Origin of the sequence: Pseudoalteromonas sp. 3D05 (genome assembly GCF_002723455.1) — a bacterium.
Lineage (GTDB): Bacteria > Pseudomonadota > Gammaproteobacteria > Enterobacterales > Alteromonadaceae > Pseudoalteromonas.
On the sequence record NZ_PDUS01000003.1, the window covers coordinates 1 to 57,671 of the forward strand.

Annotated in this window: 60 protein-coding genes and 1 tRNA gene (1 of these 61 running past the window's edge); 35 read left to right on the plus strand and 26 right to left on the minus strand. The window is 39.4% G+C overall.

Annotated elements, in window-relative coordinates; all coding sequences use genetic code 11:
- A partial coding sequence (locus tag CSC79_RS04140; RefSeq protein WP_143483818.1) for an IS3 family transposase occupies positions 1–525 on the plus strand: 525 nt, incomplete at its 5' end.
- A gap of 40 nt (positions 526–565) precedes the next feature.
- On the opposite strand, the gene CSC79_RS04145 is transcribed toward CSC79_RS04140, so the two are convergent.
- Together CSC79_RS04145 and CSC79_RS20160 are read right to left on the minus strand one after the other, a co-directional pair.
- Positions 566–871 (minus strand): EscU/YscU/HrcU family type III secretion system export apparatus switch protein, encoded by a 306-nt coding sequence (locus CSC79_RS04145; RefSeq protein ID WP_099294380.1) that lies wholly within the window; start codon positions 869–871, stop codon positions 566–568.
- 2 nt (positions 872–873) lie between these two features.
- Positions 874–3,660, minus strand: a complete 2,787-nt coding sequence (locus CSC79_RS20160; protein WP_237113952.1) for a flagellar hook-length control protein FliK — start codon at positions 3,658–3,660, stop codon at positions 874–876.
- 103 nt (positions 3,661–3,763) lie between these two features.
- On the opposite strand from CSC79_RS20160, the gene ccmA reads away from it, so the two are divergent.
- The 10 genes from ccmA to CSC79_RS04200 are packed head-to-tail and all read left to right on the plus strand — an operon-like array spanning position 3,764 to position 11,513.
- On the plus strand, positions 3,764–4,384 hold the full coding sequence (gene ccmA / locus CSC79_RS04155; protein WP_099294382.1) for a cytochrome c biogenesis heme-transporting ATPase CcmA: 621 nt from the start codon (positions 3,764–3,766) through the stop codon (positions 4,382–4,384).
- The gene (gene ccmB / locus CSC79_RS04160) at positions 4,384–5,070 is read left to right on the plus strand and encodes a heme exporter protein CcmB (RefSeq protein ID WP_099294384.1); all 687 of its coding nucleotides are present in this window, start codon (positions 4,384–4,386) and stop codon (positions 5,068–5,070) included. Before ccmA ends, ccmB begins: the two co-directional genes overlap by 1 nt.
- A gap of 1 nt (position 5,071) precedes the next feature.
- Positions 5,072–5,809, plus strand: coding sequence for a heme ABC transporter permease (locus CSC79_RS04165; protein WP_099294386.1), 738 nt, complete (start codon positions 5,072–5,074; stop codon positions 5,807–5,809).
- A 2-nt stretch (positions 5,810–5,811) separates the two neighbouring features.
- A complete protein-coding gene (gene ccmD / locus CSC79_RS04170) occupies positions 5,812–6,015 on the plus strand; it encodes a heme exporter protein CcmD (protein WP_099294388.1) in 204 nt (67 codons plus the stop codon).
- Positions 6,012–6,491: a cytochrome c maturation protein CcmE gene (ccmE, locus tag CSC79_RS04175; protein WP_099294390.1), complete on the plus strand. Its 480-nt coding sequence runs from the start codon at positions 6,012–6,014 to the stop codon at positions 6,489–6,491. Before ccmD ends, ccmE begins: the two co-directional genes overlap by 4 nt.
- Position 6,492: 1 nt before the next feature.
- Positions 6,493–8,460, plus strand: a complete 1,968-nt coding sequence (locus CSC79_RS04180; protein WP_099294833.1) for a heme lyase CcmF/NrfE family subunit — start codon at positions 6,493–6,495, stop codon at positions 8,458–8,460.
- Complete coding sequence (locus tag CSC79_RS04185) at positions 8,457–9,029, plus strand: redoxin family protein (RefSeq protein WP_099294392.1); 573 nt, start codon at positions 8,457–8,459, stop codon at positions 9,027–9,029. The genes CSC79_RS04180 and CSC79_RS04185 overlap by 4 nt, the downstream gene beginning before the upstream one ends.
- Entirely contained in the window at positions 9,026–9,487 is a 462-nt protein-coding gene (locus CSC79_RS04190; RefSeq protein WP_099294394.1) for a cytochrome c-type biogenesis protein, read from the plus strand. Before CSC79_RS04185 ends, CSC79_RS04190 begins: the two co-directional genes overlap by 4 nt.
- Positions 9,488–10,771, plus strand: a complete 1,284-nt coding sequence (gene ccmI, locus CSC79_RS04195; protein WP_099294396.1) for a c-type cytochrome biogenesis protein CcmI — start codon at positions 9,488–9,490, stop codon at positions 10,769–10,771.
- 10 nt (positions 10,772–10,781) lie between these two features.
- Positions 10,782–11,513 (plus strand): VacJ family lipoprotein, encoded by a 732-nt coding sequence (locus tag CSC79_RS04200; protein ID WP_099294398.1) that lies wholly within the window; start codon positions 10,782–10,784, stop codon positions 11,511–11,513.
- A gap of 52 nt (positions 11,514–11,565) precedes the next feature.
- On the opposite strand, the gene CSC79_RS04205 is transcribed toward CSC79_RS04200, so the two are convergent.
- A complete protein-coding gene (locus CSC79_RS04205) occupies positions 11,566–12,792 on the minus strand; it encodes an HDOD domain-containing protein (protein ID WP_099294400.1) in 1,227 nt (408 codons plus the stop codon).
- Between the two features lie 365 nt (positions 12,793–13,157).
- Here CSC79_RS04205 and putP point away from each other — a divergent pair, with 365 nt between their 5' ends.
- Complete coding sequence (gene putP, locus CSC79_RS04210) at positions 13,158–14,636, plus strand: sodium/proline symporter PutP (RefSeq protein WP_099294402.1); 1,479 nt, start codon at positions 13,158–13,160, stop codon at positions 14,634–14,636.
- Between the two features lie 62 nt (positions 14,637–14,698).
- On the opposite strand, the gene CSC79_RS04215 is transcribed toward putP, so the two are convergent.
- Positions 14,699–15,019: a YebG family protein gene (locus tag CSC79_RS04215; RefSeq protein ID WP_099294404.1), complete on the minus strand. Its 321-nt coding sequence runs from the start codon at positions 15,017–15,019 to the stop codon at positions 14,699–14,701.
- A 263-nt stretch (positions 15,020–15,282) separates the two neighbouring features.
- On the opposite strand from CSC79_RS04215, the gene CSC79_RS04220 reads away from it, so the two are divergent.
- Positions 15,283–15,579, plus strand: coding sequence for a helix-hairpin-helix domain-containing protein (locus tag CSC79_RS04220; protein ID WP_099294406.1), 297 nt, complete (start codon positions 15,283–15,285; stop codon positions 15,577–15,579).
- A gap of 48 nt (positions 15,580–15,627) precedes the next feature.
- Here CSC79_RS04220 and CSC79_RS04225 read toward each other — a convergent pair whose 3' ends face one another.
- The 3 genes from CSC79_RS04225 to CSC79_RS04235 all read right to left on the minus strand — a co-directional run bounded on the left by CSC79_RS04225 (position 15,628) and on the right by CSC79_RS04235 (position 18,723).
- Positions 15,628–15,939 carry a DUF6170 family protein gene (locus tag CSC79_RS04225; protein WP_099294408.1) on the minus strand — a complete coding sequence of 104 codons (312 nt, stop codon included), beginning with the start codon at positions 15,937–15,939 and terminating at the stop codon, positions 15,628–15,630.
- Positions 15,939–16,451, minus strand: coding sequence for a disulfide bond formation protein DsbB (gene dsbB / locus CSC79_RS04230; RefSeq protein WP_099294410.1), 513 nt, complete (start codon positions 16,449–16,451; stop codon positions 15,939–15,941). Before dsbB ends, CSC79_RS04225 begins: the two co-directional genes overlap by 1 nt.
- A gap of 325 nt (positions 16,452–16,776) precedes the next feature.
- Positions 16,777–18,723, minus strand: coding sequence for a hypothetical protein (locus CSC79_RS04235; protein WP_099294412.1), 1,947 nt, complete (start codon positions 18,721–18,723; stop codon positions 16,777–16,779).
- Positions 18,724–18,915: 192 nt separating this feature from the next.
- On the opposite strand from CSC79_RS04235, the gene fadR reads away from it, so the two are divergent.
- Positions 18,916–19,629: a fatty acid metabolism transcriptional regulator FadR gene (fadR, locus tag CSC79_RS04240; protein WP_099294414.1), complete on the plus strand. Its 714-nt coding sequence runs from the start codon at positions 18,916–18,918 to the stop codon at positions 19,627–19,629.
- A gap of 241 nt (positions 19,630–19,870) precedes the next feature.
- Positions 19,871–20,476 carry a peroxiredoxin C gene (locus CSC79_RS04245; protein WP_058559809.1) on the plus strand — a complete coding sequence of 202 codons (606 nt, stop codon included), beginning with the start codon at positions 19,871–19,873 and terminating at the stop codon, positions 20,474–20,476.
- A gap of 63 nt (positions 20,477–20,539) precedes the next feature.
- Here CSC79_RS04245 and CSC79_RS04250 read toward each other — a convergent pair whose 3' ends face one another.
- Positions 20,540–23,134 (minus strand): TonB-dependent receptor, encoded by a 2,595-nt coding sequence (locus CSC79_RS04250; protein WP_099294416.1) that lies wholly within the window; start codon positions 23,132–23,134, stop codon positions 20,540–20,542.
- 173 nt (positions 23,135–23,307) lie between these two features.
- Positions 23,308–23,787, minus strand: coding sequence for an SsrA-binding protein SmpB (smpB, locus tag CSC79_RS04255; RefSeq protein ID WP_099294418.1), 480 nt, complete (start codon positions 23,785–23,787; stop codon positions 23,308–23,310).
- A gap of 144 nt (positions 23,788–23,931) precedes the next feature.
- On the opposite strand from smpB, the gene CSC79_RS04260 reads away from it, so the two are divergent.
- Both CSC79_RS04260 and CSC79_RS04265 read left to right on the plus strand, forming a co-directional pair.
- Positions 23,932–24,372: a type II toxin-antitoxin system RatA family toxin gene (locus CSC79_RS04260; protein ID WP_099294420.1), complete on the plus strand. Its 441-nt coding sequence runs from the start codon at positions 23,932–23,934 to the stop codon at positions 24,370–24,372.
- Positions 24,369–24,695, plus strand: coding sequence for an RnfH family protein (locus tag CSC79_RS04265; RefSeq protein ID WP_099294422.1), 327 nt, complete (start codon positions 24,369–24,371; stop codon positions 24,693–24,695). The genes CSC79_RS04260 and CSC79_RS04265 overlap by 4 nt, the downstream gene beginning before the upstream one ends.
- Positions 24,696–24,990: 295 nt before the next feature.
- Here CSC79_RS04265 and CSC79_RS04270 read toward each other — a convergent pair whose 3' ends face one another.
- A complete protein-coding gene (locus CSC79_RS04270; RefSeq protein ID WP_099294424.1) occupies positions 24,991–25,350 on the minus strand; it encodes an outer membrane protein assembly factor BamE in 360 nt (119 codons plus the stop codon).
- A 119-nt stretch (positions 25,351–25,469) separates the two neighbouring features.
- On the opposite strand from CSC79_RS04270, the gene CSC79_RS04275 reads away from it, so the two are divergent.
- Positions 25,470–25,802 (plus strand): GIY-YIG nuclease family protein, encoded by a 333-nt coding sequence (locus CSC79_RS04275; protein ID WP_099294426.1) that lies wholly within the window; start codon positions 25,470–25,472, stop codon positions 25,800–25,802.
- On the opposite strand, the gene CSC79_RS04280 is transcribed toward CSC79_RS04275, so the two are convergent.
- The 4 genes from CSC79_RS04280 to ilvC form a co-directional block, all read right to left on the minus strand.
- The gene (locus CSC79_RS04280; protein ID WP_237113953.1) at positions 25,782–26,681 is read right to left on the minus strand and encodes a M28 family peptidase; all 900 of its coding nucleotides are present in this window, start codon (positions 26,679–26,681) and stop codon (positions 25,782–25,784) included. The genes CSC79_RS04275 and CSC79_RS04280 overlap by 21 nt on opposite strands.
- Positions 26,674–27,867, minus strand: coding sequence for a tetratricopeptide repeat protein (locus tag CSC79_RS04285; protein WP_099294428.1), 1,194 nt, complete (start codon positions 27,865–27,867; stop codon positions 26,674–26,676). The genes CSC79_RS04280 and CSC79_RS04285 overlap by 8 nt, the downstream gene beginning before the upstream one ends.
- 147 nt (positions 27,868–28,014) lie before the next feature.
- Positions 28,015–29,928, minus strand: coding sequence for a methyl-accepting chemotaxis protein (locus CSC79_RS04290; RefSeq protein WP_099294430.1), 1,914 nt, complete (start codon positions 29,926–29,928; stop codon positions 28,015–28,017).
- A 198-nt stretch (positions 29,929–30,126) separates the two neighbouring features.
- Positions 30,127–31,599, minus strand: coding sequence for a ketol-acid reductoisomerase (gene ilvC / locus CSC79_RS04295; protein ID WP_099294432.1), 1,473 nt, complete (start codon positions 31,597–31,599; stop codon positions 30,127–30,129).
- Between the two features lie 139 nt (positions 31,600–31,738).
- Between ilvC and ilvY the strand changes: the two genes are divergently transcribed.
- The 5 genes from ilvY to CSC79_RS04320 all read left to right on the plus strand — a co-directional run bounded on the left by ilvY (position 31,739) and on the right by CSC79_RS04320 (position 35,980).
- Positions 31,739–32,653, plus strand: a complete 915-nt coding sequence (gene ilvY / locus CSC79_RS04300) for an HTH-type transcriptional activator IlvY (protein ID WP_099294434.1) — start codon at positions 31,739–31,741, stop codon at positions 32,651–32,653.
- Positions 32,654–32,770: 117 nt separating this feature from the next.
- Positions 32,771–33,631, plus strand: coding sequence for a MipA/OmpV family protein (locus CSC79_RS04305; protein ID WP_099294436.1), 861 nt, complete (start codon positions 32,771–32,773; stop codon positions 33,629–33,631).
- Between the two features lie 76 nt (positions 33,632–33,707).
- Positions 33,708–34,019, plus strand: coding sequence for a DUF3019 domain-containing protein (locus CSC79_RS04310; RefSeq protein ID WP_237113954.1), 312 nt, complete (start codon positions 33,708–33,710; stop codon positions 34,017–34,019).
- A 14-nt stretch (positions 34,020–34,033) separates the two neighbouring features.
- Positions 34,034–34,726: a response regulator gene (locus tag CSC79_RS04315; protein ID WP_099294835.1), complete on the plus strand. Its 693-nt coding sequence runs from the start codon at positions 34,034–34,036 to the stop codon at positions 34,724–34,726.
- 6 nt (positions 34,727–34,732) lie between these two features.
- Positions 34,733–35,980 (plus strand): ATP-binding protein, encoded by a 1,248-nt coding sequence (locus CSC79_RS04320; RefSeq protein ID WP_099294440.1) that lies wholly within the window; start codon positions 34,733–34,735, stop codon positions 35,978–35,980.
- A 157-nt stretch (positions 35,981–36,137) separates the two neighbouring features.
- Here the strand turns inward: CSC79_RS04320 and CSC79_RS04325 are convergent, their stop codons facing one another.
- The 3 genes from CSC79_RS04325 to CSC79_RS04335 all read right to left on the minus strand — a co-directional run bounded on the left by CSC79_RS04325 (position 36,138) and on the right by CSC79_RS04335 (position 38,636).
- Entirely contained in the window at positions 36,138–36,356 is a 219-nt protein-coding gene (locus tag CSC79_RS04325) for a DUF3820 family protein (protein WP_099294442.1), read from the minus strand.
- A 129-nt stretch (positions 36,357–36,485) separates the two neighbouring features.
- Entirely contained in the window at positions 36,486–36,767 is a 282-nt protein-coding gene (locus CSC79_RS04330; protein WP_099294444.1) for a hypothetical protein, read from the minus strand.
- A 297-nt stretch (positions 36,768–37,064) separates the two neighbouring features.
- Entirely contained in the window at positions 37,065–38,636 is a 1,572-nt protein-coding gene (locus CSC79_RS04335; protein ID WP_099294836.1) for a cation:proton antiporter family protein, read from the minus strand.
- 257 nt (positions 38,637–38,893) lie between these two features.
- Between CSC79_RS04335 and CSC79_RS04340 the strand changes: the two genes are divergently transcribed.
- Both CSC79_RS04340 and CSC79_RS04345 read left to right on the plus strand, forming a co-directional pair.
- The gene (locus CSC79_RS04340) at positions 38,894–39,637 is read left to right on the plus strand and encodes a sporulation protein (protein ID WP_099294446.1); all 744 of its coding nucleotides are present in this window, start codon (positions 38,894–38,896) and stop codon (positions 39,635–39,637) included.
- Between the two features lie 59 nt (positions 39,638–39,696).
- On the plus strand, positions 39,697–40,149 hold the full coding sequence (locus tag CSC79_RS04345) for a GNAT family N-acetyltransferase (protein WP_099294448.1): 453 nt from the start codon (positions 39,697–39,699) through the stop codon (positions 40,147–40,149).
- A gap of 24 nt (positions 40,150–40,173) precedes the next feature.
- Here CSC79_RS04345 and CSC79_RS04350 read toward each other — a convergent pair whose 3' ends face one another.
- From CSC79_RS04350 to CSC79_RS04375, 6 genes are all read right to left on the minus strand, one after another.
- Positions 40,174–41,526 (minus strand): sodium-dependent transporter, encoded by a 1,353-nt coding sequence (locus tag CSC79_RS04350; protein ID WP_099294450.1) that lies wholly within the window; start codon positions 41,524–41,526, stop codon positions 40,174–40,176.
- A 213-nt stretch (positions 41,527–41,739) separates the two neighbouring features.
- Positions 41,740–43,032, minus strand: coding sequence for a HAMP domain-containing sensor histidine kinase (locus CSC79_RS04355; RefSeq protein WP_099294452.1), 1,293 nt, complete (start codon positions 43,030–43,032; stop codon positions 41,740–41,742).
- 31 nt (positions 43,033–43,063) lie between these two features.
- Entirely contained in the window at positions 43,064–43,768 is a 705-nt protein-coding gene (locus CSC79_RS04360) for a response regulator transcription factor (RefSeq protein ID WP_099294454.1), read from the minus strand.
- 12 nt (positions 43,769–43,780) lie between these two features.
- Complete coding sequence (locus CSC79_RS04365; RefSeq protein WP_099294456.1) at positions 43,781–44,173, minus strand: DUF3019 domain-containing protein; 393 nt, start codon at positions 44,171–44,173, stop codon at positions 43,781–43,783.
- Positions 44,163–44,969 (minus strand): MipA/OmpV family protein, encoded by an 807-nt coding sequence (locus tag CSC79_RS04370; RefSeq protein WP_237113964.1) that lies wholly within the window; start codon positions 44,967–44,969, stop codon positions 44,163–44,165. Before CSC79_RS04370 ends, CSC79_RS04365 begins: the two co-directional genes overlap by 11 nt.
- Positions 44,970–45,112: 143 nt before the next feature.
- Entirely contained in the window at positions 45,113–45,910 is a 798-nt protein-coding gene (locus CSC79_RS04375; RefSeq protein ID WP_237113965.1) for a hypothetical protein, read from the minus strand.
- A 121-nt stretch (positions 45,911–46,031) separates the two neighbouring features.
- Between CSC79_RS04375 and CSC79_RS04380 the strand changes: the two genes are divergently transcribed.
- Both CSC79_RS04380 and CSC79_RS04385 read left to right on the plus strand, forming a co-directional pair.
- Positions 46,032–47,189: a serine hydrolase domain-containing protein gene (locus tag CSC79_RS04380; protein ID WP_099294460.1), complete on the plus strand. Its 1,158-nt coding sequence runs from the start codon at positions 46,032–46,034 to the stop codon at positions 47,187–47,189.
- Positions 47,186–47,665: a histidine phosphatase family protein gene (locus tag CSC79_RS04385; RefSeq protein WP_099294462.1), complete on the plus strand. Its 480-nt coding sequence runs from the start codon at positions 47,186–47,188 to the stop codon at positions 47,663–47,665. Before CSC79_RS04380 ends, CSC79_RS04385 begins: the two co-directional genes overlap by 4 nt.
- Positions 47,666–48,067: 402 nt before the next feature.
- Here CSC79_RS04385 and yhbY read toward each other — a convergent pair whose 3' ends face one another.
- A complete protein-coding gene (gene yhbY / locus CSC79_RS04400; protein ID WP_058559834.1) occupies positions 48,068–48,364 on the minus strand; it encodes a ribosome assembly RNA-binding protein YhbY in 297 nt (98 codons plus the stop codon).
- A gap of 88 nt (positions 48,365–48,452) precedes the next feature.
- On the opposite strand from yhbY, the gene rlmE reads away from it, so the two are divergent.
- From rlmE to CSC79_RS04440, 8 genes are all read left to right on the plus strand, one after another.
- A complete protein-coding gene (gene rlmE, locus CSC79_RS04405; protein WP_099294464.1) occupies positions 48,453–49,082 on the plus strand; it encodes a 23S rRNA (uridine(2552)-2'-O)-methyltransferase RlmE in 630 nt (209 codons plus the stop codon).
- Positions 49,083–49,148: 66 nt separating this feature from the next.
- On the plus strand, positions 49,149–51,089 hold the full coding sequence (gene ftsH, locus CSC79_RS04410; RefSeq protein WP_099294838.1) for an ATP-dependent zinc metalloprotease FtsH: 1,941 nt from the start codon (positions 49,149–49,151) through the stop codon (positions 51,087–51,089).
- Between the two features lie 94 nt (positions 51,090–51,183).
- A complete protein-coding gene (folP, locus tag CSC79_RS04415; protein ID WP_099294466.1) occupies positions 51,184–52,047 on the plus strand; it encodes a dihydropteroate synthase in 864 nt (287 codons plus the stop codon).
- Complete coding sequence (gene glmM, locus CSC79_RS04420) at positions 52,040–53,389, plus strand: phosphoglucosamine mutase (protein WP_099294468.1); 1,350 nt, start codon at positions 52,040–52,042, stop codon at positions 53,387–53,389. Before folP ends, glmM begins: the two co-directional genes overlap by 8 nt.
- A gap of 72 nt (positions 53,390–53,461) precedes the next feature.
- Positions 53,462–54,211 carry a triose-phosphate isomerase gene (gene tpiA, locus CSC79_RS04425; RefSeq protein ID WP_099294470.1) on the plus strand — a complete coding sequence of 250 codons (750 nt, stop codon included), beginning with the start codon at positions 53,462–53,464 and terminating at the stop codon, positions 54,209–54,211.
- Between the two features lies 1 nt (position 54,212).
- Positions 54,213–54,563, plus strand: a complete 351-nt coding sequence (secG, locus tag CSC79_RS04430; RefSeq protein WP_099294472.1) for a preprotein translocase subunit SecG — start codon at positions 54,213–54,215, stop codon at positions 54,561–54,563.
- 80 nt (positions 54,564–54,643) lie between these two features.
- Positions 54,644–54,728 (plus strand) — tRNA-Leu (locus CSC79_RS04435).
- Positions 54,729–55,212: 484 nt separating this feature from the next.
- Complete coding sequence (locus CSC79_RS04440; protein ID WP_099294474.1) at positions 55,213–56,838, plus strand: HAMP domain-containing methyl-accepting chemotaxis protein; 1,626 nt, start codon at positions 55,213–55,215, stop codon at positions 56,836–56,838.
- An 83-nt stretch (positions 56,839–56,921) separates the two neighbouring features.
- Here the strand turns inward: CSC79_RS04440 and CSC79_RS04445 are convergent, their stop codons facing one another.
- Together CSC79_RS04445 and CSC79_RS04450 are read right to left on the minus strand one after the other, a co-directional pair.
- Positions 56,922–57,329, minus strand: coding sequence for a phosphate ABC transporter substrate-binding protein (locus CSC79_RS04445; protein ID WP_099294476.1), 408 nt, complete (start codon positions 57,327–57,329; stop codon positions 56,922–56,924).
- A gap of 12 nt (positions 57,330–57,341) precedes the next feature.
- On the minus strand, positions 57,342–57,671 hold the final stretch of the coding sequence (locus CSC79_RS04450) for a porin (protein ID WP_099294478.1). It continues 816 nt past the right edge of the window; 330 of the gene's 1,146 nt are visible here — the last part of the coding sequence; the start codon falls outside the window, past its right edge — the gene reads right to left on this strand; it ends in the stop codon at positions 57,342–57,344.

Here is a 57,671-nt window from a genome sequence, read left to right on the forward strand (position 1 = left end):
CTTAAAGAGCATACGCCTACGGCGGCCGAGGAAGTCTTTGTTAGTGATATTACATACGTAAAGTCAGCGCAAGGTGTGCATTACTTGTCGTTAGTCACTGATGCGTATAGCCGAAAAATAATGGGTTATGAGCTGAGTGATGAAATGAAAGCAGCCGATGTAGTCAAAGCATTAGAGATGACGATTAAACAGCGCGTATATAAACGTGATGCGATTCATCATTCAGACCGAGGGCTACAGTATTGCTCTGAAGTGTATCAACATGCGCTATTAAAAGAGGGAATTAAGCCATCGATGACAGATGGATATGATTGTTATCAAAACGCCTTAGCGGAGCGGATTAACGGAATCTTAAAACAAGAATTCTTACTCTATACATGTCGCAATATACAAGAGTTAAAACGACTCGTTGAAGAGTCAATATTCATATACAATGAAATACGACCGCATTTGAGTTTGGGAATGGAAACACCAAATCAAGTGCATAAAAAAGACCTGGCGCTTTCGCACCAAGTCTCTCATTAAAACCGTCAACCTATTTCAGGACGGGACAGGTCTAATAAGTTTACGCTTTTATATCTAACTTTCCTTGAAAATCTTGCCAGCCAGGTGGAAACTTGCCTCTTAGAACGTATGAAAAAGCAATCAGTTCTGCAATAACATAATAAAGCTCTTTCGGGATCTCCTCACCCAGCTCTAAATGAGAAAGGGTTTTAGCGAGTGATTTGTCCTGATGTATCAAAATCCCTTTTTTTTCAGCGGCGGCAATTATTTCTTCAGCTAGTTCGCCAAACCCTTTACTACTAACGGTCGGCGCTTTACCGGCTTCATATAATAATCCAATTGCTGATTTTTGCTCGATATCACTCATATTCAGACCTTAATATTAATAATGGCATGAGATTGGTAAAATGCTTGGTGTTTTGCAGCACCCTGACTTAAATTAAGTTCTCCTACCTGTAACCCATGTGCAGATAGTTTGTGGCGTAAGCTTTCAAGATGAGGGTGCGCTATCGCTGTTACCTCTTGACTGGATGCAAGCAATTTACAATCCAGTGCTTTATCCATTAACTCGGCAGTTATTTGCAACTGACCAAGCTCTGCATAATCAAAATTTAATCGTACAAACCATACATCTTTACCTTCAGGCTTTTCATTGCTCGGTTTTTTATATTTTCCGAGTGATATTTCAGTTTGTGAGGCCTCAGGTGGCAACCTCATTGGTAAGAAAAATTGTACAAAAGCATTACTATCTGTTTGTTGATTAACGGGCGTGCTGGTTACTTGACTCACTGTTGTTTTTATTTGACTCAATTCGCTGGCCAGTGCTTGGCTGCTTGCTTGGAGCAGTTGCTCCTGAAGCTTTTCACTATTAACGGCTTTAAAACTAGGTACTAATACTTGCAAAAGAGCATCAAGTGAAGTTTGGCCATTGAAATTACCAATACTTGATGTGTTAAGAATAGGGCCGGCCAAAATAGCAACACTCAAATTTTCAACAGCTTGACTGAAACTATTTTGATATGCAGGCGCAGAAAGGCTGTTAGGCGATATAATGCTTAATACTTCACGCTGAACGGTCTGAGGTTGAATAGTTTGACTGCTAATCATTCGGTTAAAAGCTTGATTAACTAACCGATTAAGGTCTGCATTTTCAGAAATTTTAGGCTGTGCAAGTTGTTCTATTTTTTGGGTTAAAGATGTCCTGTCTAAAGGTAGTTTACTCTCATTTATTAAAGCATTTTCCGGTTTGTAAACATCTTTTGGAATGTTTAGTAAGGGCGCAAGTAGTTTTGCCTCAATAGGTTGGCTTACTTGACTGCTAACAATCGGTGCACTCAAGGGGGCTTTTATGCTAGAAAAATTAATTGGTTTGGTATCTAGCCCCGGTGGATTGGTATTATTAAGCTGTTGAGCTTTGTTATGGCTAGCTTCTAATATCGCTTCGGCAGTATCAAAGTTTGCAGGCACTGTAAATGACGCAGCTTTAGGTGAAGCGGTGTTCGGGGTAGATTGTTGCTGCATTTTTGTAGCCAGTTGAATGACATCAAGCTTTATTTCTTTTGTACTTTTACTTAAGTCAGATGCTAAGTTTTTAGCTTCGGCTGACAATACAGGAGGTGTTAGGTTTTTATTCTTTTCAACTTTTACAGTGGGACTTTTATCTACAAAAGATTGGGAAGAAGCGACTGTGTCGGTATTTTTGCTTATTATTTTTACTTTTTTTGTTAACCCAGTATCTACCGCTATTTCAGTCTGCTTAGCAATTTTCGCTGGCTGGCCAATTTGCGTTGAAGTTGCCTGTGTTGATGTTGTTTTATTCTGTGTATTCGTTTGATTTTGTTGTTGATTGAGTAAAAGGCCATGCTCTGCTGCGTGGCGGTTCAATGGCAATGTAGTCAGCGCGCTTAAACCTGCTTTTATTTGTTGAAAAAACTGTACTAAAGGTGGCGAGGTATGAAAATGCTTTGGTAGTGCAGTACCACTACTGATATCAGCTTTAAAGGGCGAAGGATGTGAGTTTGCAAGTGCCGCTAAGTTTATACGCATAAGTGATTGTGGAATTAGACTCTGTATTGGTTGCGAAGTTTGAACAGTATTTACAGTTTTACTTATTGATTTTGTGTTTTGAACTGCGCTATTTATAAGGGGGTCTGATTTGCTAAAAGGTTTTTGTTCAAAATAACGTACAGCATCATATATACGTGTTTTAAAGTCCGAAAAACTGCTTTGGATCCAAGATTTTATTGGGCTACTAGCATTAAGTAGAGGACTAACAATTGGCTGTTGGGACGTGTGTGGTTGCGCGCTTAGTTTTGCCGACTGTGCCTTAAGTAAGCTATTAAATGTATTAGTTAATGAGTTTTTCAACGTTACTATAACCTGTGGGTTATTAGTTTTTAGCTGCAGCTTATCATTTACCGCTGTTATTTTTACAGCCTGTAAAGTTGAATTCAATTGTTGTATTTGTTCAGTTTTAACGGGTGCGTTAAATGCGCTTTTTTGCTGCGGTATAATCAATTCCACAGCATTATTAATGGCTTTTATTTGTCCGTTAGGCGTTAACTTTGCAAGCCAAGTCGCTAATTTGTTTTGGCTAATAGATTGTTGATGTAAGTTGTCAGCAAATCTATTTAAAACTGTGAGCTTAGTACCTTTATGGTCGCTATTGATGATTGCTTGAATCGGTTGTTCACCTTGTAAAACGCTTGCTACTTCTTTATTTATTGGCAAACTTGCGTTTAATTGTGGGAGCTGTAATTTTGCAGTTGGATGTGTAACAACGGTAGTGGTTAATGGTTTATTGACTAATTGACTGCCGGAACTAATAAAATTCAGTAAATCCTGTAGATGCTTAACTTGATTAAGCGCCAAGGATATTTGTGTTGGTAAAATAGTGAGTTGTTTACCATCAGCACTTAATTGAACCTCAGCAGAAGGTATTTTTTGTGCATTTGCTGGAGATTGCGTTGTTACTAGCCGCAAGGTTTGCCAGTGATCATTTATCATTATATCCATTTGCAACGAACCTTTAGCGAACACGATGTTTTTAGCGTTTAATGTTTGCCCATTTAAGTCAATGTTTTGCTGAGCAGCATCGGTTGTTGACTGTTTTACAGTCAATGAGTTAGCTAAAGATATTTGCGTTGGTTCATTCATTATTTTAAATCAATTTTTCACTAATCGGTTTCATTGCGTTATTCGTATTACCCTATCATTATGGTAGACTAACGCCTAATTTTGGGTATAGAGAATCGTCATCTTGCTACACATTAAGTCCGTTACTTGCATCAAACAAGACCGCTGCTTGTTTGAGGATCTTAATTTCAGTTTGAAATCGGGACAAATTATGCAGCTAGCTGGCCCAAATGGGGCTGGTAAAACATCATTATTGCGCATTATTGCGGGTTTTGCTTCCCCAGATGAAGGTGATATTTTTTGGCGAGAAAACTCTATAACAAAAAGCTATGATGAGTTTGCCCGTGAGTTATTATTTATAGGCCACAAAACAGGTGTAAACGCTCAGCTCACGGCTTTAGAAAATGTACGCTTTTGGTTACAGATACAAGGTTATAACAATGAGCAAGACTTGTATCCGTTACTAGCAAATATTGGCTTAGTGGGGCTAGAAGATGTGCCTGTGCGAACATTGTCTGCTGGCCAGCAACGTCGTGTCGCACTGCTTAGACTCTGGCTAAACGATGCAAAATTGTGGATTCTTGATGAACCCTTTACTGCGCTGGATAAATCTGGAGTTGCGTTTTTACAAGATAGGTTTACCAGTCATTTGGAAAATGGCGGGGCTATTTTATTAACCACCCACCAAGATTTAACTACTCACTTTAATGATTTACAAACGGTTACTTTGGAGTACCGTCACTGATGTTACGTAAACATTCTTACTTACAATTATTTACAGCTGTTTGTAAAAAAGATCTACAACTGGCATTCCGTCAGCGTGCAGAAATAGTGAATCCGTTATTATTCTTTTTAATTGTGATCACATTATTTCCATTAGCAATAGGTCCAGAACCAGGACTACTAGCTCGAATGGCGCCGGGTATAATTTGGGTTGCCGCATTATTATCAACCATGCTTGGGTTAGATAAAATTTTCCGTGATGACTTTCATGATGGCAGTTTAGAGCAGTTAATAGCGTCGTCATATCCTTTGCCTTTAACAGTTTTGGCTAAGGTATGCGCGCACTGGGTTATCACTGGATTGCCCTTAGTATTAATGACCCCTTTATTTGCGCTGTTGTTAAATTTAGACAGCCAATCATTGGTTGCAACCGTATTTACTCTTTTATTGGGTACGCCCTTATTAAGTTTTATTGGTGCTATTGGTGCCGGTCTTACTGTGGGCTTACAAAAAGGCGGCATCTTAATGAGCTTACTTGTTTTGCCTTTGTATATCCCAGTTTTAATTTTTGCAACGTCCGCTATAGATACCAGTTCAATGTCACTGGATTATAGCGGGCAGCTTGCCATCCTTGGTGCGATGCTCGTCGTCGCTGTTATGAGCGCACCAATCGCCATATCGTCAGCATTAAAAGTGAGTGTAAGTTAATATGTGGAAGTGGTTACATCCCTACGCTAAAGCAGATCGTGCATATCAATTATGCAATACGTTACTGCCCTATTTTGCCGTTATTACGGTTGTGTGCATGGTTGTTGGTTGGGTTTGGGGGTTGGCATATGCGCCAGCAGACTACCAGCAAAAAGACAGCTATCGCATTATTTTTATTCATGTTCCCTCAGCTATTTTATCTATGGGCGCCTATTCATCAATGGCCATAGCGGCAATTGTTGCTTTGGTTTGGCAGTTAAGAAATGCTGAACTTGCTGTTATTGCGATTGCACCTGTGGGTGCATGTGCCACTGCAATTGCGTTGATCACAGGTGCAGCATGGGGTAAACCTATGTGGGGTGCTTGGTGGGTATGGGACGCTCGTTTAACTTCTGAATTGATTTTACTATTTTTATACCTAGGTGTGTTGTCTTTATATCATGCCTTTGAAGATAAGAAAGCCGCTGGTCGAGCGGCCTCTATTCTTGCTATTGTTGGAGTGATTAATCTACCAATCATTCATTTCTCTGTTGAGTGGTGGAACACCTTGCATCAAGGCGCATCTATCACAAAGTTTAATACCGAAGCGATTGACCCAAGTATGTTTTGGCCATTAATGGTCAATATCGTTGCTTTCGCAGCATTTGTTGGCACAGTGACATTAATTCGCCTTAAAAATGAAATTTTACAACGTGAAAAGCATCGTCCTTGGGTTCGTCAGTTGATTAAAAGGGGTTAGTTATGCAGTTTGATTCTTTTTCTGATTTTATAGCCATGGGTGGGTATGGCTTTTACGTTTGGTTATCTTTTGGAACATGCGCACTTATTCTACTCGGCATTTTATTGAGTTCATTAAATGATACCAAACGTATTTTGGCATCTGTTAAGCAACAAGCTGACCGCGAACAGCGAATTAAGCAAGCCAAACAGGAGCAAAAATCATGAACCCAAGACGTAAAAAACGCCTGCTTGCTGTTACCTCCGTCATATTTGGACTAGGTGCAGTAGTGGGCTTAGTTTTGTATGCTCTGCAAGAAAATATCAATTTATTCTACACGCCAAGCGAGCTTATTGAAGGTAAAGGGCCAAACCTTGAGAAGCCTTTCATCGGCCAGAAACTGCGCATTGGTGGGATGGTTGTACCTGGGTCTGTTGTGCGTGACGAAAGCAGTTTAGAAGTAAGCTTTAAGCTAATAGACACAGGGCCTATTGTGACTATTCGTTACCAAGGTATTTTGCCTGATTTATTTCGTGAAGGGCAGGGGATTGTTGCACAAGGCGTGCTGATAGAGCCTGATGTAATTGAGGCGTTTGAGGTTTTAGCTAAGCATGATGAAGAGTATATGCCAGCTGAAGTAGCAGAGGCTGTAAAAGGAATTAAGCACGAAAAACCTAAATATAACTTAGATAGTGGCAATTAATATGATTCCTGAGATTGGTTATTTTTCATTAACACTGGCCATGGTGCTAAGTGTTTTATTGTGTATTTTTCCTTTGTGGGGCGCGCATACAGGGAACTTGCGTTTAATGCGCGCTGCACCTTCTTTGGCCGTTGGGCAATTTGCTTTTGTTTTAATTTCGTTTGCTGCACTAATTTATGCCAGTTTAACAGATGACTTTACCGTAGCGTACGTGGCCTATCATTCAAGCAGTACGTTACCTTGGTATTATAAAATTACCTCAACATGGGGTGGGCACGAAGGCGCTATTTTATTATGGCTTGTTATGCAAGCAGGTTGGACTGCTGTTGTAGCAATGCGCTCGCAGTCTTTACCTTGGATATTAAGAGCTCGCGTATTGGGTGTGCTCGGTTTTTTAGGTGTTGGCTTTATGCTCTACACACTGTTGATGTCGAGCCCGTTTGAACTCTTATTACCTTACTACCCCGTTGAAGGGCGAGATTTAAACCCATTATTGCAAGACCCTGGCATGATTATTCATCCACCATTACTGTATATGGGGTATGTTGGTTTATCTGTTTCTTTTTCATTTGCTATTGCAGCTCTACTTACCGGTAAACTTGATAACACGTGGGCAAAATGGTCACGTCCGTGGACAATGACTGCATGGGGGTTTTTAACCCTTGGTATCACTATTGGTAGTTGGTGGGCTTACGCTGAACTCGGCTGGGGCGGCTGGTGGTTTTGGGATCCAGTTGAAAACGCATCTCTTATGCCATGGTTAGTTGCGACAGCCTTATTGCATTCATTGTCAGTGACAGAAAAACGCGGTGTATTTAAATCATGGACCGTATTATTGGCAATAGCTGCCTTCTCATTTAGTTTGCTTGGCACTTTTATTGTACGTTCCGGCATTATTGTTTCTGTACATGCATTTGCTACAGACCCTGATCGTGGTTTATTTATTCTTGCATTCTTAGCGATTGTAGTTGGCGGAGGTCTGACTCTTTATGCATTACGAGTCTCAGAAGTGAAAAGTGAAGGGCGTTATAAACTTGTCTCTCGAGAAGTCGCACTTTGGTTAAACAATATATTCTTAGTTGTTGCAACGCTCATTGTTTTACTGGGTACATTATTACCTATGGTTCACAAAGAGATGGGTTTAGGCAGTATCTCAATTGGCGAACCGTTTTTTAACAAAATGTTTGCGATTTTACTTGTCCCATTTGCGATTTTAATGGGGATAGGGCCTTTACTTCGTTGGAAACAAAACAAGTGGGCATTTTTACAGAATAAACTTTTACTGTGCGCGCTTGCAAGTATCGCGGTCACTTCTACTTGGCTGTTTTTAGGGTACGATGTTGTAGCCCCCCTAACCTTGTTAGCAACCACCTTAGCTGTGTGGATTGTTTTTACAACTGTGCTTGATATTGTTGATAAAACGCGAGTTCATGGCAGCCTAAAAAATGGTTTAAAACGTTTAAGTGTAAGTTACTGGGCAATGGTACTAGGCCATATCGGTATTGCTTTTGTAATTGCTGGCGTGACTTTAACCTCGGCGTATTCGGTAGAGCGTGATGTGTCAATGAAGCCGTTAGAGGTTGTTTCGCTTAATCAATATGACTATCGATTTGAAGGTGTTAAAGACATCCGCGGACCAAATTACAGCGGCCATGCAGGTGTTGTATCTGTACTTAAAGACGGTGATAAAGTGGCAAGGCTATATGCTGAAAAGCGTCAATATGACATTGGTATGCAATTTATGACAGAGGCGGCGATAGATGCTGGCTTTACTCGTGATTTATACCTTGCTTTAGGCGAGCAGCTAAGTAACGGTGGTTGGTCTTTACGCATTTATCATAAGCCTTATGTTCGCTGGATGTGGCTAGGTGGCATACTTATTTCATTAGCAGGCTTTATGATTTTAGGTGACAAACGCTACCGTAGCAGCAAAAAACGTGATTCAAAAAGCCAGCAGGAGGCCTTATGAACCGTAAATTTTTAGCATTGTTACCGTTATTAGCGTTTGTACTAATTTGTGTTTTTTTGTACCAAGGGCTCTTTGCAAACCCTCGAGAATTACAAACAGGACGAATTGGCCAGGCAATGCCTAGCTTTAACTTACCTGATCTAATGCAAGACGATAAGCGTTGGCAGCAAACAGATCTTGAAGGTGAAGTCTATTTACTCAATGTGTGGGGTACCTGGTGCCCAACATGTTTAGCTGAATTGGGCTATTTAACTCAGCTACGTGAGCAAGGAGTAAAGATCGTTGGTCTTTATTATGTGCAAAGCTACGATTCCGATTTTGATGGTCCATTTGACATGGACTCATTGCGTGATGAAGTGAGTACGATGCTTAGCAGAGCAGGGGACCCTTATCAGTTTAATATACTTGATTTAGAAAGAACATTAGCACTTGATTTAGGAGTGTCAGGTGCACCTGAAACGTTTTTAGTCGATAGTAGTGGGACAATCTTGTTACACCATACTGGCGATATTAATCCACGAGTTTGGCGTGCGAAATTTGCACCTATTATGCAGGAGTTAACGCCATGAAGTATTTATTTATTGGTTTAGTATTACTTTTTAGCTTTTCAGTGACAGCTGAGCAAGATAGGTATGTATTTGCAAATGACGAACAAGCCAAGCGGTTTGGCGAACTCACTAAAGAGTTACGTTGTCCGAAGTGCCAGAACCAAAACATAGCAGACTCTGATGCTGTGGTTGCGAAAGACTTACGTGACAAGGTCATTGTATTGGTAAAAGAAGGCAAGAGCAAAGATGAAGTCATTGAGTACATGATTGATCGATATGGCTATTTTGTTCACTACGAGCCACCTGTTACTCCAGCGACATTAATATTGTGGGTATTACCCATTTTAATCGTCATCATTGGATTTGGGTTCATTGTTATCCGACAGCGCAAAGCAGCAATAAAACAGAACTGGAACGATCAAGATGAAGAGTTATTGGCAAAACTAATTGCGCAAAACCAACGTCAGGAGCAAAAGTAAATGATTTTAATGTGGGCTTCTTTTGTACTACTAACTTTAGTAGCTGTTGTATTTGTAGCTTTGCCTTTTTTGACAAAAGAACGTATAAAAAGTGTGACTCATAATGCAAACTCTGAATTGATAGGCATTTACCACCAACGTTTAGAAGAGTTAGCACTTGATTTAAAAGAACAACGTATTGAGCAACAAGGCTATGATGAGTCAGTGGTTGAGTTGAAACGTCGCTTACTTAATGAGATCTCTCCCGAGAAGTCGTTATTTAGCCGAGGGAACAATGCGATATTGGCATTAACAGGCAGTGCATTTTTAATTGTACTGACGGTGATTTTTTATACGGCAACAGGCTCGCAAAAACAGTTACAAGACTGGTATACCGCGATGGATAAATTGCCTGAATATGGCGAGCGCGCAGTAATGCAAAAAGGCGAGCCGTTGACACAAAATGAGCTCCAAGCTTTTGCATTGGGTTTACGAACTAAGCTTGCTCAAAATGGTGACGATCAAGTTGCATGGATGCTACTTGGACGCGTTGCAATGTCACTGAATGAATATGATATGGCACAGCAGTCGTTTGATAAAGTGTTACGTCTTAATCCTGATAATTTAGGTGTGATGGTCAGTTATAGCCAGTTGCTTTTAATGCAAGGTAGCGACACTAACATGACTCGTGCTGCAAGCATGTTATCACGTGTTTTAAAAGACGAACCGACTAATGTAGATGCTATATCACTGCTTGCCTTGATTGCGTACGAACGTCAAGATTGGGCACAAGCTAAATCTGCGTTTGAGGTGCTCCTCAGTACAATGGATACTCAAGACAGCCGTTATGCCATGATAGCTCAGCGCATTAGTGATATAGAGCAAAAAATGGCTGAGCAAAATAACCAAATTTACCCAGCGACCTCTTCAGAGAATATTACTAGTTCAACCACAAGTGATGAAGGGATTACGGTTGATGTAAACTTAGATTCTGCATTAGTTGATAATCTTCCTGAAAACGGCACTTTATTTGTATTTGCTAAAGCGGCCAAGGGGTCACCGATGCCGTTGGCTGTAGTTAAGCTCACCGACTATAGTTTTCCACTTAAAGTGCAACTTAGTGATCTGAATTCGATGGTAGAGGGTTTGACTCTTTCAAGTTCTCAAGAAATTGTTATCACAGCGCGTATCTCAAAAGATGCCTCAGTGATGCCTTCAAGTGGTGAGCTTGAAGGAAGTTCCCCCGTATTAGAGCGAGCCAAGGTAACGCAACATACATTACTAATAAATGAGTTAATTCCTTAAAGGATAAAAGATGTTAAGACAGAGTTTACTATTGATTGGGTTACTAGTTGTTGCAGGATGTGCGCAAGTACCTGACGAAAAAGTTGATGAACGAGATCCGCTTCAATCTTTTAACCGCCCTGTTTATGATTTTAACATGGATGTGTTAGATGCCTATATTTTGCGCCCAACAGCCGTTGGGTATGTCGCTATCACACCGACTCCGGTAAGGCGCAGTGTCGTTAATTTTACTGACAACATAACTGCACCAACGGATGTTATCAATGCGACACTACAGGGAAAGCCGGGTAATGCCGGGGTTAGTATTGCACGCTTTTTAGTTAATTCTACCGTGGGTATCTTTGGCCTATTTGATGTAGCGAGTTCATTAGGGCTCAATATCATTGATGAAGATTTTGGTCAGACGCTCGGTGTTTGGGGGATAGGTGATGGTGCATACTTAATGTTGCCAGGTATGGGGCCATCAACAACGCGTAACCTAGCTGGTGATGTTGTTGATAATTTTGTTCTACCTGAGATCACATTAACGACGCCACAAACGGTGTTGGTTTTTGCACTTAAAGCGGTTGAGGCAAGGGCTTCGCTTATCGCTCAAGAGAGTCTACTTAATGAGTCACTTGACCCTTATATATTTATGAAAGATATTTACTTTCAACGTCAATTGTATGAACTACATGACGGTAATCCGCCAATTGAAAAAGAACCAGAAGACTTTGATGAGGATTTCTTAGAAAGCCTTTAATTATAAAAGTGCTGGTTCAAACCAGCACTTTTATTACTTTTAAAGCTAGGTTTTATTCATCACCCAATACTTTCATTTGCGTGTTTGCCCATGAAAGTGCCTCATGATAAGAATCAGGTACCTTATCAGCTGCTAAAGCCAATTCATCTATAATAGTATTTGCGCTTTGCCAATCGGCTTGTTCGTATAACTTTACCAACTCCAAATATTGTGCAAGCAAACCTTTATTTTCAACAAGTGCGTCTTTGATATCATTCGACAAGGGGAGCTTTTTCATAACGCTTTGCATACTTTCATCTAAAATAGCATCCATAAGTGACATCATCCCTGTTAGAAAAGCCATGCCAGTATCTTTAACTTTATTGTGCTCAATTGCCAATAACTCAGTGAAGCGAGCGCGAGTGAGTGATAATCGAATGAGTTCGGCAGGCTTATTTGCGGCTACTTGAGCTGCAAATAATAACGACAGAAACTTTTTAATTTCCTGCACACCAAGCACAATAAGCGCCTGCTTAATGGTGCTTATTTCAGCGCGTCGCTTAAACGCTGCAGAATTACTGTAACGTAATAGCTTGTAAGAAAGTGTGACATCCCGCTCAAATACATCAGTTATTTTCTTTAGGTTTATGTCCATTGACGACGTTTCATAAAGCAGTTCAGCTAGCGCGATTTGTGAAGGCGGGAGTGATTTGCTTTGTACCATTTCTGGCTTTGAAAAAAAGAAGCCTTGAAAATAGCTAAATCCAAGGTCTAAAGCGAGTTGATATTTTTCATGAGTCTCTACTTTTTCTGCAAGCAGTTTAATGTGTGGGAAAGGTTTAATTTCTTCTATTATTTGCTTTATTTGATCAAGTTCGCAGCTTAAAAAGTCAATTTTAATAATATCAATGTATGGGTAAAAGTGGCGCCATACTGGCTGGTGAATATAGTCATCTAAAGCCAATGTGTAGCCTTTCTCTTTTAAATCTTTAACTATTGCTAGCAAGCGTTTACCAGGTTGTATAGTTTCCAGTATTTCTACAACTATTTGATCTTTGCCTAGTAATGTTGGGTATCCTTTTTGTAAAGTATCTAGTGTGAAGTTAATGTAAGCAGGTTTGTCGTCTGTTAAATCTTCTAAACCAAAGTTAAATTGACTGCCCTCAATGAGTCTTGAGGTGGCTTCATCACCATCGATGTTTGGAAAAACATTATCAACGCCATCACGGAAAAGCAACTCATAACCTATGAGTTCTTTATCGCGATCTAAAATTGGTTGGCGCGCAGCGTAAAAGTACATAAACAACAAATCCGATTAAGTTAAACAATTGCATTGGCAATATAAGATAAATAATGAAAAATAGCATTAACAATATTTTAAAATATAATACTAAAGCATTGAATTTATGAAAATATATTTATTTAAGCCTAAGGCATATAATAGTTTATTGCCATCTATCTGAACAAAAACTGTTTGTAGTATGAAAATAGGTTTTACCTCAATCACTTATTCGACAAAAGCTGGAGGTAGAGTTATTTACCCTAGCCATGGTATAGTCATCATCTAAATTGGCTTTTAGACCAATAATGTCTTTTCTATACATCTAAGCTAGAGTCATTATTAGGATTAAAAACCAGATAAAAACTTCATAAACGGAGGCAAATTTGGAAACAGGAATGATTATTTCTTTAGCTGCATACTTTATTGTTATGCTCGGGATTGGCCTATATGCATATAAACAGTCTACTAGTGATGTTTCGGGGTATATGCTAGGAGGGCGCAGTTTGTCACCTTCTGTAGCTGCATTATCAGCGGGTGCATCCGATATGAGTGGCTGGATTTTAATGGGACTGCCTGGTGCTATGTTTGTAACTGGCTTTAGCAGCACCTGGATTGCAATTGGTTTGGTGTTAGGGGCATGGTTAAACTATTTACTAGTTGCACCACGGTTACGAGTCTATACAGAAAAAGCAAACGACTCTATTACTATTCCTGATTACTTTTCTAACCGCTTTACTGATAAATCGAACTTATTACGCGTCGTGTCCGCTGTGGTAATTATTGTGTTTTTTACACTTTATACATCGTCAGGTGTTGTTGCAGGTGGCAAGTTATTTGAAAGCTCGTTTGGCCTATCCTATGAAATGGGGTTATATATCACCACAGGTGTAGTAGTACTTTATACTTTGTTTGGCGGTTTCTTAGCGGTGAGTCTTACTGATTTCGTGCAAGGTTGTATTATGTTTGTTGCGTTAATACTCGTACCAACAGTTGCATATTCTTTGCTAGAACAGCCGCTAGAGTCAACGCTTAATAGTGTAAACCCACAGATGCTTAACTGGATTGGTGCAGGTTCGGCGCTGGGCATTATATCTGCTATGGCTTGGGGTTTAGGTTATTTTGGTCAACCACATATTATTGTCCGCTTTATGTCTGTTCGCAGTGTTAAAGATATGCCCACTGCACGTCGCATAGGCATGACTTGGATGATTACAGCAGCAATTGGTGCGGTAGGTACTGGTTTATTCGGAGCTGCTTATACCTATGAAAATAACATTGTTGTTGAAGACCCTGAAACTATATTCTTAATACTCTCAGAGCTTTTATTTCACCCATTAATTGCAGGCTTTTTATTAGCAGCTATTTTGGCGGCCATAATGAGTACTATCTCGTCGCAATTGCTCGTTAGTTCCAGTTCGTTAACAGAAGACTTCTACAAAACATTTTTAAGAAAAGAAGCGAGTGATACTGAGTTAGTTACCGTTGGGCGCATCAGCGTTGCTGCAGTTGCAATGTGCGCTATATACTTAGCCTATGACCGTGATAGCTCAATTTTAGATCTGGTGAGTAACGCATGGGCTGGTTTTGGTGCAGCTTTTGGTCCTTTGGTTTTATTTAGCCTTTATTGGAAGCGAATGAACTTTGCTGGTGCCTTAGCGGGTATGGTTGTTGGTGCTGTAACAGTACTTATTTGGATTTATGCCCCAATCACGGTTGGTGGTGAAAAGTTAAGTAGTATTGTTTACGAAATTATCCCGGGCTTTATCTTATCTAGTATTGCCATTGTTGCTGTTAGTTTAACAACACCAGCACCAAGCAATGAAATTACTGATTTGTTTGATGAGGTTGAAAAGTCATTGTAACGAGATGAAATTCAATCAATAAAAAAGGAGCTTAAAAGCTCCTTTTTTATTGTATATTTGGTTTAACTGGCTGCTTTTTCAGATGGACTCTTTAAGTCAGTAACTTTATCAGTGTCTTTCTTTGTTTTAGCTTGAGTAGGCTTACTTACTACATCTTTTGCGCCTTTAAGCACATTAATGAAGCCATCTTTGCTTTTAGCCATTTCTAAAGCAAGAGATTCAATTTGCTGTTCGCTTAAAGGAACGTCTACCTTTTCTAGCATAACCTCTAATGACTCTGCTATGTCGAGCATTTTGTCATACGCATCAGCTTCTTTTTTAGTAGTAAACGTCATACGCTCAACTCCGCTTCTTTCTACAACATATTTAACAACAACAGCCATGATCTCTCCTGCTAACGTACTTTTGTGTAATATTACACACTGAATTAGGTTACTGTTTTTATGTACAGTAATTGTTTGTGTGCATTTTTGCAAGTTAACATTTTAATTTTTTTATTATCGGTACATTTGACAAATTCATGACAGTTTACTTTATTTAATAGGTCCTACCTTTATCTTACTTAAAGAGCTGAGATTAGTTAAAAGGGAGGTCAATATTGTTTACTATTAATTTAGTCCAAGTATGGACAGCATGGAGGATAAACATGAAGTTTTTAAGTTTAATAGTTATTTTACTTGGCTTAGCGATAGCCAACCCTAGTTACGCAGTTGATACTAAATCAGCAACAGCAAGTGAATTAAGCAAAGCTGCAATGATCAATATAAATAAAGCAAATATTGATCAATTGATTACCTTACCCGGTATTGGTAAATCTAAGGCGCAGGCAATAGTTGATTACAGAGAGAGTCAAGGAGCGTTCAAATCAGTAACCGAATTGACTCAGGTTAAAGGGATTGGAAATAAATTATTGGCAAAATTAGAAGGAAAGATTGTGTTATAGCAACGAGTTTCATAAATCACTTTGAATGAAACTCTTGCTGAAGGCGAGTTAATCCTCGCCTTTTAAATTGTTATGTTGTTTTAGAGCTTCAGATAAGTAAGTTTTTGAAAATGCAATCTCAACAGGAGTCGTCAGTAAGGGATAGCTAAGCCCTGCTAAAAGTAATCCTACGAGCATTAGCCAGCCTTCAATATACACAAGAGATGCAAAAACAGGTGTTAAAAGTAGCAGTTTTACAATGCGTAAATTGATTTTTTGTATCGGTGAGAGCATTGATAACGCGATTGCTATTACCTCTTGCCGCTCACGTACTTTAAGATGATTAAGCTGCTTAATTTGACTAGAAAAAAATGCAATCATCATAAACTCTTTTTGATCAACAATCGGCTAAATATAACAGCGAAAAACACCACAGTAAATGCAGCGAAGATCACTTCCATCCATGCCGGCATACTTAGCCCTAAAAATTGCCAATCAATATTGCCACAGTCACCAGTTGCTGCAAAAAAGTGTGGTATCCACTCATGCAATGGAAGCGGGAAATTAGGTTCAAACTCACAGCTAAACGCAAACGGGTCAGTGGTTGTTTGCATATCAATATGTTCACGGGCTAATAAAAATCCCCATATACTTGCAACAGCCCAAGTAGAAAAAGCAGTAACACGCATAATCATATTATTAGGGTTAATAGCCCCAATGACCCCAGCGATTAATAACCCGAGCATAGCTGTTCGTTGATATATACACATAATGCATGGCTCTAAGCCCATCTGATATTGAAAAAATAAAGCGGTCACTTCAAATGTGAATGCTATTAATGCCAATAAAACCCAAGGAGTGCGTTTTTGCGCTAAGTTTGCTAACCAATTCATCGTGTTTCCAATTTAAATCTTTGTCTCAGATTATGACCCAGTATTCAATCAAGGTGCAAGTGTAAACCTGAAGGGAGTAATTAAATAACCGAATTTTGGTAAAGGGATGTGCTAAATAACCAGAACTCTAGATAAAAAATCTATCTCCATCCTCTATTTATTTGTGCATCTCTTAACTAGAGTTCGGGTTAAATAAACAGTTATTTTAAGCGGCTGCAATGGACTCAAAAGTAAAGAGCATTGTTTTAAATTTGAAAGGTCAGGGCTTGTTGTATTGGTGGGTAAGTAGATTGCGGGCATGAAGTCATACCCGCAAAAAGTAAGGCTATAGAACTGGTAAAGTTATTTTTCCAGTTATAACTTCTTCACTACCTTTAACTTTATATTCATAGCCAAGGGTTACTTGATTGTTGCTCGATACAGTATTGTCATTTAGGCGCCGAGTCTGATAATCAAAATCAGAAATGTACCAAGAGCCATCGTCAAGTGAAGTATGTAAATGAATATTATATGTTTCACCTAAAACATTTTCATTCAAAGCTGTGGCAACAGTTCTTAGCTGTTGGGTATTAGTATTACCTTCTGAAACGATAGTTCTCTGTTGATATTCATTAGTTTGTATTCCGTCTCTGGTATAGCTAATTAATGCTAATTTAAGACTTTCAAGAGACTCAATTGAACTAGGTAAATATATTGCACCGTTATTAGATGAATATGCATTTTCAGCTGAGATCCCCGCAGTATTTGATGCAAAAATAAGCTCACCGTTAGTGAAACCGTTATTATTATCAAATTTGATATCATCGATATTAAACTCACCTGCTTGGTCAACAGTAAAGCTGCTACCGGCTGAAACATTTTTTTCAACGTTTGTACTTTTTTCGATAACTTTATCTATTTCATAACGGTAATTGCCCGAAGAGAGTGTGGCAGTAGGTAGTACTGTTATAAAGTTATCGCTTAATGACAAAGAAGCGGTTAATGACATGGCAACATCTTCAAGACTAATACTAGTGACGCCAGGCTCAACAAAATCAGTGTCACTATCATTACCACGGATCACGTTTAGCTGATTTACTTTTGTCAGTGAAATTTCACTTTCAATTAGCTCAACAGGTGTATCTAAAAATACGTAAAATCCTTGTGTTGTTAAATCTATATCTTGACTCACAACATCAATTTGAGGACTTTGATAGCCTTTTTGAGGTTGAGTTACAATTGATATAGCTCCATTTTCAATCTGATGAAAACCATTAACCGAACTATTGTAACTACCTTGAATATTTGCACCACCGTCTGAAGCCTTTACTGTAATCTTGCTACTTTGAAACAAGGTTCCTTGTGAATCATAGTAGCTAGGCAGCATCAAATTAAGTGTTGAAGTGCCTTTATATTCAAATACGTACTCATTCGTTGTGCTATCAAAATCTGCTGCAGATGTTTTTGAAAGTTGTGTGTATGCGACAATATCTAAATCATTGATTGTGTTACCAAGAGTATCAATCACAGAAAGGCGAACAGAAAACTCTGCGCTCTGGGCTGTTTTAGACACATAAACACTGCTGTTATTATCTAAATCTAGGGTAAAAATTGTATTATTTTGATTAGGTTGACGAGTCAGTACATAGTCATCAATAGCATCGTTATCAATATCTAAGTCTACTAAAAGTTGTCTGTTTAAGCCGACCGCACGCGCAATTGAATAAGTGCCTGTTTGCTCATTAAATGTAGAACTAACATAATGTTCATTACGCTGTTGCCAATTTGATATGTCTTCAAGTCCTTTGGAAGTTGAATACGTAAAATCTAAGTCTGTAACGGGGGCGTTGGTGCCATTTTGTAGCACTTCAAATTCAATAATTTCTTGGTTTGTTACCTCTAAAGCACCTAACTGGCTAATGCCCGTTCCTGTATTGCCGTAAAAAGCACGTTCTTGAAACGAGTCATCGGCGCTTGATACTAATAGTGCGAAATCTGACTCAAGCGCTAAATTGCTTAATTCAAAAATGCCATCGGTAGCAGCTTTAGGTTCACTCCAAGTATTACCTATTTTGATAGAGACTAAGGCGTTATTAACTTTATCGTTGCTGATTAAGTGCTCAACAGTACCTGTTAATGTAGCTGTTTGGGCTGATTCTACTTCTACTGTTGGTTTATTTTGATTTTCAATTGCAGAAATAATATCGTCATTATTACTGTCTTCTACTTCAAGGCAGCCAGTGACTAAGAAACTAGCGGAAATTGCAAGTGCGATCGATGTATGTTTAAACATATAAACTCCGTTTATTATTATACTTTTCCCAATTCGGGGGCGTTGAGTTTACATTCCTCTTAGCATTATTGCATTCGAAATTTAAAAAAACAGCGCAGGGGAATTACTTTGCTTGTTAGTTTTTAATCATCTGGTACAATCAGTCAGTTAATCTTGAAAGTGAAGTAATGTGATAACTCGAGTGGGAATTGAATGAGAATTTTTAAAGCAAAAAGCCCAGCTGGCTTTGCAGAAGAGTACATTGTTGAATCAATTTGGAATGGCGATTTTCCGCCTGGTTCTATTCTTCCTGCTGAACGCGAATTATCAGAATTAATCGGTGTAACGCGCACGACCTTACGTGAAGTTCTTCAGCGTCTAGCCCGAGACGGTTGGCTGACAATACAGCACGGCAAACCTACTCGTGTAAATAACTTTTGGGAAACCTCTGGGTTAAATATTCTTGAAACACTCGCACGTCTTGATGAAGACAAGATGCCAGAGCTTACTGATCAACTGCTTTCGGCGCGCACCAATATTAGTGCAATTTATACGCGTGCTGCGATTAAGTTAGCCCCAGAGCGTGTTATAGAGATTCTTTCACAAAGCGATGAACTTGAAGACAGCGCACAAGCGTTCGCTGATTACGATTATAAAGTCCATCACGAATTAGCTGTTGCGGGTAATAATCGCATATATGTACTTATTCTTAATGGGTTTAGAGGCTTTTACTCTAAAATAGGCTGTCATTATTTTTCAGATCCTGGTACCCGCCAACTAGCTCGCCAATTCTATAAAGATCTTACTAAATTAGCACAAGAAGGTGAGCATGATGGCGCTATCTTTATGATGCGTAAATATGGTCATCAAACGGGTGAAATTTGGCAAAAGATCCGTGGCGATATGCCCGAAGATATAATGGATTAGAGATTTTCTATTTATTAAAAACCTGCTTTGCAGGTTTTTTTATGCCAATGAATACATAAATACTGTCTTCTATAAATCCGATTGAATAAATCGAAAAATCCGATTATCTATTTAAACTGATTATCTCTAAACTATTTTGACAATTATGCATGCTAGCCCTTGGTATTTATTTTTTAGATCCCATATTAAAGCAAGCGTTGCGTAAGCAATTAGAAATAAACTCAAATATTTGGAGAATAAAATGGGTGTATTAGTAGGCCGCCAGGCACCAGACTTTACCGCTGCAGCAGTACTAGGTAACGGCGAGATCGTAGATAGCTACAATCTTCACGAAACAATCAAAGGTAAAAAAGCAGTTATCTTCTTTTACCCACTAGATTTCACTTTCGTATGTCCTTCTGAGCTAATTGCTTTTGACAAGCGTTATGAAGAGTTCCAAAAGCGTGGCGTAGAAGTAATTGGTGTTTCAATTGATTCACAATTCTCGCACAACGCATGGCGTAAAACTGCTGTTGCAGATGGCGGTATCGGTGAAGTTAAATATGCACTAGTTGCAGACGTTAAGCACGAAATCTGTAAAGCATATGACGTTGAGCATCCAGAAGCTGGCGTTGCATTTCGTGGTTCATTCTTAATCGACGAAGAAGGTAACGTACGTCACCAAGTAGTTAACGATTTACCACTTGGCCGTAACATCGATGAAATGTTACGTATGGTTGATGCATTAGCATTCCACAGCGAGCACGGTGAAGTATGCCCTGCTGGTTGGACTGAAGGTAAAAAAGGGATGGATGCAAGCCCTGCAGGCGTTGCAAAGTTCCTTTCTGAAAACGAAGGCGACCTATAATTTAGGCCCTTGTTATAAGAATTAAAAAACCCGCTTACTAGCGGGTTTTTTGTTGTGTTAATGTTAGAAAGCGAATGACACTTTAGTGTAAATATAACGTCCACGAGGGTTATGAACCCCAGATGCGTAGCCATATAAATCACTGTCGCCATCACCAATTGCAAAAGGAGGCTCTTCATCAAATAAATTATTGATACCAATAGAGACTTTTGTTGATTCTGTAATACGATAAGCTGTTTGTAAATCGACTAAGACTTGAGAGTCAACCATTCTTGATGTGTTGCTATCAAAATCTAATGTACCATCAAAATCAATATCAGGCGTATCCTCAAACTCGCCAACATAACTGATGTTTACATTGGTATTAAATTCACCCATTTCCCAATTAGTAGAGAAAATCCAACGATGCTCCGGGTAACCGTATTCGCCAGTGTAATCTCGACCGTCTTTTTCGAATTTATCTTGATAAGCCCACTCTAAATTGAATTTAAGCAATCCTAAATCATCCAATGAGTGGTTATAGTTTGCAGAGAAGTCGATACCAGATACTTCTTGTGATGATACATTCTCAAACGTACTGTGAATCTTTTGAATAACGCCTAGTCGTTGTCCAGCTTGAGGTGATAAGCGGACACAAACAGAACTGTTTTGATTATCACATTCGGCATCGTAGATAGGACCAAATGCCTGCTCATCAATTTTGTTGTCTTGCGTTATGCTCCATACATCAATACTTAATCCAATTTCGGCTGTCGGTGCCCAAATAAAACCGACATTCCATGACTCAGATTCTTCAGCTTGTAAATCAGGGTTACCAGCAAATTGAATATTATAATCCAGTACGCCACAATCTTCTCCAGAGTCTGCGCATCGGTACGAATCAACAAAGAACTGACTTTCTTCTGATGGTCCCAAGCCAATTTGGGCTAGTGATGGAGCTCTAAACCCTTGTGCCCATGAACCACGTACTGTGATTTCGTCAGTAGGTGCCCAGCGTAATGCCACTTTAGGATTCGTGGTGGTGCCAAAGTCACTGTAATCATCAAAACGACCAGCAAGTTGAAGCTCTAGGCTATCAGCAAGGGGGATAGAAAATTCAACATAGGCTGCATATTGTTCACGATCAGCCGCTGCTGAGACCGATTCAGTACCAAAAATTAAACCACGTTGAAATTGGTCATCTGGAATATCGCTAACATCCTCCTCTCGGTATTCAATACCAGCAGCCATCATTACAACGCTGTCGCCAAATTCAAATGCTTCACCGGTAATATTTGCATCGAATGAGGTCATGTGTGATTCACCACGACGGACTAAGCTTGTAGTAATACGATCAACTACAGCAGGGTCATTATAGGTGCCACCAAATGGATTATAATTACCAGCGTCAATTTCTTGCTGTAGGAAATCTGTTCTCACCCAACCTTGTGAACGATTGCCTGTTTGAAGTGATTTACTGCGACCTTTTTGTACGGCAGCTTCCCAGCCCCAGTCATTTATGTCGCCTTTAAGACCTGCTACAAAGCGAAGAGTATCAGACTCAATATCCCATTGGCGAGGTCCAGCATCTACTGTTCTGTAACGTCCTATTTTAATATCTTGTCCAAATGGATTGTTAGGGTGACTACCAGGAACAGTTAGCCCTGCATCTTCATCTAAGGGAGTTGGGGCGCCAGCTGCAATTGAGCTGTTATGTTGAACAGCCATTTCCATAAATGCGGTAATGCCGCTGTCAAAGTTGTACTCAAATTGTGAAATAGCACCAACACGCTCAGAGGCAGGCGCGATGTAACCAAATGGACCATAGTCGAATAAGCAACTGCCACTTGAAGTTGCATTTTCAGCAGGGCAGTCGGGGTCAATGGTTTTTACATCATCGACATAAAAGTACCCTGGAAACCCGCGTGATGAGCGGAAGTCTTGACCGCCATAGGCACTTTGATTTGCAGTACCTAAACGACCCATCTCATTTGATGACAATGATGTATTTTTAAAATAGTCAACAATGACTGAGGCGCTACTTTTGTCATTAGAGGTACCCCACACTAAGCTGGCAGAGGTTTCTTCATAATTAGGGCCATCTGTACCACCGTAGCCTAAATTAACTTCCAGGCCATCAATGTCTTTTTTGAGAATAACATTTACAACACCTGCCACTGCATCAGAGCCATAAATAGCAGAGGCGCCATCTTTTAATATGTCGATTCGTTCAATAGCAGAAACAGGAATGCTATTTATATCAACGAATGAGTTTGTAATACTCTCAGCGAATGCACTGATCGCGACTCGTCGACCATTGATCAAAACAAGTGTTGCATCCGCCCCCAATCCTCTTAGGCTAACTGCTGCTGCGCCATTTGCAGTAGAGTCTTGATTGTTCCCGCGGGTTGAGAAGGTGCCGTTGCCTGCAACAGGCATTCTTTCAAGTAGTTGTTGCAGGTTATCGTAACCCATATTATCTATATCAGCGCGACTAATTGATTGCACAGGGGAAGGGCCTTCAATGTCGGTGCGCTTTATTCGAGAACCCGTTACTTCTATACGTTCTACTTTTTTTACTTCTTCAGCGGCTGATGTGTTAGCTGTATAGCCACTTGCGGCGATTGCAAGTGTCATACTTGCTAAAATTGAGGGTGTAAATGGAAGTGATTGCTTCATCCTTAAGTCCTTGTTGTCATAATAAATATTTTAGGCTTTGAGCCTGTAATAGGAATATCATGTAACAAGGGTGTTATAAAATAAGACTAAAGTTTAATGTAATGTGAACTTTACTTGATGGGTAAAATGATATAAGTAAATAAAAACGCCTAACAGAGTTAGGCGTTTATTGGTTAGACTTTGTGCTTCATTAGCCGTTCTTTTTCACGGGACCAGTCTTTATTTTTGCCGTCCTCGCGTTTGTCATGCATTTTTTTACCTTTACCTAACTGAAATTCAAGTTTTACCCAGCATTTTTTCCAATACATAGCTGTGGCAATCAATGAATATCCATCGCGCTCGGTTGCACCTACTAAACGGTCTAACTCACGCCTGCTCAAAAGCAGTTTTCGATAACGTAGAGGGTCACAAATAACATGGGTAGAAGCACTGTTAAGGGGCTGTATTTGACTGCCCAGCAAAAAAGCTTCGCCATTTTTAAGATGAATATAAGTTTCAGAAATATTTACTTTACCTGCTCGGATACTTTTAACTTCCCAGCCTTGTAGTTCAATACCTGCTTCAAACTTGTCGTGTAAAAAATACTCATGGCGCGCTTTTTTATTTAACGCGATGGTATTGTTTGTCGATTTAGATGATTTTTTCTTAGCCATAGTGGCCCATATTATACGTAAAGCTCTGCTTTTTACATCGATTTTTTAAATTTACATGTAAAAGTCGATTTAAATAAAGCGCCAGTAATGTTTGGGGAAAAACGCAAAGCTTGCTAAAATTCGCCCACACAGTTGGGAGTGAGTATGCCACAAATAGAAAAAAGTGCGCTAGTTATGTATAGCAGTAAAGAGATGTTTAATTTAGTGAATGATGTAGATGCATACCCTAAATTCTTACCGCATTGCTCTGATGCAAAAATAATAACTCAGCAATCAAATACGATGACGGCAAGTTTAGAAATTTCTAAAGCAGGCATTAAAAAATGGTTTACAACAGAGAATACATTTGTTGATGAGCATACGGTGATGTTGCGTTTGGTGGATGGTCCTTTTAAAGCGTTAAAAGGTCAATGGCACTTTAGAACACTTGATGAAAGTGCGTGTAAGGTAGAGTTACGCCTTGAGTTTGAGTTTGCGAGTAAACTTATTGAACTGGCTTTTGGGAAAATTTTTAATGATGTTGCAAAGAATATGGTTAACGCATTTACTCAAAGAGCGAAAGATGTATATGGTCCGCGATTATGATTAGTGTTGAAGTTGTGTTTGCATTGCCTACAACGGCAACTTCTTTAACTGTAGAGGTTCCACAAGGTACGAGCGCAGAAGAAGCTGTAATTAAATCAGGTATACTTCAAAAGTGTCCTGAAATAGATGCTACTTCTTTAACTTTGGGAGTGTGGAATCGAACATGCAAATTAACTCAAGTGCTTGCGCAAGGTGATAGAGTAGAAATTTATCGTCCCTTGATAGCAGATCCAAAGGATGCAAGGCGTAAGCGAGCTGAAAAAGCAAAAGAAGAAGGCCGCGCGAATAAAGTTACTGGTGGGCGAGCACTCGACAAGCCGTAAACGGAAAAAGGTTAGCTTTTGTAATATACCCAAGCAATCTCAAGATGCAGAATTCAGCGTTTCACAGGGGCTTAATATCAAGGCGTTACTTTGCAACAATGGCAATATCCCTTTTAATAAGTAACAACGATGAGAGTAAGTTCCTGTGAAGCGCCCCATGGGTTGGTTTAAAAGCAATTTATACTGCGTTATTGATTTTAACAATAGAACCACTATTATTTACAATCAATGCCTAGCCTAAATCGCTTTTAATTCCAACTGAAACTAGCACCTTGAGGTGGTATAGTAATTGTGATTACTGCTCAAGTGGGGTATTAAATTCTTCAGGCTGCTCGTAATCACCGCTTAATGAAACCAGTTTTTCATTCTCAAAGTTAATAGTAAGCGATTTACGTTGCTCGTTTTTACGACCTAAGTTGAAAGAATATACATAGTGCCACGTATTTTTATCGAATGCATCTTCTGCGACGGGTTTACCCAAAACATAAAGAACCTGCTCTCGTGTCATATTAATACGTAATTTATCAACATCTGATTGTTCTAAAAAGTTACCTTGTGGAATATTTATACGGTAAACCCAGCTAGAACATCCAGCAATACTACTAAGCGTAACTGCAACTATAAACCAAAGAGAAAAAGTTTTTAACGACTGCATTGTTTGTTTGGATCCTTATTTTTTATAAACTGCATGATACCGATTAGTCACTTAAGGTAAAACCTTTTTGCACAATTGTTTGGCACTTAATTTACACTATCGATGTTTGGAGTGATGATTTGACCATAAAGAGCGATAAAAGTTTAGCCTCAGAAAAAAATACATCCAAAGAGCCAGAAGCAATTTGGTCTTTGTATATAGTTCAAACCAGGCTGGGGCATTGGTATACAGGAATTTCAACTGATGTTGCTAAACGTTTTGCCACGCATCAGGCTGGTAAAGGGGCTAAAAACTTGAAGGGGAAAGGGCCTTTAACACTAGTTTTTCAGGTTGTGGTTGGGAATCGAAGTGAAGCAACAAAGCTCGAGTACAGAGTAAAACAGTTAACAAAACCCCAAAAGCGAGCGTTTATTAAGACGCAGGAGTTGCCTTTAAAAGTCAGCAAAGTCTAACTTGCGAATAAACTTTTCAATATAGAGAACTGTTTCTAAGTACATTGTTTGGTCAATACTTGCAAAGTCATCAGATAATTTATGATGATGCTTGTCATCCCCCACCCCAAAATAGATGTAGCCTATACCTGCTTTTGCAAAAGAATAATGATCACTGGCTTTGCGCCAGTCAATGCGATTATTTTTTATTAACCGATTCATATGATATGTGGAGCTTGTCACTTTTATATTGATACTATTTGTAGCTATTAAGTTTGTTAGGTTTTTTACTACCTGCTTTTGCTGACGGGAAGTAAAAGCGTATAAAGTAGGCTGGCGCTTTTTGACGCCCAACATATCAAGGTTAATATTTAATAATGGCAAAGAGGTGTCAAGCGTAGAGACATAAAACTGACTCCCATGTAAGCCATTTTCTTCTGCATCCACCGCGACAAAAGCAACGTTAAAATTAGGCGGGCGGACTTTTAGTTGCTGTGCAAGATAAAGTAGTGCACTAACACCCGTTGCATTATCGTTTGCACCAGGAAAATGCTTTCCACCTTTGCTACCTAAATGATCGTAATGTGCGGTTATGATCAGTTGCGGTGCGAGCGCATTAGATGTCGTCAAGTTGGCAATAACATTATTGCCCATGGAACTTGAGAAAAAACCACTACGGTACTCAAAGGGTTGTAACTGGCTCTGATAGCCAAGTGAATGAAAACGTTTATTTATATATTGTGCTGCCTTAAACGCGCCCTGGGAATTTGTTTTTCTTCCATTAAAGGTCTCAGAGCTTAGGTGCAATAAATCATCAAACAACTGTTGTTGTGTTACTTGTGTATATGCTGGTGTGCAATAGCATACCGTATAGAGTAAAAGTAATGCTTTTTTAATCACTAACTTTGGCCGTCATATTTCTTAATACTGCTAACTTGGACTGATATCGTTCTTTATCGTGTTTAAAATCTGCATATTTATTTGCTAAGCGAAGTTGTTTATAAGCATGCTTAAAATCACCTAATTGGTAGTAGGTTTTTGCTAAGCCAAAGTAGCTATCATGGAGTTTTTTATCGAGTTTTTTAGCTTTATGGTAATGCTTAATTGCATCGCGATAAGCGCCATCTTTGTAGGCTGTGTTGCCTAAAGAAACATGATAATAAGGGTTGCTTTGACGCTTTCTATCTAGTGAGTCCAATATTTCACTCGCTTGTTCATCACGATCTGTTAGTTTATAAAGCAAAGCCAAGTTTCCAAGAGCTGTATGGTTATTTTTGTCGGCCTCTAAAGCGTAATTATAGGCGAGCTCTGCGTCTTTAAATTGATTAGTGATCCTAAATAACACAGCTAAATTACCCCATGCACTAGAATAGTCGTTATCAGTTTTAGTTGCAGCACCAAAATAGCTGTAAGCAAGATCGTATTGCTTATTCAGCATAGCAATTACACCTTTATTGTTATAAAACATGGCTGTAATCCGGGCTTTTGAAATATTACTTGTTTGAAACTTTTCGCCTCGAGAGTTGGGGTCAAAATCTATAACGACAGAGTCTAAGCTATTGTAAACATGTTTTATATTACTGCCTTTATTTAAAGGCTGAGATATACGCAAGTTTATATGGCTTGTTAAAAGGTTATACCCTTTATTTAGTGCCCAGTATTCTGGAATATGTACTTGTTGAAACTGAGTGGCCATTCCTAAATGCTCAGCCATGCTGTATGCCAATATAGATAATGAAAGGCAGTTGGCATTTAGATCTCGATAGGCTTGGCTAGCAACCAGTGTAGCGCCTGATTGATAAGATAATGATTCATCGCCATTTTCAAGTAAAAACCTAAGTAGCTTTCGGGTAGACTGCAAGTTTCGTTTTGTAGGTGGAAACGCACTGTCTAACTGCTGCTTTATATCTTCACTTAATACAAATATTTCAGAGGGGGTCTCGACGGGTAAGGTTTTAAAACTATACATTAAAGCAAAATTGGGGGGAGCAGAGAGTTGTGTGTTATTGGATGTGGCGTTACAACCGCTTAATAAAATTAGAAATAAAACGATGGCTAAACATGTGTTTGCGTTTGATGTTGTCATTTGACTGCCCCAACTAATCAATTTACATATTAATTATAGTCTATATTTTGAGCGGGGTAGGTCTGAACAAGTTGAAAGTTAAGAAGCGCTGTTAATTCAGAGTCTATTAGAACTAAAAGCGCGTAAGTCATAATTTAGCGATAAGGGTTAATGCTTTTCAAAGGTAGCTACTAACTTATCCAAGGCTTGAGCACTGCTGGCTAGATCACTAATTGCCTGCTCAGTACTCATTTGCTCTTGCAATGCTTTATCGCTTATCTCGCTAATTGATTCAATTGTACGCCCAACGTCAGTAACAACCGTACTTTGTTCTTCAGTTGCTGTTGCAATAAGCGTTGCCATGTCATTTATTTCGTTTGCCGTATTGGTAATTGCACTTAATAATTGAACAGAGTTTTGCATGGCTAGTACACTCTCTTGAGCCTTATTTTTTGATTGTGTGATATTAGTAACAACTAATGATGAGGTACTCGTTAATTCTTCAATCATCGTTTGAATTTCAGTTGTTGATTGTGATGTGCGGCTTGCTAGCGCTCTCACTTCATCCGCAACGACTGCGAACCCTCGACCATGCTCGCCTGCACGTGCAGACTCAATTGCAGCATTTAAAGCCAGTAAGTTGGTTTGTTCTGAAATCCCTCGAATAGAATCAACAATAGTCGCAATAGCCGCTGTCTTTTGTGAAAGCTGCTCAACTTGGGTGGTTATATGATCAATATCTCCAGCTAAAGCCGAGATAGCTTCCTGGCTGAGGCTCACTTGTTGATGGCTCTTGTCGGTATTTGCCTTACTATCTTGTGTTAGCTTTGCAGCCGTTGCTGCACTGCTTGCGATTTCTTGAACTGTAGCGCCCATTTGATTAATAGCCGCAGCGACAGTAATAGTCTGTTCTTTCTGACTATCAATAGCTTGTGAGTTACGCTGTGCTTGATCAAATACATGTTGAGAGCTTTGGCGTATTTCATGGCTTTCACTGGCAACTTTTGCAATCGCTGTTTCAATTTTTGTCAGGAATAAGTTAAAGCCGTTGCTTAATTTAGCCAGCTCAGGTTGAGCAGACTCAGGTAAGCGGTAGGCTAAATTAGCATCGCCAGAACCTAAACGAGTGAATAATTCAGCCATTTTTGATAGGGGAGATGACAATGAACGTGCAAGTAGAAAACTTACTGCGGATGCAATCAATCCAATTAAAATAGCAAAGCTAATTATCTGCCATTGTAAATCACTTATCCCTGAAAAGACTTCATCCTTAGCAACTTGCGCTACAACATATAAATGTGTGCCTTTAATCGGACTTGCGGCAAGGAAATAGGCTTTATCGTCAATGGTGGTTTCTAATAAATTAAAATCATTTTCTTGCAATAACTGGCTTGCGATACCTGGTCCATATAGTGAGTCAATTTGTGCTTTGGCAACTTTATTTGCGTCTCTATGGAGTTTAACTAAACCTGTATCGTCGGCGATGAATACAAAACCTGATTGCTCAATTCTAAACCTGTTTAATAAAGCTTGCATTGCAGAAATGCTTTTTGCAAGGCCTGCAAGGCCTACACCATTAGTTTGCTGGTGATTTACAAACATTTTTACGTCGTTGTCACTTTCTTGAAAAATGCTAATTGAAAAAGGCTGTTCACTTTGTTTGAAGCCGTAAAACCAAGCATCTTGCTCAGTATTCAACACTCTTAAAAAACCATCTTGATTCCAGTATTGGGCACTTTCTCTGTTAGCCCAAGATGCCGTAGCAAGGTTATATTGGCGTTTTACGCGGTTTAACTCATTGATTAAAATCGTGTCATTAGCATTGTTCTTAGCTGCCCAATCTAAAATAAACTCATTGCTAGATAATTGTTGTGCAGCACTTTTGAGCTGATTTATCTCTAAACTAATATAGTTATTGATAGCTTGGATTTTACTAGGGAGCTCAGACTCAATCATACGCTGTTCTATAATCTTTTTTGCACTGAATAAAGATGTGATACCTATTAATGCAGATACCATTAATGCGATACAGATACCTAACAGTGTTATTTTTTGCGTGATTGGAGTGCGTTGTAGGAACATAATATGTTTGTTAATTTACTGCGTTGGCGTTCAGTTTAGCACAATAATAAGCCACTGCGATATGATATGTGTAGAAATTGGGGAAGTTACCTAATTGCTTTTAGAGGATGCTATTTGCTGTTTTAGGTATGAAAAAGCCCACAGCAAATGCCAGTGGGCTTGGTTTCTAACAAGCGAAACTTCTTTTATTGTCCAGGGTTAAACAATTTTTTTCATTGCTGACATATAGCCACGCAATTTGGCGCCTACAATTTCAACAGGGTGCTCACGTAGTGCTTTATTTATTTCGATTAATGTTTTGTTATCAACGTAGTTACTTTGTTCAGCCAAACCTTTACCTATTACATCTGTTGAGATGTCTTTCATAAAGTCTTTTAGTAGTGGTAAACAAGCGTGATTATACAAATAACACCCGTATTCTGCAGTGTCAGAGATTGTTCTATTCATTTCATAGAGTTTTTTACGGGCAATAGTATTAGCAATAAGTGGCGTTTCATGAAGTGACTCGTAATACGCCGACTCTTCAATGATACCTGCAGCTGTCATCGTTTCAAAAGCAAGTTCTACGCCTGCTTTAACCATAGCAACCATTAAAATGCCATTATCAAAAAACGCTTGTTCTGTAATTTCGACATCACCCGCAGGTGTTTTTTCAAAGTTAGTTTCAGCTGTTTCTGCACGCCACTTTAATAGGTTAGCATCATCATTTGCCCAATCTTCCATCATAACGCGAGAGAACGTACCATCGATGATGTCATCTTGGTGCTTATTGTAAAGCGGGCGCATAATCACCTTAAGTTGCTCACTTAATTCAAACGCTTTTACTTTTGCTGGGTTTGATAAGCGGTCAAGCATATTTGTAACGCCACCGTATTTAAGTGCCTCAGTTATCACTTCCCAACCGTATTGAATTAGCTTAGAGGCGTAGCCTGGTTCAATATCGTTTTCGACCATTTTGTCGAAACATAAGATAGAACCTGTTTGAAGCATGCCGCAAAGGATAGTTTGCTCGCCCATTAGGTCAGACTTTACTTCAGCAATGAATGATGACTTCAGCACGCCTGCTCTGTGGCCCCCCGTGCCTGCTGCGTAGGCTTTTGCTTGCGCTAGACCTTTACCTTGAGGGTCGTTTTCTGGGTGTACGGCGATAAGTGTCGGAACACCAAATCCACGTTTGTACTCTTCACGTACTTCAGAGCCTGGGCACTTCGGGGCAACCATGATGACGGTGATATCGTCACGTACTTGCATACCTTCTTCAACAATGTTGAAACCATGCGAGTAAGCAAGCGTAGAGCCTTGTTTCATCATTGGCATAATTGCACTGACAACTGCGGTGTGCTGCTTATCTGGTGTTAAATTAAGTACTACATCTGCGCTAGGAATTAATTCCTCATAAGTACCTACTGTAAAGCCATTTTCAGATGCGTTTAAAAATGACTGGCGGCGCTCACTGATTGCTGAATCTCGTAATGTATAAGAAACATCCAGCCCTGAGTCACGTAGATTAAGACCTTGATTCAGGCCTTGTGCACCACAACCAACAATAACGAGCTTTTTACCTTTTAGTGCTTCGACTCCCTCAGCAAATTCAGCTGGGTCCATAAATTCGCATTGCGCTAATTGAGCTAACTGCTCACGTAAAGGAAGTGTATTAAAATAATTCGCCATTGTTAGTATCCTATTCATATAAATGCTGTTAGATGCAAGTTTACTGACTTGCTTGGTGTTACCCTATGTGAATAATGTGCTTGCGTAAAATGATATATTTGAATTAAAGTGTTTCATAAAATGAAATATAGGAATGAGCGTGGATCATAAGCGATTAAGTTACTTTTTGGTGTTAGCAAAAACGTTGCATTTTGCCCGTGCGAGCGAGCTGTGTCATATCAGTGCACCAACTTTGAGCCGAAATATAATGCAATTGGAAGATGAAGTTGGCGTTGCATTATTTAGTCGAGATAACCGAAGTGTAAAATTAACACGTGAAGGTGAGTCGTTTATTGATTATGCAAATGCTACGCTTACTAATTGGCATCGTTTTCGTGCAAATGTTCAAGACCCTGAACAGACGATATACGGGAAGGTTGGGATATATTGCTCAGTTACCGCTTCATACAGTTTTTTACATCAAATGTTGGAACAATTAAGATTAGAGCATCAATATATTGAGTTAAAGCTAAATACTGGTGACCCTGCGCTGGCAATCAATAGGGTGCTTGACTCTCATGAAGATATGGCAATAGCCGCTAAACCTGACAAACTACCGAATCAGATTGCATTTGCGAGTATAGGGTATTCATCTTTGGTGTTCATTGCGCCTCGCAATCCTACGTTAATTAGAGAAAAGCTAACAACTAAAGCAGAATCAATCGATTGGTCTGAATTAGAGTTTATCGTACCTGAACAAGGGTTAACTCGGCAAAGGCTTGAACAATGGTGGCGTAAGCATAATATTAACGCAAAAATATATGCGCAGGTTGCTGGCCATGAAGCTATGGTATCAATGGTTAGCTTAGGGTTAGGTATAGCAATGGTACCTAAAATCGTGCTGGATAATAGTCCTCTTAAAGATCGCGTTCATATCATAAGTGACCAACGTGACGCTCCCGCCGGTTTTGAAATCGGATTAGCAGTGCTCAAGAAAAACCTTGCCGATCCTGCTTTGAATGCGCTTTGGAAAATTGCGCAATCTTTAAAGGAAATTAATAGCCTGGCTAATTAGTACAATATTGGGGGTGAATGTATCAAAAGTGTGAATGATTGTAATCAACTGGGGATAAGTTTTTAATAGCTTGCTATTATACCGACACAAACAGCATAAAAACGTATAAAAATAACGATGAAGTTGATAGCGAAAATCTTGGTTTTGGTAGGCACAGTGCTTGGCTCTGTGAATATCTCATTTGCTCAACCGTCAGAAGGTGAATCAAATCAGGAAATCGCCATTGAACAATGGCATGTAAGTTTGAATGCTGGATTTGGTGTTATGACAAATCCTTTAAAAGGTGGGTCAAATCTACCTTTAGTGTTAATACCTGAGGTTGCTTATTATGCTGAACATCTTTTTTTTGATAATGGCCGACTAGGTTATACTCTTAACCCTGACTCTTCCCACGTTATTAATTTTGTATCTGAGCTTAATCCTGAAACGCGTTTTTTTGTCGATTGGCATCCAGCAAATATATTTGCTTTATCCTCATCTAATTCATTTATTACCTCCTCATCCGTAGAGTTCAAAGAGCAACAGCCAAAACTAGAAGTAAATGATCTTGATAAGCGTAAATGGGCACTTGATGCAGGTCTGAGTTACCATTACATTTATGGAAAACATGTTTTCTCTGCTCAAGCTCTGTCTGATGTATCTGGTGTTCATAAGGGATGGCGTAGTGCGCTACAGTGGCAAATGTCGCATAGAATTGGTGAGGTATATGTTAAACCAAGCCTTGGCATTTGGTACAAGTCGTCACAATTAAATGATTATTTCTATGGGGTGAGTAAAAAAGAAAACCCAATTGAAGCAATTGCAGTTGGTAGTAGCTTGCAGCCTTATGCTAAAATAGACGCCCGTTGGCCTCTGAGTGAGGTGAATTCTGTGCGTTTTCATCTGGCTTACTATGATTATTCAGTCTCAGCAGACAGCCCGTTGTTCGAAAAATCGTATTCTATGACTGCTTTTTTAGGATTTAATCATATTTTTTAATATGAAGTATCTACAATATACCCTTTGCGTCTTTGCTTTGGTCGGTTGGCCGTTACAGGCTAAGGCTACAAAAGATATGCTCAATGTATCACCAAAAGTCTGTGTGGTTTCCGAACAACAAGATATCTGTGATCTTAATTTAAAGTTTACATTGTCGTTGCCTAAAAAAATGGATGTTTGTTTATATGAACAAAATCAGCAGTTGCAATGTTGGCAGCAAGTTAAAGTTGCAAGTTTTAATTATAAAGCGCATGTTCATATTAAGACCCTATACTCCCTGCACAACCCTCATACGGATGAACAGATAGCAACGGCAAGTATTGACGTACAAAGTACGCGCGCCAAAACAACACGACGTAGGCTTCGTTCTCCGTGGAGCTTTTTTTAATTCTGGAGCTGCCAATGGCAAAAATATTACTTGTTGAAGATGATTTAGGACTACAGCAATTAACACGAGATTACTTAGAAAGTAATGGCCTTGAAGTTGCGGTACTTGAGCGCGGCGATGAAGTGTTTGGATATCTAGAAGCAAACCAAGTCGACTTAATGATATTAGATGTGATGCTACCAGGTAAAGACGGTTTTAGTGTTTGCCGTCAAGTCAGAGATAAATTCAGCTTACCCATTTTAATGCTAACCGCCAAAGGTGAAGACTTTGATCAAGTTATCGGATTGGAGTTAGGTGCCGATGATTATGTCATTAAACCCGCTGAGCCAAGAGTACTTTTAGCAAGAATCAATGCTTTATTAAGACGTGGACAAGCCACAACCAGGCCCTTGGAAGAACTTCAGTTTGGTGATTTAAGTATTGATAAAACAAGCCGTATTGTGCGATTAAATAATAGCGAAATAACTCTCACGTCACATGAATTTGAATTACTGTGGTTACTGGCATCAAATGCAGGTGAGGTTTTGAGTCGAGAACATGTACATCAACATATGATAGGCCGTCAGTACGATGGTCTAGACCGAACAGTTGATGTTCGTGTATCACGAATTCGTAAAAAATTAGGTGACAGTAGTGATAAACCATATCGTATAAAAACGGTTTGGGGCCAAGGTTACTTATTTGTTTCTGATGCATGGGGAATGTAATCGATAATGGGGAAGCTGTTTGCAAGTTTATATTTGTACATTATAGTTTCCCTTTTTTTGGTTAGTGGCGTAATAGAGCAGCTTTGGCCTTACGAAGAAAGTCAGCAACACCTTTCTCTTGATGATGAATTTGGGCGCTCTCTTTGGTTATTAGCACAAACACCAAAAGGTATTGAACAGGTATCGCATCATTTTGGGGCGACTGTCGTGCTAACCAAAGATGTGGCATTACCTATTACGTATCAAAATGAATTGTCGGAAAAACACTTTATTTATCTTTTTGATCAACAGCAACGATTAGTCTGGTATGTCACAATTGATAGTGAGTGCCTACTTCAGGTTGGCCCTATTGATGTGTCAGAGCCCATATTTCCGTCAGTTTGGCCATACTTCTTATTATTGAGTGTGGTAGGTGTGCCTGTTGGGTTATGGAGCTTTTTGTTGTGGCGAGATTTTTCAAAATTAAGACAAGCTTGTGAGGCCGTTGATGGCTCTCAAGATTTTCAATTAACAGAGTCGTCGAAGTCTTTCTTTTTACCTATTACTGACACTTTAAGTGCGATGCAGCTTCGCATTCAGCACTTATTAACTGCTCAGCAAGAACTAACATCATCTGTATCTCATGAATTCAGAACACCACTAGCACGTTTAAAGTTTGCGTTAGTTATGCTGGAAGATAAAGTTACTGACGAAAAAGCATTCAATTACATTGATACAATGCAAGCAGACATTTCTGAGCTGGAATCACTTGTGAAAGAGATGCTCGATTACGCTCGTCTTGATAGCCAAAGGCCGAATATAAAGGTTGAGCAATGTGATTTAGTCGAGTTGACAAACAACGTGATTAAAAAGCTTGATTATGCGACTGATATAACGCTTACAACGTCTTTGCCTGCATATTATACCTACACATGCGACGCTCACCTTATTGCACGTAGTATGCAAAACTTAATAGGTAATGCCCTAAAACATGCTAAAAATCATGTGCATGTGAGCCTTGTAGAAGAGCCAGATACAATAACCATTCATGTAGAAGATGATGGAACAGGTATTGAGTTTGCTCAAAGAGAAGCCGTGTTTAAGCCGTTTACCCGACTGGATAAGAGTCGGGATAAAAAAACAGGGGGTTTCGGCTTAGGTTTGGCTATAGTTGCAAAAATCATCTCTTGGCACCAAGGAGATTATTTGGTGTCTGACTCCACTCTAGGTGGTGCGAGGGTGACAATTTATTTACCTAACCTGAACTCTGGTTAANNAAATATATTTATTAGTCTCCAGAGTTCAGGTTACCTAGACTTTAAACGAGATAAATAAAAAAGCGCCTTATGGCGCTTTTTACGGTTTAAACCAAAATCAACAAGTAGCAATTTAATAGACCGTCTTTAAATAAATAAGTTCATAATGTTGAGTGTTATTTTTTGCTATCTAAAAGTGGCATGAGCATTTCTTCTAGCCCATTGAGTTTCACTTCATAAATCATAGCAAGTTGAGTACCCAGATGACCTTGGGGAAAGCCCTTTTGTTTGAACCAAACAAGATAGGGTTCGGGTAGTAATAGCAAGGGGCGGCCAGCGTATTTCCCAAAAGGCATTGTTGTATTGATGGCGGTCTTAAGTATTTTAGAGTCCATTTAGGGATGCCGTAGAATGAAACAGGTATGTGCTTTAGTTTACTACAAACACCAGGAGAGAGGGAAGAATAGGCTGTGACGGGCAAGAAACAGCCTATAAGATACGAGGGAGTAGGCCTCGTAGTTTACTTAATGAATTTGGTACGATGATTTTTTTGTAAACCCAAGCTGTTTTAGTTGAATAATGATTGCAGGGTCGTCGATTCGCAGTGGAGTTTCACTTTCGCGCAAAAAATGATCGCTAGGGACTTGGTACACATCAAGCATCTTATGGAATAACACATCGCGCATTGTCATCGCTGTCATTCCTTGATTTAAAATTTCGTCTAGACGATTTTGAAGCTCAACTAGTTTTGGGCTTTGTAAATCATCAGCCACAGCTTGATGCTGTATAGTAAACTTATCTTTCATCTAAAACCTTTCATAATCACAAATAAATAGAAGCTTTCTAGCTTGCGCAAAACACTCACGGGCGAAAATTGTGTGTTAAAAATAGATACTTACAAATATTCAACGAATGCAGTTTACTCTGTTTTAGTTGGCAAATGCCAATTTCGATGTAAAGCTTTGTAAATGTAGTTGACGGTATTTAAGCTTGGAAAAACTCTTAGAATTGGTGTTTTATTACTAAGTTAATGAATTAATGATGAAAATGATTATCAGTACCCTTTTAGGCACTGATAATCGAAAAAGATAAAATATTTTACATTAAGAAAATAGTTTTTGCTTTACATGTTCAGCAAAGCCACTACCTGCTTCCAAATAGAAGTTATAAGTAGAGTCAACACCCATATCTTCCAACTCTTTCTGTTGATCTGGGTAGTTAGCAATCGCTGTTACTTGACCTTTATATCCAGATGCTTTTAATTGCTCTAAAGCAAAAATGTTTTGCATATGCTTGGGCATTGCCAGCATGATCATTTCAACACTTGAATGATTTACTCTTTGCCAAAAGTCAGGATCAGTTGCATCAGCTAGCAATGCTTTTCGGCCTCTTTTTATATGCTTGTCAACAACCTCAGGCTTTATGTCAACACCAGCAACAACGCCTGGGTGCGTCATATTGATGGTTTCGTATGCACCTGTTCCGATACGGCCCATACCAAAAATAACGATTTTAGTATCGTTGAGGTTCACAGGCAGTTCTTCTGCTAAGCGTGTTTGGCTTTCGAACTTTAACAACCAAGCCTCGATTTTAACGTAGATTTCGTTAGAACGCTTATTTAGTGGTGATGCAATAATAAAGGTAATTGAAACTGCGATTGCCATAACAGCTAACCATTCAGCGGTGATCAAGCCGCTTGTGGCTGCAACCATACAGACGATTAAACCAAATTCGCTATAATTTGAAAGTGTAAAAGCACTGAGCAGTGAGGTGCGAGCACGAAGCTTAAACACGTTGGTTAGAACATAGTACAAAGAAACTTTTATTGGCAACACTAAAATAATTAATAGGGCTATAAAGAGGGAGTTTATTGTTAATTCTGCACCCAAGCCTATTGTTAAAAAGAAGCCTACCAATAAGATTTCTTTTAAATTAAGTAAGGACTTTGCAAGCTCGCCTGCTTTTTTGTGTGGCGCGAATATCATACCAATGATCAGCGCACCTAAATCCCCTTTTAATCCTGCAAATTCAAACGCGTGATAGCCAACAACGAGAGCGAAGAAAAAGCCAAACAAAGGTAAAAGCTCGCCATGTTTCGAGCGGTTCAATATCCAAAACATCACGGGGCGCATTAAAGGTAATAACGCAAATAACGCGATAGCCCAGGCATTGGGTGATTTACCGGTGCTAATTGCTAAAAATATAACGGCAAAGATATCCTGCATGACAAGTATGCCTATCGCAATCTTGCCGTGCAGGCTGGACATTTCGCCTCGCTCCTCAAGCACCTTTACAGCAAAAACAGTACTTGAAAAACTAAAAGCAAAACCAACTAATAAAGAACTTTGCCAACTAAGTTCTTTAAATAAAGGCAGTGCTAAATACCCCAGTAGCAGCATAAAGCCAGCAAAGAGTAAGCTACTTAAAATAATGTGTATAGAAGCGGGTGCCCAAACTTGGGGTTTTATTAAGTTAGCGACACGTAACTTTAATCCAATACTGAATAGCAGAAGAGTTACACCTAAGTTTGCGATTGAATTGAGAAGTTCGGTGGTTTTAAACCCTGAAAGGTTTAAGGCAAAACCTGCAATTAGAAAGCCGATCAATGGCGGAAGTTTAAGTTGGTAAACAACAAAACCGCAGACAAACGCTGCTGCAAAATAAATTAGTTCCATAATACTTAATATGACTTCATTTGTTTTTACAGTGTAGCGAAATCTCAGTGTTTTTGAAATAAATAGTATGACTAATGAAGATACACTTGAACTATCTATAATTCGTATGAAAAACATGCAATAGTGCATTGTTTAATGTAAAAACTGATTAAATAGCTATTTTTTCGCTGACATCAGCTTTTAAATATGGTTAAGATGCAGTAACAAAGGATTTTAGGTGTAGTTGTATTAAGACGGCTATGCTTAAGGAGAAATAGATGTTTAAAAAAATTCTTGCATCAGTCGGTATTGGTGCAGCAAAAGTTGATACTATTTTAGAAACCGAGCACCTTCAGCCTGGGCAAAAGTTTAATGCTCAAATTGTAATCACAGCAGGTGACGTAAGCCAAGAAATATCTGGGCTCGATTTAGCCTTGATGACGCGGGTAAAAGTAGAAGGTGAAGAGGGCAGTTATTTCACAAATCACGTAATAGATAAGTGGCGGATCACTGACATTGGCACAATAGAGCCAGGACAAGAAAAACATATTCCTTTTGAAGCTCGCCTACATTCAGAAACGCCGATAACAGAAATTAATGCCGGGTATAACCAATCGCACGTTTGGCTTGAGACAGGATTAGACATTGATCTGGCACTTGATCCAAGTGATAAAGATCACCTGCATATTTACCCTAATGATGCAGTTAATACCTTCATGCAGGCAATGGATAATCTCGGTTTTAGCTTAGTCAAAGCAGATGTAGAAAAAGGGTATTTGCGTGCTACAACATTTAGCTCAGTATCTGGTTGTTATCAAGAGCTTGAATATAAACCAAATAGCCGCAGTTTATTTGGTTTGCAAGAGATTGAGTTGTCGTTTGTCCCTGAGGCTCATAAGACGCATGTATTGATTGAACTTGATAGAGCGTTTCGTGGTGATGGTTACGTAGATTTAACCATTGAACATGACCATGTTAATTTATCCCAATTGTGTGATCAGCTTGAACGATTATTTGCATAGACTTACATTTATCTCGTTTAATAGCCCAGCATTGTCTGGGCTTTTTTATTAGGATTGTTATGAATTTAATAACCAAGTCATTTTCAGAATTGACAACAAAAGAATTATTTCTGATTGCAAAAGGGCGTGTCGATGTTTTTGTTGTAGAACAAGCTTGCGCATACCCAGAGCTAGATAACGTAGATTGCAATAGCACCACAGAGCACCTTTATTGGCTTACTGACGAACACCTTGGCGCATATGCTCGATGTTACTTAAAAGATGATAAGTACAGTGCAATAGGGCGCGTGCTGATTAGTAAAGAGCATCGTGGCAACGGGTTTGCACACGAGTTGGTAACACAAGCAATCGAAAGGTGCTTTAAATTATGGCCCAGCAGAGAGATATATATTGGTGCCCAAACCTACTTGTTAGGTTTTTATCAAGCCCTTGGCTTTACAGCTATAAAGCAGCCGTACTTAGAAGATGGTATAGAGCATCAAGATATGATTTTAAAGCGCCCAATAAGTTAATGGGCGCTTGTTAATAGGTGTAAATTAACCAAAAATTGAATTGATGAACACTAATGAAATGGCAAGTGGGCAAATAAACTTAATGTACCAAGGCCATATCTTCCAAAATACACTGTTAGCCACATCGGGACACCCTTGCTTTATCTCCTCAAGTAATGAGTTTCTATACCAAATCCAGCCGACAAATAAGCAACACATAAGTCCTAACAAAGGTTGCCCAAACTTAGTGGTGATGGTGATGACGAGGCCAAATAACGTATCAAAGTAAATGACGATAGTGGAACTTACCAAAGTTATAATAGCGCCAATCAACCAAGTAGCCTTGATTCTGTCGAGGGAGAATCGTTCTACTGCATACGAAACAGGGGCTTCTAACATAGAAATTGACGATGTTAATGCGGCGATACTCATTAGGGCAAAGAATGCAAAGCCAACAAATAAACCGATAGTACCCATACCATCAAAGAGAGCTGGCAGAACTTGAAAAACTAAAGTGTCTTCGGAGAGCAGCTCGCCTTGTGCACTAAAAATTTCAACACCTTGGGCTTGCGCTACATACATAGCTGGAATGATTAAAAGGCCTGCCACAAAAGCAATAAATACATCAATCAAAGTGACATAAGCACCGAGTGAAACAAGGTTTTCTTTTTTGCTAATATATGAGCCATAAATGATCATAACACTGGTGCCAAGCGACAAGGAGAAAAATGCTTGGCCAAGTGCGTTTACCAGCAACTCGGGGTTTAAAATTGAACCAAAATCAGGAACTAAATATGCCTTGAGGCCTGTCATAGCGCCTTCTTGCATCATTACATAAATGATGAGTGCAAATAGAATTGACAGAAGAGCAGGCATTAAACGTTTAGACCACTTCTCAATGCCGTTCTCCACACCTCGGCTGATAATCGCCACGGTTAAAATAATAAAACCTGCCGTAAACAATAAATTTCTTGATAAAGATTGTTCACTTAGCCAATTAGTAACTGATTGATTTGAGGTTAATGTGGCAATCGGTTCTAAGGTCGCGCTTATCATCCAACCTGCAACAATTGCGTAAAAGCTTAAAATTAGCCCGGCACAAATAATGCCACCAAAGCCCACTATAAAAGCAAATTGCTTTTGTGATTTTGTATTGGATATTTTGCGCAGTGATGAAACTGCATTAGCTTGACCATGGCGGCCAATTGTTAATTCTGCCATTAGAGCAGGGTAAGCTAAACAAAAAGCAAGAATCAAGTAGGCAACTAAAAATGCTGCGCCGCCATTGCTGGCTGTTTGAGTGGGAAAGCCCCAAATATTACCTAACCCAACCGCTGAGCCTGCGGCGGCCATAATGAATCCAAAACGGGAGCTAAACTCCCCTCTAACTGCGCTCATAATTATTATTACTTCTCTATTTTTTAACGGCGATGACAATCTACTTTATATGCATATAAATAAAAAGCACTTATTGTTCTATATCAATATAGTGGGATGTTGATTGTCTATTTTTAATACTTTTTTATACAAGTAAAGTGGCGTTTTTTTTTTAACCCATTGAATACTAGTATAAAACTAGTTCGCTGGCATATGTAAACTGTAACAGAATAGTTACATTTTATTTGTGTTATGGATTTTCAATGTAAAACAAGCCCCTTTTAGCTGTTTACTGCGACTCACCGTCACTGAACCGTGGTGCCAGTCAGCTACTTTTGCAACAATCGCTAAGCCTAAACCATAACTTTGCGCTTCTCTATTTCGGTGATTTTGTTCCTGAAAAAACGGAGTAAATACTTTGTGCCAGTTATGTTCTTCTATTCCAGGGCCATCATCTTCGACAGTAATAACCACTGTGTGTGTCATTTTTTTAGCGCTAATTACTATATGGTCGCTTGCAAAGTCACATGCATTACTCAATAAGTTGGAAATTGCGCGGGCGAGCCAATGAAGATCTGCATAAACGCTAATATCATCACAATTTAATTCAACATCAATGTTATGTTTGGCTATCTTAGGCTCCAGCTGAGCAATAACGGTTTTTAAGTAATCGTTTAATTCTGTGTGAGCGTAATTAAGTTGCGTGGCTTTTTGTTCTAATGTCGCAAATGCCAAGTAGCTTTTTAGCATAGATTCCATCTGGTCTAAGTCAGATTCCATTCGTGTTAGATAGTGCAACCTTTTTTGTTCGTCATCACAGTCTAACGTAGCATCTAAGCCAAATCGTAGACAGGCAATTGGTGTGCGAATATCATGAGATAAACTTGATGCCATTAATTTATTTTCATCGAGTAACTTTTCTATTTGACTGGCCATTCGGTTAAAAGTGAGCTCAACATCTTTAATATAAGTAAAATATGAAACCTTGATACGTGCTTGTAAATTACCACTTGCAAACTGTTTTGCAGCCTCATTTACAACCCCTAAACGTTTGGCTAGTGGGGCAATAATAAAGCCCATAAATACACATAAGCCTGCATAAAATAATAAGGTAAGTAACATATCATTTTGCTGTATTTGCTCGATTGTTTTTTCTAATCGTAGCTTTAAATGAAACGGTGCTAACTGATTGTTGCTATACAGCAAGTAAAACCCTTGTTGATCTTCGAGTATTAATCCTCCTGTTTTATTCATCTGCTGAAGTAATGAATTCGGCAATGCTAGTGTCTCTGTTGCTCGATAAGTAAGGGGTAACTCAAATTGCGAAGCTAGTTGCTGCGTATATTGACTGCGTTCAGCAGGAGGGAGCTGCAATAGTTGTTGACTGAAACCCATTAAGAGTTTGCTTTGCAGAGAAAACTCATCTTGCGGAGAATGGGTTTGTTGACTAAAGGCATCGATTAACCAACCAAGCACAACGATTGACAAAAGAGCACTTCCTAGCAGTGAAAGATAAAACTTCTTCATTGATATCTACTACTATAAAGGTGTGATTTGACTACCATGCGCTTGCAACCAGTAAATAACCTTTACCCCAAATTGTTTTAATTTTTTCAGGGTGTTGCGGATCGTCATTAAACTTTTTACGTAATGCTGATATAAGCACATCTACGCTGCGGTCAAGGCCATCATATTCTCGCCCTTTAGTGGCTTTAAATACGGCGTCGCGCGACACGACTTGTCCGGCGTTTGATGCTAAATAACTCAGTAGCAGATATTCCGCGCTGGAAATTGATTGTTCTATATTATTAATAAAAACATTGCGTGATTGCGTGTCAATTTTTAGTGCGCCAACTTCGATAAGAGTTGAATCATTTTTTTGTTCTATATTGTCATGACTCATGCGTAGAGCCGCTTTAATTCGTGCCAATAGTGCTCTGGGCCTAACAGGTTTTGTTATGTAATCACTGGCACCGACTTCAAGCCCAATAACTTCATCCATTTCCTCATCACGAGCTGTAAGCATAATAATTGGCTTGTTATAAAACTGCCTAAGTTCACGACAGACGCTAATGCCGTCTTGTCCTGGCAGCATAATATCAAGCAGAATTAAATCAGGTGAGAATTGTTTAACTTGTTCGACAACAAGATTTCCTCGGGAGCAAATTTGCGTCGTGTAACCTTGTTCAATCAAATACTCTGCGACCCATTGAGCAAGTGAGGTGTCATCTTCAACCAGTAAAATAGTGCCGTAATTATCCATAGTCTTCTCTTTTTAAAACAATCGCCAGCGACGTTTCTTCTGGCGGTTTTGATAAACCCATTGTAATTGAACGTGTGTTTTAGCAATGATTTTGCCGCTATCACTGTTGATTAGCTCAAATGCAATTGTTTCGACTGAATCAAAAGCATAATCAAACTGCCCTGATTTTTGTCTGAGCCAGCATTGCATAATGTGCTTTGAAGTAGCGTCCCTAAGGCAATAATTACCAATCTCAGGGCGTTGCCAATTGATCTCGATGTCAGCATAGCAATTTCGCCCTTCACGCAATGCTACACAGGTGTCAGGTATTGCAACAAAATCACTCTGATCAATTTGTTCAGCACTTACCGTTAAAGGTTTGGTGCTTAGTAAACATAAGGCAAGAGTTAATGTTTTAGAATACATATCGCACGCCTACCATGGCTTTGTGTTGATAGCCTTGTGAAACGATAGGGCTATTTGATATTTCATTTGTGAACCACGTTGACAATACACCTGTTAAAAATACCCAGTGTCTATTTAAGGGGTACTCTGCGTGAAATTCAAAAATTACGCTGCCAGAAGTGCCCGTTTCATAAATAGGCCTTGTTGGTTTTGACTCTTCTGGCGAAATACCAAAATAATAGTTTGTAAAATCATCCGAATACGCACTAAAACCAACACCAGAACGGAATTCCCAATTTTTCCAGGGGAGTATGTGACTAAAAAAAGTGTTTATTACCCAGCTATTATGTGAACTAGAAATGTCGTGAAGATATTCAACAGAAATTTGAGAGTTTTGAAAACGACGTGTTAAACGCAATCCGGTATTAAAGTCATATTTGCGGCTTAGAATTCCTTCCAACTCGTCAATTGTGCCTGTGTTGTAAAAGTCTAAGCCTGTCTCATCAAATCCAGCTTGAACATTAGTACCAAGAATATCCAGCTCCCAGTCATATCGTTCAATTAAACTATAACCAATGATGACGCCACCACTAAGTTGGCTGTGGTCAATATCGAGGTAGAAGCGGTCGTAAGAGATAGCTAAGTTAAGATCAAGTTCTAAACCATCATTATAAGAGTCCATTCCAACAAGGTAGGAATCTTCAATATAATAACCGGCTCCAGCACTCCAGTCCCAAGCAAACCCATTCGTGGGTTTTAAAGTGTTATCGGCGTAATATCGGTTACTTGCAAAGCTTACATCGCTCCAAAAACACATAACTAATAATATACAAATTAAAGTACGTGTTTTATTTAAAATTTGCAGCATTGCTTTCCCTGTAACTAAGGTTGAGTAAGTAAGTGTATTATATTGTCAAAGAATGCCTTTTTTCTGTAAAAAAATGTAGCAAATAATTTTACTTACTGAACTTTGATTTTGTCGATTAAAATACTACTCAAATAAAATTGCATCATTGGGGTTAGCGCGCTTATCTCTGTGCGGTTACATGGACCTTGCAATTTAGTCAAGCTGCTCATTTTACTCATTACTTTGTAAGGTGGAATACTCACCTCTTGAGATGCACGCGCACGGCGGGCTTGTTCTGTATTCTGCTGGTGGATAAACGATGCTATTTCAAGCTCGTTGCTAATGATTTGTTCTTGTTGGTATGAATACACAAGGGGTTCACGATGAAAGCTCGCACTGTCAATCGCTGACTTACCAAACCAGACTACATCGCCTGATGCTCTGTGTGTTAGACGCATACTGACATCTGCATTTATAGTTGCACATTGTTGTGTTGGGTAAAGTAGTGAAATCTTTTCAAATGTTGAAAGCGGTGTTTTAGGCGTATCTATCTGGTATTTAGTATCTTCAACAAAGTTTAGCTCAAGTTGATGCACTGACAGCGTGTAATCGCTTTTGCCTTGTGTAACAACATTAAGATTTATCGCCTTGAGTGCATCAGTAATTTGTGAGAATAAGATGTCTGTAACACTCGTATTATCTGCGACAATCTTAACCGTTTGATTGCGTTTTACTTTGTGGGCAGGTAACTGAACAGACTTTACTTTTGGCGAATTGTGAGCAGTTGAATAACTTACTTGGTAATGCTGGGTTTTTAACAAAGGTTTCTTTGGCATTTGCAAAGAGTCTGCAACAGGCGGTGGTGCTGTAGTACATGCAGTCGTTGTAAGTAATAAGCAAGCGATAAAAATAAAACGAATAAGCACAATAAACCCTTAAGAACAAATTAATGCGAATATTGTACGTTAGTCTTGATAAAAGTTCATGTTATTATGTGCTAAGAAATTTCTTAATATAGTTAAAATAATAAAAATGAAGTCATCAACACTATTATTATTTTGTTTTTTTTTATTACTTATTTCATACACTTGTTCTAGTCAAGATGCTCAATGGGATAAGTTGATTGATGATTACAACACACATTTATCAATCAAGTTAAAAAGCAAAGGTATACCAGGCGCAGCATTATCTATTGTATACGGTCAAGACAGTGAGTTTGTGAAAGGTTACGGCGTTACTAAACTACACAAGGGCCAGCGAGTTGACACAAATACACGTTTTCGTTTGGCATCTGTCTCTAAAACATTTGCAGGGTCTTTAACTGCAAAACTTGTTAATGAGAAGCGCTTTTCATTAGAAGATCCCGTCAGTAAATATATACCTGAACTAAGTAACACAAGCTATAAAAACAACTTAAAAGTGTACCACCTACTTAGTCACTCTGGTGGCCTTGTGCCAAATGCATATGATAATTTAATTGAGTCAAGGATGCGCTATCCTGATATTGTTGAAAAGCTATTAAGTGTTGAGCCTATATGTCAGCCAGGTCAGTGTTATGGTTATCAAAATGTGATGTTTAGCTTAGTTGATGAAGTAATTAAATCCAGCACTCAAATGGATTATTCCCATTGGTTGAATGAGTTTATATTTGCACCATTGCAAATGAACAACGCCAGCTTAGGGTATGACAATATGGTGATTGATAGTAATTATGCTCATCCTCATGTTAGAGGGCGTAAACGGTGGCACACTGCGAGGTTAAAAAAGAATTACTATAAAGTGCTTCCCGCTGCGGGTGTTAATGCCAGTGCTAGCGATATGGCTATCTGGTTAAAAGCGCAACTTGGTGTTTATCCGACTATTCTTTCTTCTGAAGTATTGGCTAGTCAGGCAAGACCTTACACACAAACAAAAAAAGAATTACGACGTAGGGTGTGGAGAAAGCATCTAAAAGCGGCTTATTATGGTCTCGGTTGGCGTGTTTATAATTATGATAATGAGACGCTTTATTATCATAGCGGCTGGGTACAAGGATATCGCAGCGATCTTGTGGTAATGCCGCACCTTAACATAGGGTTTAGCCTAGTATTAAACGCAGAGACAGGGCTTATTAATGAGCTCACAACGGAGTTTATCAACCGGGTGCTGGAATATAAAAAACAAAACATGCAACGGTTGGAGAAAGGATGAGACACTTAGTTGGCTTTTTAATGTTATTTTGCACAAGCTTTGCGCATGCAGCCCCTGATAGTATTTACTTATTTCGCCACAGCGAAAAAGAAAAGGGGAACAACCCACATTTAACAGAGGCCGGTAAACACAGAGCTGATCAACTATCTAGTCTCATTGAAAATAACAAGCCAGTGGCTTTGTTCAGTACCAACTATAATCGCACAATTGAAACGGCTAACGCATTAGCTAGAGATTTAGGGGTTGAGGTACAGGTGTATAATCCTAGAGACTTAGCACAATTTAGTGAGCAAGTATTAACGATGAATGGAACAATCATCATTGTTGGCCACAGTAATACAAGTGTGGAATTAGCAGCGTTATTTTCTGAATTAAAAGTCGATAAAATGCATGAATCTGAGTTTTCCCGTTATTTTTTACTACAGCGAACGGGACAAAATTTTCATTTAAGTGATTTAAAAATGAATTTTGACTAGGGCGTGTTGACCTTTCGTGATTAATTTTGCAGCAGTATGTTTGGTATTTAGGCAAGGCAGCCCTATGCAGTGTGGTTGTTCCCCATAAATAGGCGATAACGCAGTATAAATGCCAAACATGCGCTGCCCAAAGGGTTCTTCCTAGGGGCGATTGACTCTTTGTTACCTACATGGATGTAGGTAAGGGGCGCTAGCAGGACGCGGTAGCTTTGCTCGGTTTTTACTTAGCCCGCTAGGTTACAAACCTCGCGCCGCGATTAAATCGCCCCTAGATTGAACAAATTTCAATCCACAAAGGTCAACACGCCCTAATGAATGCACATTCATTTACAAATTTTATTTTGAATAAATTATAAGCATAAAAAAACCAGCAAAAGCTGGTTTTTTTTCACTAAGAAAAAATTAATTACGTGGTAATTGAATTTTCTTCTCTTCGCTTTGACGGTATAACACAATTGTATGGCCGATAGTTTGCAGTTTTTCTGCACCGGTTTCACGTACAATTGCTTCAAAAATCAATGCTTTAGTTTCGCGGTCATCAGTTGGTACTTTAACTTTAATGAGTTCGTGGATTTCTAAAGCGCTTTGAATTTCCACTACTACACCTTCTGTAAGGCCGTTTGAACCGAGAAGTACAACGGGCTTAAGAGAATGTGCTTGACCTTTTAAAAACTGCTTTTGTTTGTTCGATAATTTCATGTTATTACAAATTTTGCTGAATATGGCTTGAATTAAGGGTATTCTAACGCCATCTAGAGAATATTACTAATTAGTTGCGTGTTAATTTATGACAAATAAAAAACATTCAGCCAGTTCACAGCGATGGTTGAAGGAACATTTTGATGATCCTTACGTTCACGAAGCTCAAAAGAAAGGTTGGCGCTCTCGTGCGATTTTTAAACTTGATGAAATTCAAAATAAAGATAAATTACTGCGCCCAGCAATGACCGTAGTTGATTTAGGTGCCGCACCGGGTAGTTGGTCACAATATTTAGCAGATAAAGTGGGTACTAAAGGCCAAGTCGTTGCGTGTGATATATTACCTATGGACTCTCTTGCAGGCGTCGATTTTTTACAAGGAGATTTTCGAGAGGAAGCAGTCCTTGATGCGTTATTAAATCGTATTGGTGGCAAAAATGTAGATGTAGTACTTTCTGATATGGCACCGAACATGAGTGGTAATAGCTCAGTTGACCAGGCCGGAAGCATGTATCTTGTAGAGCTTGCACTGGATATGTGTCATCAAGTACTTAAGAAAAACGGTGCGTTTATTGTTAAAGTTTTCCAAGGTGAAGGGTTTGATCAATATTTGCAAGATGTACGTAATAGTTTTAAAACAGTGAAGATACGCAAACCCGACGCCTCACGTGCTCGATCTCGCGAAGTATATATAGTAGCGACAGGTTACAAACTGTAGTACAGTTGTCTGGCGTTAAGTTGAATTTAAATTAATTGGATACAAGAGGTTAACACCTTGAGCGATATGGCGAAAAATCTAATACTCTGGCTGGTTATAGCTGTTGTGCTAATGTCAGTATTTCAGAGCTTTAATGGTGGCGATCAAATAGATCGTCAAACTAGTTACACTCAATTTGTTAAAGATGCTAGAAATGGTTCTTTACAAGAAGTGGCAATCGAAAGTACCAGTGGCACAATCACCGGCACTAAAACTAATGGTGAGCGCTTCCAAACCATTATGCCTATTTATGACAAAGACATTTTAAATGACTTATTAAAAAGTGATGTGAATGTTAAAGGTGTTAAGCCGGAAGAGCAGTCTTTCTTAGCAAGCATCTTAATTTCTTGGTTCCCGATGTTACTGCTAATTGGTGTGTGGATATTCTTCATGCGTCAAATGCAAGGCGGTGGCGGTAAAGGCGCAATGTCGTTTGGCAAGAGCAAAGCACGCTTGATGAGCGAAGATCAAGTTAAAACAACATTCGCTGATGTTGCCGGATGTGATGAAGCGAAAGATGATGTAACCGAGCTGGTGGATTTCTTACGTGATCCGTCTAAGTTTCAAAAGTTAGGCGGCAGTATCCCTAAGGGTGTACTCATGGTCGGCCCTCCAGGAACGGGTAAAACATTGCTCGCTAAAGCGGTTGCCGGTGAAGCAAAAGTTCCGTTCTTTACAATTTCAGGTTCTGACTTTGTAGAAATGTTTGTTGGTGTTGGTGCATCGCGTGTTCGTGACATGTTTGAACAAGCTAAAAAAGCGGCGCCATGTATCATTTTCATTGATGAAATTGACGCTGTAGGTCGTAAGCGTGGTGCAGGAATGGGCGGCGGTCACGACGAGCGTGAGCAAACCCTAAACCAAATGCTAGTAGAAATGGATGGCTTTGAAGGTAATGAAGGTATTATCGTTATTGCTGCTACTAACCGTCCAGACGTACTTGATCCAGCATTACTTCGCCCAGGTCGTTTTGACCGTCAGGTTGTTGTTGGTTTACCTGATATCCGTGGCCGTGAACAAATCTTAAAAGTTCACATGCGTAAAGTGCCTTTAGGCGACAACGTTGAAGCGGCTGTTATTGCCCGCGGGACGCCAGGTTTCTCAGGTGCTGATTTAGCAAACTTAGTAAATGAAGCTGCTTTATACGCTGCCCGTGGTAACAAACGTGTAGTAAGCATGGCCGAATTTGATGCCGCAAAAGATAAAATCATGATGGGCGCAGAGCGCAAGACCATGGTGATGAGCGAGCAAGAAAAAGAGATGACTGCTTATCACGAAGCGGGTCACGCAATTGTTGGTCGTTTAGTGCCAGAACACGATCCTGTTTATAAAGTATCTATTATTCCTCGTGGCCGTGCCCTTGGTGTAACTATGTACTTACCAGAGCAAGACCGTGTTAGCCATTCTAAAGAATTGCTCGAATCAATGATTTCAAGTTTGTATGGCGGACGTATTGCTGAAGCACTTATTTACGGTGAAGATAAAGTAACTACTGGTGCAAGTAACGATATTGAACGGGCAACTGATATTGCGCGTAAAATGGTAACGCAGTGGGGCTTGAGTGAAAAGCTAGGGCCGTTACTATATTCTGAAGATCAGAATGAAATGTACATGGGTGGCGGCGGTGGCCGTGCTATGAGCATGTCGGATGAAACTGCAAAAGTAATTGATACTGAAGTACGTTTGTTTTCTGATAGAAACTATCAACGCGCTGAAGATATTCTTAAAGAGAATATTGATATCTTACATTCGATGAAAGATGCATTAATGAAATATGAAACAATTGATGCAAAACAAATCGATGACTTAATGGCACGTCAACCAGTTCGCGAGCCTCGCGATGCGCATGACAGACGTGACACAGAAGATAAAAAGCCAGAGCCAGCTCAAGTAAAAGCTGAGCCTGAGAATAAAGATCAAGAATCATCGCAAAAAGATGAAACAAACCTTGATGACAAAGCTGAATAATAGTTAAAATAGCTTACCTAAAAACCCCGGGCCACCGGGGTTTTTTGTATCAAAAAGAAAATAATCAATGCAATGGATGTATTGAAGGTGAAAAATGACCACAGTTAATTTACCTCGGGGTCGTAAGTTGCACCTCGACACCCCAATCATTATGGGGATCTTAAATGTTACACCTGACTCCTTTTCAGATGGTGGTTCATACTACCAAACAGACAGCGCTGTCATTCAAGCTCAAACACTCCTTAATGATGGTGCTACCATAATAGACATTGGTGGTGAGTCGACCCGTCCGGGTGCACCTGATGTCACGCTTGAAGAAGAGTTAAACCGTGTAATCCCCGCAATAAACGCAATTAGAGCCCACTCAGAACCAACGGTTAGTGACTGTATAATTTCAATTGATACCAGTAAAAGTGAAGTTATGCGCCAAGCATTACATGCAGGGGCTGATATTATAAATGATGTGCGGGCTTTACAAGAGCCTGATGCGCTTAGCGTAGCTGCCGAGTTTGCAGATGTAGCGATTTGCTTGATGCATATGCAAGGGCAGCCTCGTACTATGCAAAGTAACCCGCAATACAATGATTTATTTGCGGATATCAATCATTTTTTTAAGCAGCGCATTGATGCATGTAAAACAGCGGGTATTAAGCCACAGCAACTTATCCTAGATCCAGGTTTTGGTTTTGGTAAAAGCCTGGCTCACAACTACGAACTATTAAAACGATTTGATGAATTTAATCATTTGGGTTTACCTGTATTAGCTGGCCTATCTCGTAAATCAATGATTGGTAATTTGTTAAATAGAAATACTGATGAACGGCTTGCTGGAAGTTTGGCAGGCGCACTGATCGCGGCGCAAAATGGCGCAAAAATTATCCGTGTACATGATGTAAAAGAAACTGCAGATGTGCTTGCTGTATGGCAAGCTTGCGAACAAGGACTATCTAATGAGTAATAGAAAATATTTTGGAACAGACGGTGTAAGAGGCATGGTTGGAGAGTACCCGATCACCCCTGAATTTGCACTAAAACTAGGCTGGGCTGCAGGACGTGTACTGTCAGCAAAAGGCACAAAAAAAGTCATTATTGGTAAAGATACGCGTATTTCGGGCTATATGCTTGAGACATCGCTCGAAGCAGGTTTGATTGCGGCAGGTATCGATGTGGTTTTACTAGGGCCTATGCCAACACCGGCTGTTGCCTATCTAGCGCAAACATTTCGCGCTGAAGCGGGTATTGTAATTAGTGCTTCCCACAATCCATACCACGATAACGGTATCAAGTTTTTCTGTGGGCGAGGCTTAAAATTAGGTGACGATGTTGAACTTCAAATAGAAGCAATGCTTGATGAGCCTATGACATGTGTTGCATCAGACAAGTTAGGTAAAGCCAAGCGTTTAGAAAGTGCTGATGGGCGTTACATTGAGTTTTGCAAAAGTCAGTTCCCACAAGGATTATCTCTTGAGGGGTTAAAAATTGTTTTAGATTGTGCCAATGGCGCAACATACCATATCGCCCCTTCAGTTATGCGCGAGTTAGGTGCTGATATTATTTGCCATGCGTGCGAACCAAATGGTGTAAATATCAATTTAGAGTGTGGTGCAACACATGTTGACGCGCTCAAACGTAAAGTCCTAGAGCATAATGCCGATGTAGGTATAGCCTACGATGGAGATGGTGACCGTGTCATGATGGTTGACCACAATGGACGTGTTTTTGATGGTGATGACATTGTATATATTATTGCATGCCAGGCAGCGCAAGACGATATGCTCGGTGGCGGGGTTGTTGGTACTGTGATGTCAAACATGGGCCTTGAAAATGCATTAAAAGCCAAAGGCATTGATTTTGAAAGAAGTAAAGTTGGCGACCGCTATGTAATGGAATTACTACAGAAAAAAGGTTGGAAAATCGGTGGCGAAAGTTCTGGCCATGTACTTAATCTAGATCTTATTAGTACGGGCGATGGTATTATTTCAAGCCTGCAAGTACTTGCTGCCATGGTTGCGCAAAACCGCACTTTAAAAGATTTAGGTGCAGGGTTTACTAAGTACCCTATGAAAATGATCAATGTACGCTACAAAGCAGGCACTGATCCAACGCAAGCACCAGAAGTTATTGCTGCAGTTACTGAGGTTGAGGCTAAATTAGCAGACAAAGGCCGTGTATTATTGCGTAAATCAGGTACTGAACCTGTGGTTCGCGTTATGGTTGAAGCTGAAGAAGAGAAAATGGTACTTGATAGTGCTCGTAAAATAGCGGATGTTGTCGAATCTATGAGCAAACAAACTGATTAAGAACAATAACCTCTTGTAACTTTGGGCGAGTCGAGTTACTATCTCGCCCGCTTTCTAATCTGGAGTGGAAAAATGGCATTACGCAAGCCGATGGTAGCTGGAAACTGGAAAATGAACGGTTCTTTAGAACTTGTTGAACAGTTATCTAGTGCAATCAAAAACGTAGAATCAACCGATTTAGATGTTGTAATATTTCCACCTTACCCGTTGATCTCACAGCTAGTAGCAAGTGGTATAGCAACAGGTTCGCAAACAGTTTCTGAAAATCAACCAGGTGCATTTACCGGTGAAGTTGATGCTCAGTTAGTTAAAGATTTAGGTGCTAGTCACACATTGGTTGGTCACTCTGAGCGCCGAAGTATATTTGGTGAAAGCAATAGCACTGTTGCTAAAAAGTTTGCTCGTGCACAGCAGGTTGGGTTAACACCTATTCTTTGTGTAGGTGAAAGTGAACAGCAACGTGAGCAAGGACAAACTGAACAGGTAGTTGCTGCACAAATTGATGCGGTAATTAATGAATTAGGTCTAGCAGCACTGAAAGATTCTGTGGTAGCATACGAGCCCGTTTGGGCCATTGGCACAGGTAAGACTGCATCGCCTGAACAAGCACAGCATGTGCACAAATTTATCCGTGATAAAATTGCTGATTTAAATAGCGATTTAGCACAAGGGCTGACCATCCTTTATGGTGGCAGTGTAAATGAAAAAAATAGCGAATTATTATTTGCACAATCAGATATAGACGGCGGCTTAATAGGCGGTGCTAGTTTAAAAGCAGATTCATTTGCTGCGATCTGTGAGAGTGCAAAAAGGACCGTATAAGATGTACGAAATTTTATTAGTAGTGTATTTAGTTATAGCGATAGCGCTTGTTGGTATGGTTTTAATTCAACAAGGTAAAGGCGCAGATATGGGCTCGTCATTTGGTTCAGGCGCATCAGGAACTGTTTTCGGTTCTTCAGGCGCAGGTAACTTTATGACTAAAACAACGACTGCTTTAGCAACAATATTCTTTGTTTTAAGTATTGTCCTAGGTAATCTGACTGCGAATCAAATCAAGAAAAGTGATGAGTGGGAAAACTTAGAAGCAGCTCCTGCAGTTGAGACTGTTACTCCTGCAGAAGATGACGTTCCAGTGACTTCTACTAATGAAAAATCTGACGTACCTAATTAAGTAATAAAATTTGAGTTAAACGATTTACAAGCCTCAAGTAAATCAAAGAGTTTAACAAATAAAGTGAAAACTTTAAAAATGCGGTTGTGGTGGAATTGGTAGACACGCTACCTTGAGGGGGTAGTGCTTTAGGGCGTGGGGGTTCAAGTCCCCCCAACCGCACCATATTATAAAACCAGTAACAGCGATGTTACTGGTTTTTTTGTTTTAAGATTAAGTATTTGGACATCCGCTTCAATACAGTGTTTTATCTCCTATATATTTATAGCTAAGCTCAACCTCTTGAAAAGTATATTCTAAGTGCGCCTTTATTAAACCAAGTTAGTTCATTGACTCGATTTCTACTCAATAAGTGGTTTAGTAGAAATCGACTGGTTCTATATTTGCCTAAAATGATTAGCAATGAACTCGTAGCAAACAAGTCAATTTTTGCTTAATGCCGAACTATAAGCTAATGTGTTTACTAATAATAAAAACCTTATTCATGGCAAATTTGAGCACGGTTATCTGATACAGGATAGCTTATTGTGGGTAAGCATTATTGAAAGCAGAAAATATAATTAAAAAGCTATATAAATTAAAAATATAGCTAATGAATTAGGCTCTATAGCCGATATTACTTTTAGTTAAAATAATTAAGGTACTACGAATGGCGTCAAGCATGTCTTTTCAAAATATCAGTATCACAAAAAAAATCCATGCTATCACCAGTATTGCGGTTATAGCATTTGTGGTGATTGTATTGATAAATTACGTTGCCATGGATGACAACCGCGGGTCATTAGATGAGTTGGAAAAAACATCTTACCAAGTTGTTAAGCTAACCTCTTCAAATGTTGTGTTGCTAGAAAAACTCGATGAGTTATACACACAGGCAGTTACTTTTGGTGAACAAGAATTAGTTGATAAAGCCAGCGACACCTATGAAAAATTAATGAGCAATATCGATAAAATTACGGCGATAAGTAATAACTATATCGATAGTAAAGTGCGTGATCAGTTAGGTAACTATTCAAAAATTTCATCGCAAATAGCCAATGGTATGATCGATGGAACTGCTGACTTTAGTAAAATACAGCAACAAGCTCAAACTAAAACCCAGATCTACACTTCAGTACTTAAGAGCTTTAAAAACGCCCAAGAGCGTGCAGATGACCGCTTTTTCGAATTAGTGAAAAATACCAAAGCGCGTTCTGATAAAGCGCTGACTTTAATGCTAGTTGTGTCTTTAGTATCTTTATCACTGTTATTACTCATGGCAGTTTGGATTGCACGAGGCATTGGTGCAGCTGCCAGTGACGCAGCAGATAACTTAAGGCTATTAGGTGAAGGTAAAGGTTCTTTAAGCACACAGTTAACTGTGCGCTCAGAGGATGAGATAGGGCAAGTTGCAATTAATTTCAACTCCTTTATTACCCTTTTAAGAGGTTCAGTGTTAGATGTAATGTCTGTGTGTGAACCGCTAATGGAAAACTCTACGCGTTTAGTGCAAGGGATGGAGCAAGCCGAAAGAGCTACAAGCAAGCAGGCCTCTGATGCTGAAGTCGTTAAACAATCAATGGAAGAAATGAAACAGAGCGTAGGTGATATTTCTCAATCTGCGGCTAGTGCATCTCGTGCTGCGCAAACAGCAGAGCAAGAAGTCGATCAAAGCCGTAGCCAAATTCAAACGGCGGTTTCAGAATCTCAAACACTTAGTAATGAAATCAATCACGCGGCGACTACCATCAATAAGTTAGCTGATGATACAAAAAATGTGACTCAAATTTTAAATGTTATAACGGCCATTGCAGAGCAAACTAATTTACTCGCTCTAAATGCGGCTATTGAGGCGGCTCGAGCTGGAGAACAAGGTCGTGGCTTTGCGGTTGTAGCAGATGAAGTGCGAGAGCTTGCATCACGAACTGCTAAATCTACCAACGAAATACGTGAGCTACTTAATACCTTAACTAGCGCTGCAAACGAGTCGGTCAATGCTATGACCTCAGCGAGAGATATGGCAACAAATAATGCTACCGCAGCAAAAAATACGGGTATATCTATTGAAAAAATAGCAGAACAAATACTTGAAATTAATGGTATGAACTCGCAAATTGCAGCTGCAACAGAGGAGCAAACTTCAGTAGCGGCAATGGTAGTTGATAATGTGTCAAATATGCATATGTCTTTCGAAGACACAATGCAGTCATTAGCAGCAGTGAGAGATGTTGCCAAGAACCTTCATTATTTGTCAGATAACTTACTCGATGCTACAGCGAAGTTTAAGGTGGAATAAACTAGAACCTGGCATAAAAATTTATCAGTGTAAAAATAAAAAACCACCTAAGCCTAGGTGGTTTTTTGATAGGGTAACGTTATTTAAAATTTACCGACAACTTTTACGTTATCAGTGATTTTTGCGCTATCAATATAGCCTATGGCATCGGTGTTGCTACTGACAAAATCAATAACAGCTTGATCGTTGCTTAGCTTTTCTGGCGGTGTGCCTTTGCCTGTAAAGACCAACTTTGACCAATACGCATTTAATTGGCTACCGGACTTACCGACCACTTTATCGTTAAATTCATCTGCAACGCTATTGCCATCCTGATTAACTGGGTTCACTTTTACCCCGTCATCGAAAGATTTACTTTTACCTAGGTAGATCTTTTTAATGGCATTTGCATCCAGTTGATTTGAATTTGCAGGGTTTACGATCACTGCAACTTCCGCAAACGTGTTTAATGAGCAAACAGTTAATGCTGTGGCTAAAAATAATTTTCTCATCATAAACTCCAATTAAAATATCAAATCGACAGCAACGGCAACAACATCGGTCTCTGTATCAGTGATATCGTCTTTAAAGCGGCTGAAATCTACTTTAAATGCAGCTGATGGATGAAAGTTATAACGCGTGCCAATTGTGTATACGTTACTTTTCGCTTTTGATCCTTCTAGTACTTGGTTAATACCTTGATTCAAAGGAGGAACAGCAGTGAGGGCATTGTAGCGGCTGCTATCATGTTCATCATCGTTATTTTCATAAGTGAAGTGAACAGTCCACTCATCCATGCGATAACCTACAGAGGTGTAGTATTGAGTTTGTTTAGCTAATGCGCTGTTATCTAC

Bases quoted from the DNA above. Each gene is read 5' to 3' on its own strand.
- secG (WP_099294472.1), top strand. From the start codon at position 54,213: ATGTACGAAATTTTATTAGTAGTGTATTTAGTTATAGCGATAGCGCTT.
- CSC79_RS04370 (WP_237113964.1), bottom strand. From the start codon at position 44,969: ATGTGTTTTTGGAGCGATGTAAGCTTTGCAAGTAACCGATATTACGCC.
- tpiA (WP_099294470.1), top strand. From the start codon at position 53,462: ATGGCATTACGCAAGCCGATGGTAGCTGGAAACTGGAAAATGAACGGT.
- CSC79_RS04330 (WP_099294444.1), bottom strand. From the start codon at position 36,767: ATGAAAGATAAGTTTACTATACAGCATCAAGCTGTGGCTGATGATTTA.
- CSC79_RS04305 (WP_099294436.1), top strand. From the start codon at position 32,771: ATGAAGTTGATAGCGAAAATCTTGGTTTTGGTAGGCACAGTGCTTGGC.
- CSC79_RS04290 (WP_099294430.1), bottom strand. From the start codon at position 29,928: ATGTTCCTACAACGCACTCCAATCACGCAAAAAATAACACTGTTAGGT.
- CSC79_RS04335 (WP_099294836.1), bottom strand. From the start codon at position 38,636: ATGGAACTAATTTATTTTGCAGCAGCGTTTGTCTGCGGTTTTGTTGTT.
- CSC79_RS04310 (WP_237113954.1), top strand. From the start codon at position 33,708: ATGCTCAATGTATCACCAAAAGTCTGTGTGGTTTCCGAACAACAAGAT.
- CSC79_RS04355 (WP_099294452.1), bottom strand. From the start codon at position 43,032: ATGAAGAAGTTTTATCTTTCACTGCTAGGAAGTGCTCTTTTGTCAATC.
- ftsH (WP_099294838.1), top strand. From the start codon at position 49,149: ATGGCGAAAAATCTAATACTCTGGCTGGTTATAGCTGTTGTGCTAATG.
- CSC79_RS04205 (WP_099294400.1), bottom strand. From the start codon at position 12,792: ATGTACTTTTACGCTGCGCGCCAACCAATTTTAGATCGCGATAAAGAA.
- CSC79_RS04165 (WP_099294386.1), top strand. From the start codon at position 5,072: ATGTGGAAGTGGTTACATCCCTACGCTAAAGCAGATCGTGCATATCAA.
- CSC79_RS04440 (WP_099294474.1), top strand. From the start codon at position 55,213: ATGGCGTCAAGCATGTCTTTTCAAAATATCAGTATCACAAAAAAAATC.
- CSC79_RS04285 (WP_099294428.1), bottom strand. From the start codon at position 27,867: ATGACAACATCAAACGCAAACACATGTTTAGCCATCGTTTTATTTCTA.
- CSC79_RS04260 (WP_099294420.1), top strand. From the start codon at position 23,932: ATGCCACAAATAGAAAAAAGTGCGCTAGTTATGTATAGCAGTAAAGAG.
- CSC79_RS04215 (WP_099294404.1), bottom strand. From the start codon at position 15,019: ATGGCTGTTGTTGTTAAATATGTTGTAGAAAGAAGCGGAGTTGAGCGT.
- CSC79_RS20160 (WP_237113952.1), bottom strand. From the start codon at position 3,660: ATGAATGAACCAACGCAAATATCTTTAGCTAACTCATTGACTGTAAAA.
- CSC79_RS04250 (WP_099294416.1), bottom strand. From the start codon at position 23,134: ATGAAGCAATCACTTCCATTTACACCCTCAATTTTAGCAAGTATGACA.
- CSC79_RS04340 (WP_099294446.1), top strand. From the start codon at position 38,894: ATGTTTAAAAAAATTCTTGCATCAGTCGGTATTGGTGCAGCAAAAGTT.
- CSC79_RS04350 (WP_099294450.1), bottom strand. From the start codon at position 41,526: ATGAGCGCAGTTAGAGGGGAGTTTAGCTCCCGTTTTGGATTCATTATG.
- CSC79_RS04245 (WP_058559809.1), top strand. From the start codon at position 19,871: ATGGGTGTATTAGTAGGCCGCCAGGCACCAGACTTTACCGCTGCAGCA.
- CSC79_RS04225 (WP_099294408.1), bottom strand. From the start codon at position 15,939: ATGATTGCATTTTTTTCTAGTCAAATTAAGCAGCTTAATCATCTTAAA.
- ccmI (WP_099294396.1), top strand. From the start codon at position 9,488: ATGATTTTAATGTGGGCTTCTTTTGTACTACTAACTTTAGTAGCTGTT.
- CSC79_RS04445 (WP_099294476.1), bottom strand. From the start codon at position 57,329: ATGAGAAAATTATTTTTAGCCACAGCATTAACTGTTTGCTCATTAAAC.
- CSC79_RS04185 (WP_099294392.1), top strand. From the start codon at position 8,457: ATGAACCGTAAATTTTTAGCATTGTTACCGTTATTAGCGTTTGTACTA.
- CSC79_RS04220 (WP_099294406.1), top strand. From the start codon at position 15,283: ATGAAGTTTTTAAGTTTAATAGTTATTTTACTTGGCTTAGCGATAGCC.
- rlmE (WP_099294464.1), top strand. From the start codon at position 48,453: ATGACAAATAAAAAACATTCAGCCAGTTCACAGCGATGGTTGAAGGAA.
- CSC79_RS04360 (WP_099294454.1), bottom strand. From the start codon at position 43,768: ATGGATAATTACGGCACTATTTTACTGGTTGAAGATGACACCTCACTT.
- CSC79_RS04315 (WP_099294835.1), top strand. From the start codon at position 34,034: ATGGCAAAAATATTACTTGTTGAAGATGATTTAGGACTACAGCAATTA.
- dsbB (WP_099294410.1), bottom strand. From the start codon at position 16,451: ATGAATTGGTTAGCAAACTTAGCGCAAAAACGCACTCCTTGGGTTTTA.
- CSC79_RS04380 (WP_099294460.1), top strand. From the start codon at position 46,032: ATGAAGTCATCAACACTATTATTATTTTGTTTTTTTTTATTACTTATT.
- CSC79_RS04200 (WP_099294398.1), top strand. From the start codon at position 10,782: ATGTTAAGACAGAGTTTACTATTGATTGGGTTACTAGTTGTTGCAGGA.
- ccmD (WP_099294388.1), top strand. From the start codon at position 5,812: ATGCAGTTTGATTCTTTTTCTGATTTTATAGCCATGGGTGGGTATGGC.
- ccmB (WP_099294384.1), top strand. From the start codon at position 4,384: ATGTTACGTAAACATTCTTACTTACAATTATTTACAGCTGTTTGTAAA.
- CSC79_RS04345 (WP_099294448.1), top strand. From the start codon at position 39,697: ATGAATTTAATAACCAAGTCATTTTCAGAATTGACAACAAAAGAATTA.
- ccmE (WP_099294390.1), top strand. From the start codon at position 6,012: ATGAACCCAAGACGTAAAAAACGCCTGCTTGCTGTTACCTCCGTCATA.
- CSC79_RS04145 (WP_099294380.1), bottom strand. From the start codon at position 871: ATGAGTGATATCGAGCAAAAATCAGCAATTGGATTATTATATGAAGCC.
- smpB (WP_099294418.1), bottom strand. From the start codon at position 23,787: ATGGCTAAGAAAAAATCATCTAAATCGACAAACAATACCATCGCGTTA.
- CSC79_RS04190 (WP_099294394.1), top strand. From the start codon at position 9,026: ATGAAGTATTTATTTATTGGTTTAGTATTACTTTTTAGCTTTTCAGTG.
- folP (WP_099294466.1), top strand. From the start codon at position 51,184: ATGACCACAGTTAATTTACCTCGGGGTCGTAAGTTGCACCTCGACACC.
- CSC79_RS04325 (WP_099294442.1), bottom strand. From the start codon at position 36,356: ATGGACTCTAAAATACTTAAGACCGCCATCAATACAACAATGCCTTTT.
- fadR (WP_099294414.1), top strand. From the start codon at position 18,916: ATGAGAATTTTTAAAGCAAAAAGCCCAGCTGGCTTTGCAGAAGAGTAC.
- CSC79_RS04265 (WP_099294422.1), top strand. From the start codon at position 24,369: ATGATTAGTGTTGAAGTTGTGTTTGCATTGCCTACAACGGCAACTTCT.
- CSC79_RS04320 (WP_099294440.1), top strand. From the start codon at position 34,733: ATGGGGAAGCTGTTTGCAAGTTTATATTTGTACATTATAGTTTCCCTT.
- CSC79_RS04235 (WP_099294412.1), bottom strand. From the start codon at position 18,723: ATGTTTAAACATACATCGATCGCACTTGCAATTTCCGCTAGTTTCTTA.
- CSC79_RS04365 (WP_099294456.1), bottom strand. From the start codon at position 44,173: ATGTATTCTAAAACATTAACTCTTGCCTTATGTTTACTAAGCACCAAA.
- CSC79_RS04385 (WP_099294462.1), top strand. From the start codon at position 47,186: ATGAGACACTTAGTTGGCTTTTTAATGTTATTTTGCACAAGCTTTGCG.
- yhbY (WP_058559834.1), bottom strand. From the start codon at position 48,364: ATGAAATTATCGAACAAACAAAAGCAGTTTTTAAAAGGTCAAGCACAT.
- ilvC (WP_099294432.1), bottom strand. From the start codon at position 31,599: ATGGCGAATTATTTTAATACACTTCCTTTACGTGAGCAGTTAGCTCAA.
- CSC79_RS04270 (WP_099294424.1), bottom strand. From the start codon at position 25,350: ATGCAGTCGTTAAAAACTTTTTCTCTTTGGTTTATAGTTGCAGTTACG.
- CSC79_RS04180 (WP_099294833.1), top strand. From the start codon at position 6,493: ATGATTCCTGAGATTGGTTATTTTTCATTAACACTGGCCATGGTGCTA.
- glmM (WP_099294468.1), top strand. From the start codon at position 52,040: ATGAGTAATAGAAAATATTTTGGAACAGACGGTGTAAGAGGCATGGTT.